The organism is Paenibacillus sp. OAS669 (genome assembly GCF_014873645.1).
Classification (GTDB): Bacteria; Bacillota; Bacilli; order Paenibacillales; family NBRC-103111; genus Paenibacillus_S; species Paenibacillus_S vulneris.
Map to the genome: position 1 here is coordinate 1 of NZ_JADBDR010000013.1, position 57,671 is coordinate 57,671.

Here is a 57,671-nt window from a genome sequence, read left to right on the forward strand (position 1 = left end):
TCGCCATACATAAGAATCCAAGCTACGCGGGGGCTTGGCCCCTCCCGCGACCGGACTTTCACCGGATAGAAGATGCGTGCTTAGCTGGGCACGCCTATGTACAAAAAAACGCAACCCGCGTCAATCGCAGATTGCGTTTGTTTCCCAGGTTTATTTTTTACAGCGTCAAGCCGCCGTCAACCAGCACGATAGAGCCTGTCATGTAGCTCGATTCAGGCGAAGCCAGGAAGGCTACCATGCCCGCGATCTCTTCCGGCTGTGCGAAGCGGCCCATTCTCATATTCGAGACTTCCTCAGGCACATAGCCGGTCTGCTGCATCGTCACAGGAACGCTATCCGTCAAAGCGGTTTTCACTCCTCCCGGACAAATCGCGTTCACACGGATTCCTTTCTTCACATATTCCAAAGCGGCCGATTTCGTCAACCCGATCACCGCATGCTTGCTGGCGGAATAGACGCCCGCGCTGTGCTCACTGCGAATTCCTGCCGTGGAGGCCGTATTGATGATGGTTCCGCTGCCTTGGCTCTCCATCACTTTCAGAACATATTTCAGCCCGAGAAAGACTCCTTTGACGTTGACCGCCAGGATACGGTCGAATTCAGCCTCGTCGGTGTCCGAAAGCATCGAGAATTTTTGAATGATTCCTGCATTATTGAAAAATATATCAATCCGGCCGTAGGTCTTGACGGCTTCATTCACATAATATTGTACGTCCTCACTCTTCGCTACGTTGGCCTGAACGAAGATCCCTTCTCCGCCTTGCTCCTGCACAAGCTTTAACGTCTCTTCTCCGGCTTCCTTGTTGTAATCGACCAATACAACCTTGGCTCCGTTCTGAGCGAGCTTCAAGCTGCTGGCTCTTCCTATACCGCTTCCTGCACCGGTAATTACAGCAATGGGGTTCGTAACTGTAGTTGTCATATTGTTCCATCTCCTTAGCAGTATGGGTATTCTATCCTTAACGGATAGGGAAAATCGAGTGTGATAGTCATACTATCTATATGATAGTATGACTATCACTACAAATCTGATTATATCACTACCCATTTTTCTTTTCAATCCATCCCCCTTCTTTGCAGGCAAGAAAAAGCAGGTGAAGTTGACAACGATTGGTCGTTTTGATAGCATGGCTATCAATTATGACATGGTTGAGGAGTTGAACGTTAATGGACCCCAAGAGCAGATGGGAACAGGAGCGGCTTCAAGGCAAGCAGCAGCGACTCAGCAGCATTATCGCGTCTGCAGAACGTGTATTTCTGAGAAAAGGCTTCGAAAAGGCTACCATGCAGGACGTGGCCAAAGAAGATAATGTGGGCATCGCCACCTTGTTTCGGTACTTTCCCAAGAAAGATAAATTGATCGTCGCCGTGGCCACCCGCCTAATGGAGTCTCAAGCGCCTGTATTTGAGGACATAGCCGCAAGGCAGGAGAGCTGCCTCAGCAAGCTGGAGCGAGTGTTTGATCATTTCGTATCCTTCAGCCGCGAAACTCACGGGGAGCGGACCAGGCTGCTCGAAGCCTTCCAGAGCTATGCCGCCCAATCGCCGGAGCCGCTGGAGGATATCGATAAATTCAACGCTGAGTATCATCAGATCTCGGCGATCTATCACCGCATCATGGAAGAAGGAATGCACGATGGCTCGATTCGTTCGGATATCTCCATTCCAGATACGTTATCGACGATGGCCAATGCGTTCGGTATTTTCGCGCAGAAGCTGTCCCTGCAAAAAAACATCGCAATGCTGGAGTCCGACATGGAGCCGGAAACCCAGCTGCTGGTAATGAAGCAAATCTTTTTGGACTATTTGCGGGGGCCGGCCGGCGCCGCTAATACGCCACAATCTCAAAAATAGACCGTACCTGCTGTAAAAGATAAGCTCCCCTTAAAGTAGACAGGCGAAATAATAAAAGCCTGCTGCTCTAAGGGGAGCTTTTCCCTACGCTGGTACGGTCTATTTGTATCTATTGATAAGTGCTCGACTGAACGCTAACTTGAACTGGCTATAGTTTATCTACCTGCACGCGGCCTGAGAAGAAGGTCGCGCCTCCTCCCATATCCGCTATGCGGTCCGGGGTCAGGGCGTTGACGTTTCTTTTGCCGCCCGGCGCGTCCGCCCAAAGCCCTTGGCTCACCACAACGCCAGGCAGCACGTCTTCCCCTACCGAGGCGGTCAGCTCACATTCTCCGCGGCTGTTCCATACACGTACGAGCTCTCCGTTCTGAATGCCGCGAGCCTCAGCATCCTTCGCATTCATATGCAGCTTCTGCGTCTTTTCCATGCGGACATGCTTCTCGTTATTGGGAAATGTCGAGTTCAGGAAGTTATGATTTGGTCCCGGAATGAACAGGAACGGCAGGTCCTCATCTTCACACAGCGGCGTATAGGTCGGCAATGGAGGGTATCCTTTCTTCTCCATCGTTTGGGAATACAGCTCGATCTTGCCGCTCGGCGTTTGCAGCTTGCCTGGAAACAGCGGCTTCACATCCGCTTTGACATACTGCCGTTCCACAAGGGCCTCGTAGGTGATTCCCGCTATCGCCGGATTCGCGGGGTTATCCAATGCTTGGCGAATCAGCTCCTCGTCCGTATCGCGCAGCGCCTGATCCTCAAAGCCCATAGCCTGCGCCAGCAGGCGGAATACATCGACATTCGACTTGCTCTCGCCGTAAGGCTCGATCACCGGCTTTTGAATTTGAATGTAATGATGCCAATAAGATGCATAGAAATCCGTGTTCTCAAATGCCGATGTCGCCGGCAGCACGATGTCCGCATACTTCGCCGTTTCCGTCAGGAACAGATCATGGACGACGGTGAACAGGTCTTCCCGCTCCAGCCCCTGCCTTACTTTATTCGACTCCGGAGCTACGACGGCCGGGTTCGAATTGTAGACGTACATCGAGCGGATAGGAGGGTCCAGCTCCAGCAGCGCGCTTCCCAGCTGGTTCATATTAACCTGGCGGACCTTGCCCGGCAGCAGGTCTGGTCGCATCAGAGCGAACTCATTATGCACCAATACCGAGCCGTTGCCCTTGATCGCGCCACCGCCCCGCACAAGCCACTGTCCTGTCAGGGCAGGCAGACATGAGATCGTGCGAATACACATGCCCCCGTTATCATGATGCTGAGGGCCGTTGCCGATACGAATGAACGAAGGCGAGGTTTGCCCGTACATCCGGGCCAGCTTATAAATGTCCTCTACAGGCACACCGGTGATGCCCGATACTGTGACAGGATCATACTGCCGCACATGCTGGCGCAGCTCTTCATGGCCTACCGTATATTCCTGCAAAAATGCATCGTCCGTCATCTTCTCGTCGAACAAAATATGCATCAGACCAAGCGCCAACGCTGCATCCGTGCCCGGCTTGATCGGAATGAACCAGTCGGCCCAGCGTCCGGTCTGGTTTTTGTGAACGTCGATCACGACGACCTGCGCTCCGTTCTTTCTCGCCTTTTCGGCCAGGACCACCTGATGCATGTTGGTGCTGACCGTATTGATCCCCCACATGATGAACAGCTTCGTATGAACCGTTTCCTCCGGGTCGGTCCCGACACCGGCGCCCATCGTATAGCTGTAGCCTTCCGAGCCGGCCGCAGAGCAAATCGAGTACTTTAACCGGGTTGCACCGAGACGGTGAAAGAACCGCCGATCCATCCCTTCCGTTCCGATCAATCCCATGTTCCCGTAGAAGCTGTAAGGCATAATCGCTTCCGAGCCGTACTCTGCAATCGTCTTTTTCCAATGAGAGGTGATCGTTTCGATGGCTTCCTCCCACGTGATGCGCTCGAACTGCCCGCTTCCCTTTTTCCCCGTACGTTTCATTGGATATTGAAGACGCTTGGCGTCATAAATCCGCTCGCCCATATTGCGGACCTTGTTGCAGATAGCCCCTTGGGTCACCGGATGCGAAGGGTCTCCTTCGATTTTCACAATTTTTCCGTTTTCCTTATGCACCAATAAACCGCATTGATCAGGGCAATCCAAAGAACATACGGATGGAAACACTCCTGTTTGTTGATGTATCGCAGAACTCATGCTGCAGCTCCTTCCGTCCTGTTTAGATTTGGCCGATAGCCGGTCACACAGACTCTTTACTCTAGTATCAGTTTATGAAAAAGCCCCGGATTAGTAAAGACTTGCCTTCCGGGCTTGCTCTGCTGCTTCGTCCGTTTGGGATTCCGACGCCAGTTTTGTATAATTAGATAAGAAGAAAAACGTCTAGCGGCGTCTTATCATAGTAGCACGGAGGCAAGCATGTCGAATCGAAAATGGTCCATAAGCCTTCTAGTTCTTACCATAGTCTTCATCGGCCTGCTGCTGCAATTTTTGTTCTCGACCTTGCGGATTCGTGAGCTTGTGAAGCCGCCGGCGGCCGTAACGGAAACGGCTCCGCGCCACATTGTGCTCATCTCGCAGGAGCTGGATAACCCATTCTGGAGATCCGTCGAGCAGGGAGCGCGCGACGCTGTGAAGCAGAACGGCTGGGAGCTGGAGTATACCGGCTCCTTCCGCATCAATCCGGCCGAGCAAGCGAAGCTGCTGGAGAAGGCGATTGCGGCCAAGGCCGATGCCATTCTGGTACAGGGCCTTGGCGATCCGCAGTATCGGCAGTGGATCGATAAAGCGATTGCCCAAGGCATCGCCGTCCTTGCCGTGGATACGGACGAGCCGGCCAGCAGCAGGCTGTCCTACGTCGGCACGGACAACGAAGCAGCAGGCAAGCGGATGGGTGAGCTTGTCATTCAAAAGGCCGGTGGCGCAGGCAGCATCGGCGTCCTTGTTGGAAGCTCCGCACAAAGCCAGCAGCTCAGGCTGGAGGGGTTCCGTAAGGCTATCGGCCATAATCCGGCCCTTGCGATTACGGAAGTGCGAACGTCCAATATTTCCCGGCTGCAGGCGGAGCAGCAAGCAGCCGATATGCTGAAGGACCATCCGCAAATGCAGATCATGGTCGGATTCAGCGCCTTGGACGGCATAGGCATTATGAAAGCGGCGGAACGTGCCAAGCGGAGCGATCTGCAAATTTACGCCTTCGACGACCTTCCGGAGACGATAGAAGGCATCCGCCAATGCAAAATCGCTTCCTCCATCGTGCAGCAGCCTTACCGGATGGGCTTCGATGCGGTTAAGCTGCTGGAGCAGTATTGGAGCGGCCAAGCTCCGGAGAAGGAGCATTTCATTGCCGTCACGCTTCTTGACAAGGCTACGTTGGACGGCGCAGCAGGAGGCGCTTGCCGATGACGATCCGCACCAAGCTGCTGCTGTTTATCCCGTTGCTGGTGCTGCTGGCTAATGCCGTGACCTTCTTCGTCTTTCAGAGCGAGAAGATCGTCCAGACCAGCTATGACCGCATGATGCACCGGATGCTGCAGTACAAGCAGTCCGCTCAAACGGCCGAGCAAACGTTAAAGTCACTGTACGGCTATTTGCTGAATCCGGAAGGAACCGATACGACCGAGCTCGAACGGGGACAAGCAGAACTGGCCGCCATTCGCGAGGAGCTCTCGGCACAGCTCCCGTCCTCTCTTCAGCCTTCGGAGCTGACAAGCTACGTTCATATGCTGGATACGCTGAAGGAGCAGGAGCAGGCCTCTCTCTCCTCCTCCCTGGAGCACTCTCCTTCCATGGCGTTAAGCCATTATGAAGAAGCGGAATCCACACTCGGGTTTATCCGGGAGGCAGGACAAGCCCTCGTCGATCTGGAGCTGAGCTCATACCAGCCTGCCTACCAGCAGCTTCAAGTGGAGAACAACCGGTTGAACCGGCTGGGAGCCGCCGTGTTTATCGTCAACACGCTGCTCGGGATCGGGCTCGCCTTATGGATATCCGGCAGCATTACCGGACCGGTTCGCCGCCTTCTCCGGATGGCCCAGCGTGTATCCAAAGGCCAGCTGGAGTCGGCCAGCGAAGCCGCTCCCCCTCGTTCGGAGGATGAGCTGGGGATTTTATCCGATACCTTCCAGCAAATGATGGCGGATTTATCCGTACTCATTGAAAAGGATAAGGAAAGCCTCGAGAAGGACCGTCTCGTGAAGGAATTGGAGCTTAAAGCGCTCCAAAGCCAGATCCAGCCCCATTTTCTGTTCAATACGCTCAACGTGCTTTCCAAGCTGGCGTTGATTGAAGGAGCCGAGAAAACGAGTGACCTTATCGTGTCCATGTCCAATCTGCTGCGCTATAACTTGAGCAAGCTGGACCAGCCGGTGACACTGAAGGACGAGCTCGATCATTTGAAAGAATATATCGCGATTCAGCAGGCACGCTTTCGCGACCGGGTACGTTTCGAAATGGATATCGATGCTTCCGCTCTATCGGCGCCCATTCCCGCCCTTACCATCCAGCCATTGGTGGAGAACGCCTTTTTGCACGGCATTGAGCGTATGGAGCAAGGCGCCATGATCCGCATCGCCGTCCGGTGGGATGCCGAAGGTGTCTGCCTGGCTGTCGAGGATAACGGTGCCGGAATGAGTGAGGACGTCCGGCAAAGGCTCCTCCATCTGGAGGGGAACGTACGCCCCGCTGTCGGAGAAGCATCGGAGCAAGCGAAGAAACCGTCCACGGGACTGGGGACGGCGAATGTATTTAAGCGTCTGCAATTGTTGTACGGACGGAATGATCTGGTCGATATTCAAAGCAAGCCTGGAGAGGGAACCCGCATTCTGATCCGTATCCCTGATAGAAAGGAGAGTGAATCGAACGATGTATCGTCTGTTGATAGCCGATGATGAGGCTTTAGAGCGCGAAGGGCTCGAATGGATCGTTCAGAACATGCTGCCCGGACAGTTCGAAGTCATTCATGCCGAGAACGGCCGTATGGCGATTGAACGTGCGGAAGAGCACCGCCCGCAAATCGTGCTGATGGATGTCAATATGCCCGGCATTCAAGGTCTGGATGCGCTTCGGGAGATTAAAGGACTGCTGCCCGAGACCAAGATGGTGCTCGTCACCGCATACGATTATTTCTCCTATGCCAAAGAAGCGCTGACCCTCGGGGTAAAGGAATATATCGTGAAGCCGGCGCGACGGGAACAAGTCGTTCAGATCCTGCAGCAGCTTGTCGATGAGCTGGAACGGGAGCGCCTGAAACGGGCGGAGGACCTTCAGCTTAGGGACAAGGTCTCTCAGCTGCAGCCGCTCGTAGAGAATGAGCTGGCCCTCATGTTCATGGTAGACCAGGTGACGGGAGCCAGCGCTCCCCTGCTGTCCGAATGGCTGAGCTTCCCGCTGGAGCAAGGCTGCTCGATCGTGATCGCCTTCTCCGATCATGTCTACTCGCAGGATAAGACCAAAATCTACGATACGGTCCGCAGCTTCGCTAAATCTCATTTTGCCGGACCTTCTCTCGTCAGCTCCTTCATCGACCGGCATATGGCGGTCTTTCTAAGCAAAGCTGCCGCCGCGCAGGGCTCGGACTGGCAATCGACCCTGCGGCAGTACGGAGAGAAGATATGCGCTCTGACGGAACGCCAGCTCTCTCTTACAGCCTCTATCGGCATCGGTTCGACTCATTCGAATGTCGAGGGACTGCGCAAATCGTATTTCGAAGCCGTCTTTGCTTCGACATATTTTGAGGAGGGCGGCAGAGTCTGCCTGTTTGAAGAGGTAACCAAGCAAGGCGGCGGCTCTGCCCTTGCCCGTGCAAGCGATCACAGGGAATCCGCCGAGCACCGGTCCTACGTGCTGTCTGCCTTGCAGCGCATTCGCGAGGAGCGCGAGGAACAGACGATCCATGTCCTGGATAAAGCCAAATGCTACATCGAGAGCAAATTCACCGAAGATATTTCGCTTGAGGAGGTCGCTGACGTCGTGCACCTCAATCCCCACTATTTCAGCAAAGTGTTCAAGCAGCATATAGGGGAAACCTTTATCGACTTTCTCACCCGGCTTAGAATCGAGAGAGCCAAAGAGCTGATGGCTTCCAATGAATTAAGTCTCAAAGAGGTTTGCTTCGAGGTAGGCTACAAGGACCCCAACTATTTCAGCCGGGTGTTTAAAAAAGTGACCGGAATGACTCCGACTGATTATCGCGGGCAGGAGAATTAAGCTTTTGGCTATATAAAAGCTAAAAAGGCCTGTATTCCCCCAGCCCAAGCTCAGGTAATTTCTACATGCCCTTAATGGTTTACAAGGTATATAAGTCAGATCGTTAATAAACCGCTAACTTTTATTCCCTTCATTCTTCCGGGTGGTACTGCCAGCGGGTCAAATCCATTTTGCCCTCGTCGTCCACGGCGACCCCTTCATTTTGCAGGTGCATGATTTGCAGGAAACGGGCTTCGTCTCCCTGGAGCCCTATCTCGCCTTTGGCATTGACGACCCGGTACCACGGGAGATTGTATTTTTTACTGGACGAATGAAGAATTCTCACGACCTGTCTCGCCGCTCTCCGGCTTCCGGCTAATTCCGCAATTTGCCCGTAAGTCATGACATGCCCTTCCGGTATGGCTTTAATAATCTCGATCACCTGCCTAGTAAAAGGCGTCATTCCCTTCACCCGCTCCCCTATTCACGCTGCTGCTCTGCGAGCTTCTCGCAAAATTTGCTATACGGCCCCTCAACGACATGACCCTGGTTGATCGCTTCCCATAAATACAAAGAGGCAATCGATCGGTAAGGCTCCCAAGCCAAACTTTGCTGCTCCAACACAGCGGCTCCGTTTCCTTTTTCCCCTTCATAGAGCCACAACGCTGCACGGCGAAGCCCGGCATCCCCCATCGACAGTACATTGTCGCGGCCCATGAAAAAAATCAGAAACATTTCGGCCGTCCACCGGCCAATTCCTTTGATCTTCGTCAATGCCTCGATAGCTTCCTCATCGCTCATCCCGTCCCATGCGGCAAAGTCGATTTCTCCCTGCTTGACCAGCTGGGCCAGCCCTTGGATGTATCCGATCTTGGGCCTGGAAACGCCCGCGGCGCGCAGGATGTCCTCCGATGCAGCGAGCATGGAATCCGGTGTGATCCCGCCGCACTGCTGCTCCACGCGCTGACAGATCGTCGCTGCCGCTTTGACCGAAAGCTGCTGGTTAATGAGCGACTTGGCCAAATATTCAAAACCGTCCGTTCGTTTCGGCACGTTTAACGGACCCACCGCTCTGACCAGCACCGCCAATCTGGCGTCTTGAAGGCATAACTGACGAAGCCTAGGCTCGTCCGCATGTAATTCGAATAAGGATGTCATGGGATTCCTCATTTCCAAGGATCTTTTTAGTATCAAATCACTCATGCATTTTCTAAAATGTCTTCCTAAGAGCCAGGTCCATAATCGAACATACTTTCTATTTATTATAATTGCCGACCTAAACGTACTTCAAGCAATTCCCTTTCGCTTAACACCACATAAGCATATATTTTTTCATTTTATGGAATTACCCTATTGTCAAAACTAATGACATTAGTTATTATAAAACTAACATTATTAGTTTTAGTCGAAAAGGAGCTTACCCATGTCACCACGAATCGGACTTGATTTGTCCACGATTTTGCAAGCGGCAGCAGAAATGGCCGACTCCCAAGGGCTGGATGAGATTACGCTGGCATCTCTGGCTCAAAAGCTGGATATCAAATCCCCCTCCCTATATAACCATGTCAACGGATTGCCCGGTCTTCGCAAAAAGCTCGCCGTTTACGGGCTGGAGCAGCTGCTCGATTGCATGACGCGCGCAGCCGTAGGCCGGTCCGGTGCTGCCGCCGTACACGCGATAAGCGAAGCATATATTACATTTGCCCGCTCCCATCCGGGTTTGTACGATGCAACTCTTCGCGCCCCTGAACCAACGGACAAGGAGATCCAAAAGGTCGGAGGGGACATCGTCGACCTCGCCGTACGCGTGCTGCACGCTTACGACCTGCAGGGTGACGCTGCCATACATGCCGTGCGGGGATTGCGCAGCCTGCTGCATGGCTTTGCTTCACTAGAGCAGCGGGGCGGCTTTGGACTGCCGCTTGATCTCGATGTCAGCTTCAGATTGCTAATCGACACCTTCCTTGCGGGTATTGAAGCTATGAAACAAAACTTGGAAACCATCGCTAAACCAGAAACCTAAAGGAGTGGAAGGCTATGAGTTTTTTGTTGTTCGTTATTCTTTTTAGCGCAGGATGCGGGTGGCTGGACTCCAGAGCCCGCTCCACCCAACGAAAGGAAGGGATGTAAAATGTTCGCAGGACATTTCGGCCTGGCTGCCGCGGTGAAAGCAAAGACTCCGGAAGTACCGTTATGGGCACTCATGCTTAGCACGCAGCTGCTGGACGTTGTGTTTGTTCCGCTTTTCTTGTCGGGCGTAGAAACGATGGAGCCTGTTGATGGAACCTCATCTACCACTCATGCCCCCGTTTCCGTTTGCTGGCATGAAGCTCGCGGATCAGCATGTGATGGCAACGCAGCTCCAGCTTCTGTAGATAAGTTTGTGCCCATACTCTCAGCTTTTCTAGCTCCAGAAGTGATTTGCACATCGGGTTCCCCTTCAAACTCTGAATTCCTTGGTTAAAATTCTAAATAACTAATCGTTTTTTTCTATTATTATTGGACCAAGTAATTAATACTACGATACCAATCAGAAACGTACCTGTGGGGTAGATTAATGGAAAGAGTATCGAAGGAAGGGTGTAAGCGATATCTGATTTATACCCAATCCATGTCGTTGACTCTGAGGAATCAAGCAGCAATTTCACGCCCAGTAAATGCTTTCCCCTATCTATGTACGAGAATGTCTCCTCGGTAACTCGCATATCTTCATCAACATATAGGATTCTCCATTTTTGGTGTTCTACTTCCCGGTTATTCCAGTCGTTTACTAGACGTTGAACAATTGCTAATTTTTCTTTATTGCTTTTTTTATCTTTTATTTCTAATATGTTAAGCCAAGATAAGAAATCGCTATCTTTTGTTATTTTTTGGGGCAGCAAAGCTTCTGTCGGAAGCGATTCTTCCATTCCATTTATTTTAATTATAATTTGTTTAATACGTTTATTTTGATTATTAGATGTTGGAGCATCCCTACCAGTATCTTTTGTTATTACTTCAACAGTATTGTTTCTCCAAATAATGGGGGAGGCAAGGTCATTGGATACTTGAGTAACTACTCGATGTCTCATGTTTCTTATGTCAATGAATTCTTTTATTTCATATCTGGAATTTACATAACTGTCCAAAACATTTTCTTGAACAATTAAAAACAAAGGATACGCTGATATAATCATTAATATCATACCTATTATGAAATTCCTTTGCATAAGTCACATCTCCCAGTATCAATTTGATATATTTAAAACTAAAAACTGGAGATCCAACAATAGTTTCGATTAAAGGTGCCCCTTTTCAATCACAATGAGCTTTTACTTTTTATCGACCAGTTACGCTTCCCACTTCACAATAATTTAAAAATATCCTATTTTACCTTTTCAACTGATATCAGCCGTCCCTGCCAAAAAATATAACTTCCCCCTAAGTAGATCACATCAAAATCGCGTCATCCTTTTTCTCCACCCCCAAGCACTTTTTTGCTACCAAGCAACAAATATGTGCTACCTTTCCCGTTTTGAATCCCTTTAAAAAATCAGGGCAAATTAAATGCAGGAACAACACAAATAAGTGAAGACGATCGGCCGCCATCCCCGTTCTTACGCGTGCTATAATGAACTCGTTCGCAACAGAGGCAAGACAGAAAGGGGAGCATTCCTATGGATATGACCATGACAAAAACGGACGAGCAGGCCGAGCAAGGAAGCATAAAGTTCGTTACGCTCGTTTCCATAGTGGCCGCGTTAGGCGGTTTATTATTTGGATTTGATACAGCCGTCGTTTCGGGAGCCATCGGCTTTATGCAAGCCCGCTTCGACTTGAATGAATTGCAGGTCGGCTGGGCCGTATCCAGCCTTATTATCGGTTGTATTATCGGGGCTGCAAGCTCCGGGGTTTTAAGTGACAGGTTCGGCCGGAAAAAGGTGCTGATCGCTGCCGCCATTCTTTTTGTTATAGGGTCGATCGGTTCGGCCATTCCGGATACATTCACCGGCTATATCATCGCCCGCATGATCGGGGGTCTCGGGATCGGGATTACATCTACCTTGTGCCCGCTGTACAATGCCGAAATCGCGCCCGCGAAATACCGTGGACGTCTTGTTGCTTTGAATCAGCTTGCAACCGTTACCGGGATTTTCCTTGTGTACTTTGTAAACTCCGGCATTGCCGGGGCTGGGGATGAAGCCTGGAACATCTCTACCGCATGGCGTTGGATGTTTGGAGTCGGTGCTATTCCGGGAGTTATTTTCCTGGTGCTGCTCTTCTTTGTACCCGAAAGCCCTAGATGGCTGATCAAGCAAGGCAGACCGGTTGAAGCGCTGCCGATCCTGTTGAAGATTCACGGGGAGGAGCCGGCCCGTCAAGAGGTATTGGATATTAAAGAAAGCTTCAAGCAGGAAAAAGGATCGTCTATTCGTCAATTGTTCCGTCCAGGTCTTAGGATTGCTCTTATCGTCGGCGTAGCGCTAGCGGTTCTTCAGCAAATCACCGGTATTAACGCCATCATGTATTACGCTCCGGAGATCTTTAAGCAAACTGGCGCAGGTACGAACGCATCGCTGGTGCAAACGATATTAGTAGGATTTATTAATTTCTTGTTTACTATTCTGGCACTATGGCTGATTGATAAAGTAGGCCGCAAAGCTTTGCTGCTCGTCGGTTCTTCCGTTATGACGCTTTGTCTGGCCGTCATTGGCATCGCGTTTCATACGGGACATACCTCCGGACCGCTTGTGCTGATCTTCATCCTGCTCTATGTCGCAGCCTTTGCCGTTTCGCTCGGCCCTGTCGTTTGGGTCCTGTTAGCCGAAATTTTCCCTAACCGGATTCGCGGCAGAGCTACAGCCATAGCTTCTATGGCGCTTTGGGCAGCCGATTACGTCGTTTCGCAGTCGTTCCCGCCCATGCTTAATTCGGCTGGACCTGCAATGACCTTCTGGATCTTCGGGATCATGTCCTTGATCACGGTTCTGTTCACCTGGCGTGTTGTTCCTGAGACCAAAGGCAAGTCACTGGAGGAAATTGAATCTCTATGGTCGGCTGAAAAAGCATAAGCTGCATTGAAAAAAGATCGCCTCGATATCGAAAGAGGCGGTCTTTTTGTTGAAGAAACCAAAGCATGAAATGTTGCCATATAATACAGTGGGATATGCCCCTCCAGCCGCTGTTGAAGCCCGTGAAACTGTGATCGGATTTATTGGTAATTTCACGGGTTTCAAAGGCGGACGTAAACTCCTCCGAGGCATACCCCACTTCCTAAATAGCAACTTTCTCGAAAATAGGTCCCTCTAACAAAACAAGACCACCCAAATTGGCGGTCTGTGTTTCTTTATGCAGCGTGCAGGTGGAAAGCCTATTCAGCTTCAATTTTAATGAGGCAAGGTACGAAGCTTCACTTCCGTCACCGGATCAGGATCCTTGTTCATATTGGAATGGATGAAGAACATGACCAAAGCCGCCAGAGACGAGAGCGTGCCCAAGAAGAACACGGCGCCGATTCCCCATAAATCGAACGCATGCCCGAACATGAGCGGTCCGATCATTCTTCCGACATTAGCGAAGCCTCCTGCCAACCCCATATAGAACGGGGCATGGATTCCGGAGCGTTCCGAGAAGAAGGTCGGTATGGCCGGCAGCAGCATCATTTCGCCCAGCGTAGCCAGTATCATTCCGATGATCAAGTACAGGTACAGCTCATGGAAGAATAGGATGAAGGAGAACGCCGACACGGAGAATAGCGCGCTGATCAGCATTTGCCGAACGATATTTTGCGCGAACCTTCTTTTAATCCAGCTCGTAAAGGGCTGCCCTACAAGAATAACGATTCCGTTAACCGTCCATAGTAAGCTGTAGAACTTCAAGTCCATTCCCTGCTCTTCAATATAGGGTGCCACTCCTGTGGACCATTGGGTAAAAGACAGCCAGAAGAACATGGAGCCGATCGAAAGAAACAAATACAGCTTCACGTTTCGCAGCAGCTGGCCGCGGTTTAGCTGAACGATTTCTTTTCTTACGGAGGAAGCACCCTTCCCTTCCTCTTGTCCCTGCACCGATGCATCTTCAGCCGTCTGGACAGAGCTTTCCTTCATAAAGAAATACAAGAACACGGCGAACAGCAGGGTTGTGCTTCCCGTCAGCACATAAGTTAACTTAAACGAAATAGATGCAATAAGTCCTCCTACCATCGCCCCAATTGACAAGCCGAAGTTGTTGCATACATACATCACGTTGTACAGCTTGCGCCGATGCTCCTTCCAGCGGAAGCCGACATACGCATTCATCGACGGCATGGAGATGCCGTTCGTAAACCCGAGCAGACAGACCAGCATAATGTAGATCGGCCAGCTATCCGTAAAAGCAATGGAGAATAACGCCAAGGAGGAAAGAGTAAAAGAGCCGGAGATCATCGCCTTGGGGCCGATCCGGTAGTACAGATTACCTCCTGCGAATTCTCCCAGCACGCTGAACAATGCCTGATACAGAACGATCAGCCCGGCTTCCCCGTACGATTTTCCCATCACATTGTGAACATATAGGGTGGTCAAAGGCCACATGACCGCTTTGCCCGTCGAATTCACGAAGCTGGCCGTTAAGAAGAACAGAGCATCTCTTGGAAAAGATTGCAGAACGGACCCGACTGCAGACGAAGCTTGTTTTACGTTCATTTTTTTCTCACCACTATCATTGTAAAGTCGCCGCCAGCCCGGAATCTTCCCCATTAAGCGTTAATTTTCTTAGGGTCCATAGCATCCCTCACACCGTCTCCAATAAAATTAATCGATAATACGGAGACAATGATAATGAGCCCCGGGGGAATCCACAGCCATGGCTGACTCGTCAGCGCCGTAATCGATTGCGCCGCGTTCAGCATGTTACCCCAGCTTGCCGTCGGAGGCTGAACCCCCATCCCGAGAAAGCTTAGCGAGGATTCGGATAAAATGGCCGCCGCTGCACCGAAGGTTGCATTCACAAGAATCGGTCCCAGGGCATTGGGGAGAATATGGCCGAACAGCAGTCTGGGTGTACTCAACCCAAGGGCTATGCCTGCTTTGACAAACTCCGTTTGCCGCAAGGACATCACACTCCCTCGGACGAGCCTGGCCACAGAAGGCCAGCCGAGCAAAGCCAATACGATTATAATATTCGATAACCCGGTGCCAAGTACAGTGACAAGCACCAATATGACCATCAGGCTGGGGAAGGACATGACCACATCAATCACCCGATTGATCACCATATCGACCCAGCCGCCCATATAGCCGGCAATGGCTCCGATGACCGTACCTATCATAACATAAAGAGCTACGGTAACTACACCTACCGCCAAGGAAACGCGGGTCGCATAGATAAGACGGCTCAGCACATCGCGCCCCACCTGGTCCGTTCCGAGCCAGTGCTCGGCAGAAGGAGCGGCAGAGAAGGCCTTTCCTATCGCGTTCGGGTCATAGGGTGCGAGCATCGGAGCAAAGATGCCGATGAGGATCAAAAGCGCAAGCGCGACCAAGCCGGCTACCGCCATTTTATGCTTCATAAACCGCCTGAGGATGATCTTGGCATAGCTGTCGGACACAAACTCGGGGGATCGGCTTTGAAGAATTGAAGGCAGCGCTTCTGCTGCGGTCAGTTCTTTTTGCATATCCATCGAAGACATAAGGTTCTCCCTCCATCCTAATTGTACTTAATCCGGGGATCAACAACGGCATACATCAAATCGGACCATAAGTTAGCGCACAGCACCGTGAGAGCGGCCAGCATGTTAATTCCCATCAACAGAGGAAAATCCCGGGAAAGAATCGCTTGAATGGTGAGCTGGCCCATACCGTTCCATTGAAAAATACTTTCCGTAATAACCGCTCCCCCGATCAGGATCGGGATGTCGAGCCCTGCGATCGTTATGACGGGAATGAGCGCGTTTTTAAGCGCGTGCTTGTTGACAACAAAAAACTCCTTAACCCCCTTGGCTCTGGCCGTTCGCAGATAGTCCTGGCCCAATACCTCCATCACACTGGAGCGTACATACCGTACCATCCCTCCCGCTATCGAGGTCCCGAGAGTTATTGTAGGCAAAATCAGATGCAGTACGGTGTCCCACATGCCCCCGCTTCCGCCCATCGTGCTCATGCCTCCCGTCGGAAGGACGCCGAGCAGTACGCCGAACACATAGATCAAGCCGAGACCTAGGAAAAAGCTGGGGATCGATACCCATAGAAAGGAATTCGCCGACATGAAATAGTCGAACTTGGAATTGGCTTTGACGGCGCAGTAGACGCCGATAGGAATGGAGATCAAATAACCGAACAGGATGGAGGTTCCCATCAGGAGCAATGTAGGACCGATACGCTCGGAGATGAGGTTAACGACCGGCTGAAAGGAGCTGAACGAATGCCCCAAATCTCCATGGGCCAGATTCAGCAGCCACTTCAGGTAACGAAGCAGGAACGGGTCGTTCAAACCTAACGCCTCGCGGCGAATGGCTTTATCCGCTTCAGAGACGTCGGGATTGACATACATATCCACGGGATCGCCGGGAGCCAGATTAATGATGATAAAATTCAGAAAGGTGACACCGAGCAGTACGGGAATGGCGATCAATAGCCGGCGGATGACATAGTTAAGCATAGGCACGCTCCTCCGCTCCGGACGCTTCCGCCCCTTCGAGAGGAAAATGGCAGGCGACTCTATGCTCTCCTGCGGATAAGCCCGGCTCCCTCTCTCGGCAAACCGGCTGCGCTATCGGGCAGCGGGTGTGGAAGCGGCACCCTGAAGGAGGCGAAGCCGGACTCGGCACATCGCCCTCCAGCACGATCCGCTGCGCGCTTCTCATACTCGGGTTGGGCGCCGGATAAGCATCCAGCAGCGCTTTCGTATAAGGATGCCTCGGGGCAGAGAAGATTCGTTTCTTGGGGGCTATTTCTACGATTTTGCCCAAATACATGACGGCGATCCGGTCGCTCACATATTTGACCGCCCCGAGCCCATGACCGATGAACAGATAGGTTAATCGGAATTGCTGCTGAAGCCCCTTCAGCAGGTTCAAGACTTGAGCCTGAATCGATACGTCCAGCGCCGATACCGGCTCGTCGCAGACGATCAGCCTGGGACGAAGCCCTACCGCACGGGCAATGCCGATGCGCTGGCGCTGCCCTCCGGAAAATTCATGCGGATATTTGCCCAAGCTTTGCGGGGATAAGCCTACAAGCTCCATCAGCTCTGCCGCCTGCCGGAGCGCCTCCGCCTCGCTCACACCGGTTAATGTCCTTAGCGGCTCTGTCATAAGTTCAACAATTCGCTTGCGCGGGTTGAGCGAGGAATAAGGATCTTGGAAAATCATCTGCAAATCCGAACGGAGAGATCTCATCCTGGATAAGCCCATCGGAGCAAGATCCTGGCCCTGGAACAGAATACTTCCCTCCGTTATCTCCTCCAGCTTGATAATGCTGCGGCCGAGCGTCGATTTGCCGCAGCCGGATTCCCCTACCAGTCCTACTGTTTCGCCGGGGTAGACGTCCAAGTCGATCACGTCCACCGCTTTTATATGGCCGATCGTGCGGGAGAACACCCCGCGTTTGATCGGATAATATTTCTTAACCCCCTTCAGCTGCAATAGAGGCTCCTGAGGCACTGTTGCGCTTCTTCCGGTTGTCAGCATCGTCGTTCCCCTCCATCATTGGGATTTGATATCATTCATGGTGTTACTGCACGGCCTCGCTGCCGGACAACCAGCACCTTACCTTATGGCCCTCGGCCGCCTCGACCAGCGGCGGGACCTTCTTGCATATCTCCGCAGCCATCGTACATCGGGCCTGGTAACGGCAGCCCTCCGGCATATCGAGCAGAGAGGGGACTGCCCCCGGGATGGACTGCAGCTCTTCGTCCTCTAGCTCCAAATGAGGAATGGACCTCATCAATCCGATGGTATAAGGATGCATAGGGCGCTCGAACAGCTCGAATACTTCCGCTTCCTCGACCACCTGCCCTGCGTACATGACGATAATGCGGTCCGCCATTTCGGCTACGACGCCCAGATCATGAGAGATAAGTATGATCGAGGTGTTCGATTCGGAGCGGATTCGCTTCATCAGCTCCAGAATTTGCGCCTGAATCGTGACGTCGAGCGCCGTCGTCGGCTCATCGGCTATGAGCAGCTTCGGCTTACAGGCCAGCGCCATGGCGATCATGACACGCTGCTTCATACCTCCCGAGATGGTATGAGGATACTGGTGCATCACTTCCTCGGCCCTCGGGAATCCGACCGCCTTCAGCAACCCGACGGCATACTGCCAAGCCTCCCTGCTTCGGAGCTTCAGATGAATCCGGATCGATTCGGTCAGCTGGCTGCCGATCGTGAATACCGGATTGAGCGAGGACATCGGATCCTGAAAGATCATGGCGATCTCTTTGCCCCGAAGAGAACCGAGCTCATTATCCGGCATAGTGACGAGATCTTGGCCCCGGAACAAAATCGAGCCGCTCTTGATGCTGCCGTTTCGTCCGAGCAGCTTCAAGATAGACAGGGAGGTCACGCTTTTCCCGCAGCCGGATTCCCCTACAATGCCTAATGTCTCTCCCTGCATCAGCGTAAAGCTGACATCATCAACCGAGGTCACCTCTCCCGCTTCGGTTCGAAACGCTGTACGAAGCTGGCGTACTTCCAAAAGCTCCTCCATGTGCTCACCCCATTGTTTTTTATTTGCGGTACCATTCGTTCACACTGTAATGCATACCATCCGTTACGCCGCCCTTGCCTTCAACCGATTTGGACAGGGCGATCAGGTTGTATTCGGAATAAACCGTAATGAGAGGAACATCCTCCTGAATCGTATTCTGCAGCTCTTTATAAATCTGGAATCGTTTGTCCTTATCCGTCTCGTTCATTCCCCGGTTGAACAGGTCATCAACGGCTTTGCTCTTGTACCTCATATCGTTCAATGCCGCTGTGGAACGGTATACTGTAGCCGGACCGTCAGGGTCCATCAAGCTGCCGAAGCTGCTGAGCGCCAGGTCGAAATCTCCTTTGACAAGCCGTGACACCGTCGTAGGGAAATCAAAGTTCACCTGCTTAACCTTAAGTCCGATCGACTGGAAGTTTTGCTGAATAATATTGCCTGCCATTTCCCTCGTCTTATCTCCCGTCGGAACGATCAATTCGATGGTCTTGTTCATATCGAAGCCCGCTTCCTTCAGCAGCTGCTTCGCTTTCTCGGGATCGAAGCCGTAGGATTTCACATTTTTATCGTGATACGGATGCGAGTTCGAATACGGGCCGTCCTGAAGCTCTCCCGCTCCCGGCATCAACTGGTCGACAATCATCTGGCGGTCAATCGCATAAGCCAGAGCTTGCCGCACCTTCTTATCCGGGAAGCGCTCCATGTTAATTTCAACGGAGTTGTAGCGTCGTGTCTGCTGCTCCTCGGTTCGCAGATTCGCGAAGGTCTTCACGGTCTTCCACTCGGAGGCCGGGATATTGCCGGAGCCTTGGGCGGCATTCATGTCGAGCTCGCCGGATTGCAGCTGGGCGACCATGTTGGAGGCCGGCATAATTTTAACGAAGACCTTGGCAATTTTGGGGGCTCCGCGATAATAATTCTCGTTAGCCTCCAGCTCGACATAGGCTTTATTCTCGTATTTCACGAACTTGTATGGACCTGACGTCACGTTAGGATTTCTCCAGAACGGATTCTGGTTCAACGCCGCCGGATCGGCCCCCTCCAGCACATGCTTGGGGACTATGAGCAGATCGCTAAACCGTTCGTACAGCAGGTTAGGGTCTACCGGCTTGGAGGTCTTAAGCTCCAGATGCTTGTCGTCAATAACTTTGACCGATGACAGCTTATCCTGTCCGGCCGGAAGCATGCCCTTCTCGTTCAAGCCGTCCAAAGCGAAGATCGCAGAGCGCTGCGTGGTAATAGTCTTCGGATTGACGATCAGATTGATCGTAAATTCCACATCCTGCGCAGTGACCGGCTTGCCATCCGTCCAATTCGCATTATTGCGGATCGCTATCTTATAGGTTTGGTTATCCTCGGTAGTGAAGGATTCCGCCAACGCCATTTTAAAATCCAACGGGCCTACCGTCTTCACCAAGGAGTCGAAAAAGTACCGGTAGATGAATACGGCCCCGCTCGACCCGCTTCCGTCGGAATCAATCGGATTAAACATTAAAGGCGGATTCGTAATGCCGACGGTTAATTGATTTCCTGCGGCGCCGGACGTGCTTCCGGCCGCAGCCGCCGGGCCCTTATCCGTTGCGGCAGGCTTGCTGCAGCCGGCCAGCATCAGCAAAGCGAGAGATATAAGGCCCCATGTCTTGTATGTCTTCTTCATCGACTCATCCCCCTTATTTGTCTCTTCTAGCCTACAGTGAGTGTATCTTCGGCAGTCACGCTATCCATTCGACGTTTGACGGCCAACAGGCAGACAAACTCGAAGGCAATATTCGCTGCGTTCAGTGCCGTAATCTGATTGTTATCCCGATCCGGCAGCACCTCCACGAGATCAAAGCCGATGAAGTTGAGTCCGGCCAGTCCGCGAAGCATTTTTTGCGCCTCGTACGTTGTAAAGCCCCCCACCTCCGGGGTACCTGTTCCCGGTGCATAGACCGGATCAAGGAAGTCGATATCGAAGGTCAGGAATACCGGCCGGTCTCCAACCCTCGCTTTAATTTTGGCGCACAGCTCCGGAATGGTCAGCTCCCGGACGTCATCCGTGGTAAGAACCTCGAAGCCCATTTCCCTGGCGTCTGCCAGGTTGTTCGGCTTAAAAGCACTCCCTCTCATCCCCATCTGGATGGAATGCTCCGCATCGATGAGCCCTTCATCGACAGCATAGCTGAACACCGCTCCATGAGACCACATCCGCTCCGGATGCTTGGAACGCCCGGTATCGGAATGGGAGTCAAAATGGACGAGGCATACCGGACCATGCTTCTTCGCTGCTGCCCTAAGGTGGGGAAGAGAGATCGAATGGTCGCCGCCCAGCATAATCGGCACAATCCCCGCTTCGAAGACCGGTGTCAGCTGCTCTTCAATCGCCCGGTACGACTGCTCGATATAACCCGGATGCACGGTAAGGTCGCCATAATCGATGCCGGACAAATACTCCGAAATATCGATGTCGTGCACCGGGGATATCGGTCGAATGCGCTGTGACATCGTGCGAATGGCCGAAGGGCCGAATCTGGCCCCGACTGCATAGCTCACCCCGGTATCAAACGGAACTCCGATAACGGCGAAATCAACCTGATCCAGTGTTTGGACATGCGGCAGATGCATAAACGTGTGAATTCCTGAAAATAAAGGCTTACCCATTTCAATTTGCGGACGGTACATCATAGCTCCACTCTCCCTTTTTTTCCTTTTGGTTTGAAAACAGCACAAAGAGGCCGGTTGATAGAACTCAACGGCCTCTTTGCCTATACAAATCATCGCCTGGATGATTGTGTACTATGCAGTTGTTATGGCTTTATTATAGATGAGCACCACATATATGTCAACTATATTAACACAAAATCACCAAAACTTCGTTTTCTCATATTAATTGTTATATTATATAACATTAATATAACATTATTATTGACATTTTAAATTGTTTTCTTTGATAATTAACCTATACCTCACTTCCAACCCCATGTCTTTTTCAACTCCATACTCTTATATCGAGGTGATTATGCATGAAGACCCGGATTTTGCATGTTCATGATATCCCAACAACCAAGTGCCGAGTGGATGCAAGATTGAAGGAGCTAGACTACTGGGTCACTTCGATCGAAGCCGGCAATCTCGACTCTGTTCAGCGCAAAGTGGACATCATCGTTCTGGACGTCCCTGCCTGCAGGCTCAAGCATTGGCTTCATGAGGCGAATGCCCGCTTCACCCTCCCATTGTTCTGGTGGTGCGAAGAGCGCAAGCCTGCTACCGCGGCTCCCCACGACAAGGTAGATGGCATTCTCTGCTGCGGAATGAACGACAACGAGCTGCAGTGGTCCCTCCTGCTCGGCATCAAAGGCTTTCAGCGGAGATTGCATCTGGAGAGAGAGTACAGCTTTCTCGCCACCAAATTCGAAGAAAAAAAGCTGGTGGACGATGCCAAGATTATGCTCAGCAAGCTCAAGGACGTCAGCGAAACCAAAGCTTACGAAATGATGCGCACCCAAGCCATGAATGAAAGAAAGAAATTAGTCGAAGTCGCTCAAGCCGTACTGAGAACGAACAGTCTCATCACCAAAAACAAATCCGCACCCAAGCACAAACAATACGATATCACTCCATAAAAGTAGCCTCACAAAGATGAGACTTTGCCTTCGAAGCCACATTTTGCGTGAAGCCCGAAATTCATACATTGTATAACGTTAAAAAAATCGCGCTTACCCAAACAGGATAAGCGCGAATGTTTTGTTCATGATCAGCAAAAGCAAAGAATTACGAGCCCGCCACTGCCTCCGGCACCTTCTCTCCCATTGCATCCCGTTTATTCAAGGCCAGCAGCGTAATGACCTCATATACGATATGAGCGGCATTCAGCGCCGTCACTCTGGCCGGATCGCGGTCCGGCAGCACTTCAACAAGGTCGAAGCCAATGATATTCAGCCCCTTCAGCCCGCGGAGCATCTGCATGGCCTCGTAGGTGCTAAAGCCTCCGACCTCGGGAGTCCCCGTCCCCGGAGCAAATACCGGATCCAGGAAGTCGATATCGAACGTCAGGAAAACCGGCCTTTGACCCACCCTCTGCTTAATTCGGCTGCATAAAGCTTCAGGGCCGAGCTGTTTCACCTGATCCGTCGTCAGCAAATCATAGCCAAGCTCTCTGGTTTCCTCGTAATGCGTAAGGCTCGAGCACCCCCTCATTCCCATTTGGATAGAGCTCGACGTATCGATCCAGCCTTCCTGAGCCCCATGCCAGAACATGCTGCCGTGAGAAAACGGGCGATTGTCATCCACAGGCTTCCAAGCATCCGAATGGGAGTCAAAATGGACCAGACTGATCGGACCGTATGTCTTGGCGGCAGCCTGAACATGCGGGTAGGAGATCGAATGGTCGCCGCCCAAAATAACCGGTATGATTCCCTTGTCAAAAATAGGCTGCAGCTGTTCCTTGATCGCCTCGTAGCTCTGCTCGATATAACCGGGGTACACCGTCAAGTCCCCATAATCAATCCCCGATAAATACTCGCTGGAATCGATCCCCTGTGCAGGATTCGTCGGCCGAATCCGTTGAGACATTTCCCGAATGGCCGAGGGGCCGAACCGAGTCCCTACAGCAAAGCCGGCACCGGTATCGAACGTATTCCCTATGACCGCATAATCCACATGGTCCAGCGTCCGCACATGCGGCAAATGCATAAACGTGCGAATTCCCGCAAATCCCGGCTTCCCTTTTTCAAATAATGGACGATACATCCAACAGCACCTCCGCATCAAAATAGTTTCCTTCCTAACACCTTACTGCGCCACCACACGCAAAAAGCCGCCCTCTTTATCGAAAAGAAAGCGGCTCTGTTGCCGAATCAAGCCTGACGATGCCGTTAAGCTTGAACTATGTAATTGTGCGGTTTATGTTATTTAAGTTAACATTCATATCCCATGTAGTCAACTTGTTTTTTTAAAAATTTATTTTTTCCTCAAAGCCATTGACAAAATCCCGATCAAAACCCATAGTGTTTTATACTAAGTAACACATAGATGACATTGAATTGAGTACAAAACCAATCAGGAGGCGTTGCAGCTCTATGAATCTTGTATGCGAATCTGATCACTTAACAGATTATTTATCTGAATCGGAAGTCGTCAATTTCAACCACCCGGCTATACAGGCCGCCGCTCAGCGGATCCGCAAGGACGCGGCCGACGAGCAGGCATGGGTCAAAGCCGCATTCGAGTTTGTGCGGGATGAGATCGATCATTCCTGGGATATTCAAGGCTCCATCGTCACCAGAAGGGCCTCGGAAGTGCTCGAGCATCGCCAGGGCATCTGCTATGCCAAGTCCAATCTGCTGGCCGCGATCCTCCGCAGCCAAGGCATCCCGACAGGGTTCTGCTACCAGAAGCTGACGCTAGGCGATACCCCGGACACCGGCTATTGCATTCACGCCCTGAACGCAGTCTACCTCGATTCGCTGCAGCGTTGGATACGCCTTGACGCCCGCGGTAACAAGGAAGGCGTACAGGCGGAGTTCTCTACAACCGAGGAAAAGCTCGCTTTCCCAATCCGCACGCATTATGAGGAAATCGACTATCCTGTCATTTACGCTCAACCCAATGCCAAAACGATGGAGACCCTCGCCAGCCATACCGACGTATTGACGATGTATCTTCACCGTCTCCCCACTGACCTGTGATAGAGCAGAGCGAGGCATTCTGCGGACGGGTAGTTCCCTGGTAGCTTTCTTTTTACCTCGTTAATCTTTAGTAAGGTTAAGCTTCCTTGCTGGCGAGTACACGGCCAAGAGCCCCCTCGGTACCATTCCGCCTTGGGGGCCCTCCTTGCAGCTGTTAAGGAATGAGCTTCGTCTGTCTCGCTTTCTCCGCAACCCGTTTGGTGTAGCCGCTTAAGGGCTTTTTCAACGCCAAGGCGACCACGTAGCACAAGATAATGAACACGATCAGGAAGAAGATGTCCTTAAGCGCAACCTCCCAGAGAATGCCTCCGACCGCCTCCCGCATAAGCCCGACCGCATAAGTAAACGGCATGAACGGATTCAAGCTTTGGAAAAACGGCGCCGCCGTGCTCACAGGGAACGTCCCTCCCGAGCTTGAAAATTGCAGAACAAGGAAGATGATCGCCAGCCCTTTGCCGATATTGCCGAATACGGACACCAGCGTATAGGTAATGGTGATAAAGACATTGCTGATCAGGAAGGCAAACAGGACGAACCATAGCTTATGCACTACGTAAGTCCCAAGCAGGAAGAAATCGCCGAGCGATACGATCAAGGCTTGAGCCAGACCAATCGTAAGGAATATGCACAAGCGGCCGAAATAAACCTCATAGCTCTTGTACACCCCTTCGGATCCTTCCACATCCACTCTCATTAACGAGACTAACAGCATAGCGCCTACCCAGAGGGAAAGCGTCGTGTAAAAAGGAGACATCGCCGAGCCGTAATTCGGAATCGGATATTTCTTGTCTTCCTTAATCAGAATCGGATTGGCAAGGAAATCACTTTCCTTCTGAATATCGTTCTGCAAAAACCGGAGCAGCTCGCTGATGCTGCTGCCGCTCTCCAGCCTTCGAATTTGATCCGCCGTTTTGCGGACGGCGTCTTCGAATTCCGGAAGATTGTTTCTGACGAGCCCTGCGACTTGATGAACTGCGCTCTCCAGCTCGGAGAACCTCGTCTGGTATAAATTCGAGAGCTTGCGCAGCTCATCCTCCAGGGCAGGCAGGTCATTTCTCACAAAATCAGCCGCTTGATGAACCTTTTGCTCAATCTTCGGCAAATCGTTATGGATGAACGGCACCGCTTCATTAAGCGCGGCTGTAAAATCATTCATTTTACTCTGAATCGTGCCCGCGGCTTCATGGATTCGTGCGCGAATCTGCGGCAGATCCTTTTGCAGTGCATCCAGCTCGGTCTGGGCGAAGCGGATTCCCGCTTGGGCATCCTGCAAAATCGCCTGAATATCCGGCAGCTTAGACTTCAATGTCTGCAGCACATCCGATGCATTGACGGCAAGAGATTGGAGCTGCTTCAACGCTTTCGTTATATTCGGCACAATCTCCGAATCGTACCGGGATAGAATGTCTCCCAGCGCGGCGCTCGCATCCTTGGATAGCTTGTTCAAATTATCGACGATTTCTTTAGCCGGCCGCTCGCCTTTTTGAATCGAAGTAACGATAGCATTAATCAGCTCTACCTGCTGGCTGAAATTCGTCCTTACGGTCGTAAGCTTAGCGATGACATTGTTGAGAGGGCCTCCCGGCAAGTAGCTGTTCAGCCTTGTGAACAGATCTATTTGATGATCCAGTACCTTGACCGCCGTACTCAGCCGATCGGCCAGGAAGTTCAATACGCCGAGCAGCGGTTTAGGGTCGATATTGGCATCCTGCAGCTGGCCGGTAATTTGCGTCACAGCATCCGCCGTTTGCTGGAGCAGGATCAAGTCCTGCTTAATAACAGGTACAAGCGCTTGAAAAGCGGCGTCATTTTTTTGCAGGAAATCATTCACCAGATCGGCAAAGGCTCCGCCATTCGTCGCTATAGCTTCCAGCTTAGGCAGCGATTCGAGTGCCGCGCCGACAATCTCATCCGCCTTGCGGGCGTCATTAATAGCCGTATTCATCGCATCCTCGACCTTGTAAAAGTTCTGGTCCAGCTCGACGAGTCGGTCGGCCGCCCTCTGGATCTCCGGCAGCTTCTCTTGAATGAGCAGCACATCATTGGCCACCTCATTGACCTTGGGCCATTGCTCCTCGACCCTAAGCAGCGCAGCTCCGGCTTTATCGATCTCCGGAATTTTCTGCTCCAGCTCGACGATCTTGTCCCCCTTCTCACGAAAATCGGGCAGCTTCTGTTCAATATCCAGCACCCTGTTGCCCATATCCTCAATCTCAGGAAGACGCGTCTCCAGCTCGAAGATGCGCTCCTCAATCTTACGGATGGTCGGCAGCTGCTGCTCGAATCGAAGGCCAAGCTCCTGCATTCTTGTCAGAACGGTCTCGCTGACCGTTTTAATGAAATTTTCGCTGATTTGCGAGGTGACACTGGTCGCTCCTTTTTCCGTAATTTTCGGGGCGACCGCATTAATCTTTTCGTTAACCGTATATTGGATCTCGGGCTTCTGCACTTGTCCTTCCAGCACCTTCGCAATTTTCCTGGAGAAGTCGGCCGGAATAAGCAGACTGGCGTAGTACGTCCCCCTCTCCACGCCGCGGATCGCCTCCTCCTCATCCACGAAGATCCATCCCAGCTTATGATTGTCCTTCAAGCTTTCGATGACCTCGTTGCCGATATTGAACTGCTTATCCTGCACGGTCGCCCCCTCGTCCTTGCTGGTAACCGCAATTTTGATGCCGGATGTGTTCGCGTAAGGGTCCCACATCGCTTTCAGGTTAACCCAGGCATAGACGGAGGGCAAAATCGCAAGAGCTATCATCAGCAGCAGACCCGTAGGTACTTTGGCAACATTCCATAAATCCGTCTTGTATATTTGAAATATTCGTTTCATTCGCCATCCACCTAAAAGAGCGTCATTTGTTGTTTAATTTCTCCTTACCTGCCATATTCCATACTCCGTTCTAAGGGCAGCGAAGCTTATCGAAGGCAAGGCTTTTATCAAATCTGTTTACAGAGCCCACGGCTGACGTTCGGCCACTACGCTCTGCCCTGTTGCTATCGCTTGCTCGATCATTAAGCCCAAATAGTGATCCTGGGACGCATCCCTTAAGCTGTAGAAATCCGGCCCGCCCGCCGCGTAATCGGCCATATGCATCAAGCACGTGGCAATAGCAATTTCGTCATCGTACAGCCTTGCGGGTGCAACCGGATTGTCATAAACCCACTGCTCTCCCGCCATAATCCCTTTCATGAAATAGCCTTCCAGATTCTCTTCTTCTCCCCGGTTAATCCGTTTGAAATCCATATACAGAGGCGTCTCATAGTCGGCCAGCACGCGAATCCGGTGATCGAAGATCTCCCCGCGCTGCCCCCTTACGGACAGATGATTCGAGCGGGTCCAGGAGCGATGCTGATCCTTCGTAAAATCATAGATCCCGAGCTTCCCGCCGAAATCAAGCCAAGCAAGGTCGCGCTGCAGCGGAATCAATCGCTCCTCCGTCGGAGGGCCGCTGCGGGTCGGTCCCGCCACCCAATCGGATTCGAACCTTTTGGCCTGAATCGTTACATCATCAAAGCCCGCGCCCAGCATTTTCCTGATCAGGCTGACCCCATGATACAAATGCGAGATGGATACGGTCGCTTCCGTTACCCGCCCTAGCCTCCCCGAGCGAATAAAAGCCAATCGCGCCGCATGCGCCGGCTGGTAATGATACTGCTCCGCCACCTGAACCCGAGCTCCCTTTAAGGTGAGCTTGTCATGAAGCTCGCGCAAGCCTTCGAGATCCGGAGCCGGCGGCGTCTCTGACAGCGCAGGAATGCCAAGCTCCGCCAATTGAAGCAAATACTCCTTGCATGCAGACCGGCTGACGGATACCACGACAAAATCCGGCTTTTCCTTATTGAGCAGCTGCTCCAGCGTCGGATAAGCAGGAACGTTCCATTCTTGCTCAAGCCTGCGTCCCTTGTCCGGGTCCCTGACGACCAGACCGCTAACGCGGAACCGCTCCGGAAGCGCTTGGGCGATTCGAAGATAAAACTGCGCTCGGAAGCCTCCGCCGCCTATAATACTGAACGACACCGGTTTCTCCATGATCAATCCCTCCTGTTATGCCAATCATCTCCATCTAAAATAACTCATATTTCCATTTAATGAAACTGATTTTCGTAAATTCAGCAGAACGAGCCTCCCATTACAACATTCTATCGTTCAAAAAAAAGATTTTATCGGGAACCGCCGTTTATTAATGGTATGATGAACAAAAAAAGATGAAGAGGGAGTGCTTCTTAGTGAATTTTTCCTGGAAACGCAATCTTTTCGTATTGTGGATCGGCACCTTTCTGGTGAGTATGGCTTACTCGGTATCCATCCCCTTCATGTCGATTTTTTTGCAAGAGGACCTGGGAGTCCAAAACCATCTCGAAGCATGGACCGGCGTCATTTTTGCCTCCACCTTTTTAGCCAGCTCACTGATTGCGCCCTTCTGGGGGTCGCTCGCTGACAAGTACGGCCGAAAGCCAATGATGCTGAGAGCGGGCATCTGCCTGGCTATCGCTTATTTCTTGTATTTTATCGTGCAAAATCCTTATGAATTGATCCTTGTCCGGATTATGGAAGGCCTGCTTGCCGGCTACATTCCTTCCGCCATCGCTTTGGTGGCGACCAATACGCCGGAAAAACATATCGGTTACGCGCTCGGCATCATTTCCACCTCAAGCGCGACGGCTTCCATACTGGGGCCTCTGCTCGGAGGCGTCGTCAGTCATCTGATCGGACCGCGCGATACGTTCTTCGTCGCAGGCGTGATGGTGCTTATCGCGTTCGTCATCGCCATCCTGTGGGTGAAGGAGCCTTCCTTTAACAAGACCGATGCCAAGCGTTCCTCCATTGCAAACGATCTGAAAGTGGCCGCTTCGAACAAACCGTTAATGTCGGCCCTGCTCATAGTGTTCATTACGTCTACATCCATCATGATTCTTGAGCCGTTATTAACGATCTATGTATTGAAGCTCGGTTCCAGCCAATCCTCTGCATCGCTGAATGCAGGCATTATTTTCTCCGCCGTCGGCATCGCGACATTGATCGCCGCACCGCGTTGGGGGAAGCTCGGAACCAAGCTCGGGTATGAGAAGGTGCTGTTCATCGGCCTGCTCGGCGGCGGCATAGGCAACCTGCTGCAAATTGCCTTCCACAATCTGATCGGCTTCGGATCGCTGCGCTTTGTGTACGGTCTGTTCTTCGCAGCCGTCTATCCTGCATTGAACGCCTTCATCGCACAGATGACAGACCCGGGCTTCCGCAGCCGCGCGTTCAGCTTGAACCAGTCGGCGAACCAGATGGGACTGCTGCTCGGCCCTTTGATCGGCGGCTTCCTGGCATCTCAAACCTCGATCCCTATCGTGTTCGCTATCAACGGATGTATGCTTCTTCTGATTGCGGTCTTATTGAAAATCCCGAGATTTTCGTTCCATACCAGCCCTGCCTCTTTGAAGGAAACTTCCAAGTAGCTTTGAGAGCAGCCATGTCCTTGGATGCCGTTTCCGGCTAATGCTTCGCCGGATAGGCTATCCTCCTATCCTGTAAAACATAAAAAGCCGACCTTCTTTTGAGGTCGGCGAATGAGAAGCCTTTAGCTTCGTGAAATTTGCTATATAAGGAAGTGGGGTATGCCTCGGAGGAGTTTACGTCCGCCTTTGAAACCCGTGAACATACCATTAATTTTAATCAAAGATTCACGGGTTTCAACAGCGGCTGGAGGGGCATATCCCACTGGAATATAGTAGCAACATTTCAAGTGAACCAGGCTTCTCATTAATAAAGTCGGCCTCAACAAGGCCGGCTTTTTATGTTAGTGTGACGATTCTGCCCGATCAATATGCAACAAATGCTTCCGGCTGCTCAAAACGAGCAGAACAGAGATAAGCACGAAGCAGCCGCCTACGATGAACGGCACATGAGGGTTATACCACTCGGCCAGCTTGCCTGCAAACCACGGAGCGATCGCTCCTCCAAGGAAACGCAGGAAGCTGTATGCCGCCGAAGCGGTCGGACGCTCGACCGGAGCGGCCTGCATCACCGCCGTTGTGATCAGCGTATTGTTGTTCCCCAAGAAGGCGCCCGCGATGATAACCGCGATAATGACAACCGCTTTGCTCGACGTCCAAATCCCCATCGCAAACAAGGTTAAAGCGAACAAGGTCAGCATCATGCACATGGACGAGATGGTGCCGTATCGTCTTTCAAGCTTAGGCGCCATGAATACGGATGTGGCGGCAAGGAGAAGTCCCCAGCCGAGGAAGACGTACCCCAGGCCGCGTTCTTTCAGATGCATAACAAAAGGCGAATAAGCCAGCAAGGTGAAAAATCCGAAGTTATACAAAAATGCAGTCAGTCCGAGCGTCAGCAGCGCACGGTATTTCAATGCCCGGAACGGGTCCATCAAGGAGCTTTTAGCCTTCGTTAGCTTCTTCGTTTTTGGCATCATGATGAGAAGGAAAACAAAAGCGACCACCATCAGCACGCTAACGCCGAAGAACGGGCCGCGCCAGGAGATGGAGCCAAGCTCCCCGCCCAGCAAGGGACCAACGGAAATCCCTAGACCAATGGCCGCTTCATAAAGAATGATGGCTTGGGCCGTTCCTGCAGTGGATAAGGAGACGATGGCGGATAATGCCGTAGCGACAAAAAGCGCATTCCCGAGTCCCCAGCCGCCGCGAAGCCCGACCAGAGTCCAAATGCCGTTAGAAGCGCCGCCCAATGCGGCGAATATAGCGATGATGATAATCCCCAGCAGCAAAGTCCATTTGGTACCCAATCTGGACGACACGACGCCTGTAATCAGCATGGCAATGGCCATGACCATGTTATAGCTTGTGAAAAGCAATGTAACCTGACTTGGGGTTGCATTCATTTTTTCAGCGATGGCGGGCAAAATAGGATCGACAAGGCCGATCCCCATAAATGCGATGATACAGGCAAAGCCTACGGCCCATACTGCTTTGGGTTGACTCAATAACCCTGTTTTCTCTGTTGATGCAGGTTCCATAGTAACGACCAACTCCTATTTATTATTTTTGCTCATTTTCTCCGCTCATTCTGGCTATGGCAGCCTGAACTCGTTGTAGAAAATGCTGAATGTCATCGCGCATTTCCGTCATTTTCTTCAGCTTCTCTTCGAGAATGTCCAGCTGATGATTCACTACGGGCTCAAGCTCTATTAACTTGGGCAGCTTCTCCTTGTCATCGGAAATTTGCCTGTATCCTTGTCTGTGGGATTCCAGCTCTTCTGTTAAGGCTACATAACGCTGCAGCTCCTGCAAGGAAAACCCCAGGACGTCACGGGCATTAATCAGCCTTTTCAACCGGTCAATATGCTCCTGCGTGTACAAACGAATTCCGCCTTCACTTCGTTCAGGGGGAGGAAGTAATCCGATCTCCTCATAATACCTGAGCGTCCGTTTGGTCAAGCCGCATTCCTTCGCTACGTCATCGATCTTGAATTTTGCCGTCATCCGAATCATCCTTCTCTTTTGGTCGTATTCTATTATGCTCCAAAGTTAACGTTAACGTCAACTGTAACTTTTAACAAAACATCGATTGTAATATGCTTCGAACCTGAACCACCTATACAAATATCCCTGTAATGCGGGGGCCACAAAGCATCGTTTAGTACTTTGCGTGGGGGTGCCCCGATGCTTTTTTTCAATGCTTCAATATAAAAAAGACCGCTAATGAATCGGCCGGAGCTCCAGCCTGTTCACTAACAGTCTCTTATTATAGCCAAGCTTATTTCCAAGGCAGCAGCTTGTTTTCAAGCCATTGCAAGCCGCGGTTAAACAGTAAGCCTAACAGCGACAGGACGACAACGCCGACCATAAGCTTCGTCGTAATCATCAGGTTCCCGTAATGGAGAATCATCGATCCTACGCCTTGCTGGGCCGCGATCATTTCCGCCGAAACGAGCAGCAGGAGCGAGGTCCCTGCAGCCAGCTTGAGCCCTGCGAAAATCATTGGCAAAGCTCCCGGAAGAATGACCTTCCGGATCACGTTAAAATGGCTGGAGCCAAAGGTAACAGCCGCTTTGATCCAGATCGGATCGACGTTCTTAACTCCGGAAAACGTATTGATAACGACAGGAAAAAATACGCCGAGCGCAATCATCGTAAATTTAGGCGTTTCCCCGATCCCAAGCCACAAAATGATCAGCGGCAGCAAAGCGATCTTAGGAATCGGATAAATCGAATAAACGATCGGGCTGACAATAGCATCGGCCCATTTGGAGAATCCTAATAACAGGCCGACCACAATCCCGCATACGGCGCCAATGGCGTAACCGACAAGGATACGGTACAAGCTGGCCCACAGGTTCTCATGCAGCTCTCCGCTCGTCAGCATGTCCCAGCCTGCCGAAAGAATGGCCGTTGGGGCCGGCAAAAACAACGGAGGCATAATGCCCATCCGGCAGACCAGCTCCCAGAGCAGCAGAATGACCAGAATCCCGAGTACAGAGGCATACGCCGGTACCTTCAGCTCGAGGAAGGATACCCGGTTGCGGATGACATGGCGCTGCCCGGTTGATTTTTCATTTGATGATGCACTCATGCTATCCCTCCTTCAAAGCTTCTTGGGCGTCATGCCGAATCAGCTCCCAGATTTCATTCGAATAGTTCTCAAAGGCCGCGCGGTGCTCCTCCTTGTCACGGCCCATTTTGGGCAGATCAATGCGGATTTGCGCTTTAATTTGCCCTGGATGGCGGGACAATACGATCACCCGGTCCGCCAAATAGACAGCCTCTTGAATGTTATGCGTCACATAAAGCGTGCTCAATCGGGTACGGTCCCAGATCGAGAGCAGCTCTTCCTGCATCAGTGTCCGGGTTTGGGCGTCCAGCGCAGAGAACGGCTCGTCCATCAACAGCAGATCCGGCTCTACTGCCAGTGCTCTCGCGATCCCTGCCCGCTGACGCATACCGCCGGACAGCTGCTTAGGGAACGCCGATTCAAAGCCGGTCAGCCCTACCATATCGATGTAATGCTGCCCTTTTTCCTTCTGCTCCTGCTTGCTTACCCCTTGCTCTTCCAGCCCGAAGATCACATTCTCATAAACGGTACGCCATGGAAACAGAGCAATCTCCTGGAAGACAATGCCGAGACGCGGCGGCTTCGCCGCATCGAAGCCCTCGAAATAAACCTCACCTGAGGAAGGGGACAGGAGTCCCCCGACAATGTTAAGCAGCGTCGATTTTCCGCAGCCGCTCGGTCCCACAAGGACGACAAATTCCTGCTCCTCGATAGCGAAGTTAATGCTTTTGAGAGCCGTTACTTCCCGCTTCTTGGAATCGATAAACTTCTTCTCAACGTTATCTACTACGATCCTCATTGCCTTATTTCCCCAGCTGCTTCAAGGCTTCATCCAGCAAGCTCGTATTGACGATACCCGCAGGATCAATCGCTTTATCGATCAGCTTTTCTTTGGCATACCAGTCCACTTGGGTCTTGATGTCGGTAGCGAGAAGTTTTCCGTCACGATCCATGTAAGGCAAGCCCTGTTTCACATTTTCTTCCGGCTGATCCGTGTATTTAGCAATGATTTTAACAACCTCATCATAGTTGGCTCCAGGAACCACTTTGCCGTCCTTCTGGGTCAATACCGCGTCATAATAGTAACGAGTCGCTTTGGCATATGCCTTCAAGAAGTGAACGGACAAGTCCTTGTTATCCGCAAGCTTAGGAGAGAAGAATACGCCGGAGGTTTGATATTCAATTTCATCCCCGACTTGTGCCAGGACGCGGCCGTAGCCTTCTTTGGCGACAGTAGTCAAGTTAGGCTCATTCAGCATAACGGAATCCACTTGCTTGCTCTTTAGCGATTCCATCAAGCCTTTAATGCTGTTCAGAGGAACGAGTTCGACGTCCTTCAGCGTCAAGCCATGCTTTTCAAGCAAACGTCCTACCATGTAATGATAGGTGGAGCCTGTTTGGGTAATCCCGATTTTTTTGCCCTTCAGCTGTTCAATGGATTTCACGTCGGAATCCGTAGGAACCATGAACGCCGTCGAAGAGTACCCTTTTTGCTCTCTGCCTTTATCGGCAACGATCACAAGCTTCTGTCCGCCTGCAACCATGTTGTACAAGCTTGCGGAGATTCCGGTCGCTCCAACCTGCACGCTTCCGCCCGCTGTTGCTACAGCAATCGGCTGTGCCGCGTCAAACCATTTGGGCTTCGCATCGATGCCCTCTTCCTTGAAGTATCCCTTCTCCATAGCAATAAAAATAGGTGCCGAGCTGGTCAGCTTGAGCATGCCGATATCCATTGAAACCGTCTCTGTCTTAGCCGGTGCAGCGGAGCCTCCGGGAGTTGTTGGGGCGGCTTCTTTTTTTCCACAGCCAGCTAGTGCGGCGCCGATACCCATTACTAACGTTAGTGCCAAAAGTGATGCCTTTCTCATGCTGTTTACCCTCCATTTTTTTATGCGCAATTGCCAAACCTTATATCTGTTCGACGCGTTAAAGCAATTATCCTGCCTAAACCACATTTTTTATTGAACATTGTTTAAAAATATACCTTCAATACAGATTAATGCTTCCATTTCAAAATATTGTTATCTTGTTCTTGAAGCAGCCGTGCCATATAAACGATTTGCCCCGTATGATACCCGTAATGCACGGTAAGATGGTACAGCAGCCTTCCTAGGGGGCGGTTATAGGTAGCGATTCCCGCGTCTTCCGGGTAATGAACCGTCACTTCCCGTTCAAGATCCTGCTCGGATATAGCCGAGAGCACGCTTCGCGACTGCTCCCTCACTTCCTTCAATCGGCCGTACAGCTCCTTGCAGGAGAAGCCTCCTTCAGCTCTGAATTCCGCGGAGCGCTCCCGGGTGTAAGGCAACCCTCCAATACTGCTTGCAATATTATGGAATTCATTTCCTGCTAGATGAAGACACAGATTGCCAATACTATTAGTCCCCTCTTTCCGCTTCTCCCAAACCTGAGCATCCGAAATCCGATGCAGCGCCTTCTCGATCTTCTCCAGCTCCTGGTCAAGCAAACTTAAAGTCATTGCAATGAACATGCGGCACCTTCCTTGTATAAAATACATAATTTTACATTTTTGTCGTTGTTCGAACGTAAAAAGAGCCGGCGTAACCGGCCCTCGTTGCGAGAATTAATCGAAATCGTAGCGCTGTTCCTTCCATGGATTTCCATACATATGATACCCGTTCCGCTCCCAAAAGCCAGGCTTATCGCTCGCCATAAATTCGATGCCGCGCAGCCATTTGGCGCTTTTCCAGAAATACAGATGCGGTACGACCATTCGTACCGGATACCCGTGATCCGGGGTTAAGAGCTCTCCGTTATGCTTCAGGGCAAACAACGAGGTCTCCTTGAGAAAGTCCTCCAGCGGCAGGTTCGTCGTCCAGCCATGCTCGGCATGCAGCATGACATACTTCGCCTCCGGCTTCAGCTTCACACGCTTCATTACCTCGGCGACCGCTACCCCCTCCCATACGTTGCCCAGCTTGGACCAGGTGGTCACGCAATGGATGTCGTTACGGAATTCCTGCCGCGGCAATGCAATGAACTCCTGGTAGCTGAGCGTCACTTCCTCCTCCACCAGGCCAAACAAGCGAAAATTCCAAAGGCTCATATCATTGTAATAAGGCACGCTGCCGTAATGCAGCACCGGAAATCCTTGCGTCAACGTCTGTCCCGGCGGCACCCGGGTGGCCGTCTCTTGATTTGCGCTCATCTTCCCTTCCTCCTTCTGGGTTTATAAGGCCGGCAAGCCTTCTGCTTCCTCCCTTTATTATAGCCGCAATGAAGCCAGTTCTTCCAAAGGAATGTCGCACAAGGGCAAACTCATCTCTACCGTCGTGCCTTGGTTGACCCGGCTCGTAATGGACATTTTCCCGCCATGATGCTCTATAATTTTCTGGCTTATCATCAATCCCAGCCCGGTTCCGCCCTCCTTGGTCGTATAGAAGGGCTCGCCCAGTCGGGGCAGCTTGTCCTCCGGTATGCCGCAGCCCTGATCGATAATCCGCAGCATGGCGAGACCGGTATCTTCCGCAATGGTAAGAACAATATGAATGATTCCGTCGCGGGTCATCGCTTCGATCGCATTTTTCAGGAAGTTAATGATAACCTGCTTGATTTGATTCGGATCGCAATGCACGGCATAGGGACCTTGTCCGGCCGCCAGCTGGATTTCAATGTTTTTCATAATGGCCTGTGTACCGATTAGCGTCTGGACCTCTTCTACCAAATCCTTCAGATCGGTCCTCCGCAGCTGAAGCGATTGCGGCTTCGACAGCATCAACAGCTCGCTTACGATCAGTTCAATGCGGTCCAGCTCCTCCTTCATAATGGACAAATATCTGGGGAACTGCGCATCGGAATGCATCATCAGCTTCACAAAGCCCTTCAGCGCGGTAAGCGGATTGCGAATCTCGTGGGCGACCCCCGCAGCCAATTGACCGACAACGGACAGCTTCTCGGATTTGCGCAGAAGCTCATCCTTTCTCTTCTGCTCCGTTATGTCTTTGACCATAACATAGCAGCCAACCATAGCCTGGCGAATAATAATCGGGGCCGGTGTAATCAACAGATAGACTAGGGAGCCGTCCTTGCTGACAAGCCGCATCTCCCCGCAATCGAACGATTCTCCTATCATAAAGTGTTGGAACCACTGCTGGGCCCGGCCGGCATCTTCATAATGGAATAGGTCCGTAAAATGAAAATCATTCAATTCTTGCGCGGAATAACCCGTGATTTGCTCTGTGGCCGGATTGACCGAGACGATATAGCCCGTTTTGTCCAAGGCAATAATGGCCTCGGGATTGTATTTCTTCAGCGAAGTATAGCGGTCGATCGTTTCCTCCAGCAGCTGCTGCATTTTCTTATGCTCCGTTATATCCTGAACGGTGCCCTGGATTTTCATTAAACGACCCTGCTCGTCCTTCAATGCGACTCCTTGGAGATGAACATGCTTTTCATCCTCATCCGGCAATAGAATCCGGCATTCCAGGCTGAAGCTATGACCCTCCAGGGCATTCCTTATTTTCGACACCACCATGGGCTGATCGTCCGGATGGACATACGTCAGGAAGCGCTCATACGTTCCGACGCTGCCGCCATCCTTAATGCCATGAATGCGGAGCAGCTCCTCCGAGCATATGATCTCTTTGCTGTCCACATCCCATTCCCAACTGCCGATAGACGCAATTCGCTGCGCTTCCTTGAGGCTTCTTTGGCTATGGATGAGAGCCTGCTCCGTCTCTATTCGTTCCGTCACATCCCTTCCGATGGATAGAATTTTATCTATTTCGCCATCCTCATTCAGGATCAATTTAACAGCTGTTTCAATCCAGACATAATGCCCGTCCGCATGACGAAAACGCGCACATACTTTGTCATGCTCGCCGTACTGCCGGTTCATTATAGGGGCCACGTCGTCCGGATGGAAATATTCCACTAGTTGCCTGCCTATTAAGCGGCCCGGTTCGTATCCGAGCAAGCTGTGGACAGCCGGAGACACGCTCAGGCATAGCCCGTCCGCCGTACTGCATACGATAATATCCTGCGAGTGCTCGAACAGGATGGAGGAGATGTTGTCCTCGAGCTTTCTATCCGAGATAGCCGTCAAATAAACAAGAAGGCTCTCCGGCGTCCCGTCGTGATCTCGAAGAACAATTACCTGTTCAGCCGCCCATATGACCTGCCCCGTCTTATGGATATAACGAATATCCAGGTGAGCGGAGCCGGTATGTCCGTTTAGCAATTCCTTCAGCTCTCGTTCTTCCTTAGCGCAGTCATCGGGATGAATGAAGCTTCGATGATCCCTCTCTATCAATTCCTGTTCTTCATAGCCGAGCATGCAGCAGAGGGCCGGGTTGACACGATTCCAAACACCATCCATGGATAGAACGGCGATACCTAATGGAGCAAGCAAAAATGCATGTTCATAAAAAGAAGGGTGTTCCAGATGCATTGAACTCAATAGTGACGCCTCCTTTGCATTTCATTCGTAACTGCTCAGGTCTTTGACAAATCGAATCCACGAATCCATATCCAGCTTGCACGTGTTATAAGCGCGACGTCATCCTCTCAATCAGCTGATGAACCGGGAGGACACGATCGGCGCGAATCGCGCAAGCTTCCTTATCATCCAGGAGCTGAAGAAAATGGTCTACTGCCCCGGCGAAGCCGCGGCGGGCCGCGATCGTCTCCCAGCTGCCAAAGCCACCCGAACGGGGGAGAGCATGCTGCTCATAAAAAACAGCCGATTCCATATTCTTCACTTCGACGGAACGGCCGCTTCCATGCAGTTCAAGCTTCTCCAAGTCTGCCCCGGCCTGCCGTACCATGCTGAATTGACCCGCTCGTTTCATGGCTCGATCCGCTTCCGGTCCGGGGAACACAAGACTGCCCGCTCCGAACAGCAGCCTCCCGGCAGCATCCTGCTGTTCTATGTACTGCAAATCCTCATACCGTTCTCCACCGATCCACAGCAGCAAATCAAGCATATGGATCAGATCGTCGTAAAGCGTATATTTGGCGCCGTGCTTCTGAAGCTTCGTCCTGTGCTTGGCAACAGAGCAAAGCTCGAAGCCTCCCGTCTCCTCCATCCATTGCTTCGCCTGGACATATAAAGGAGCGTAGCGGCGGTTAAAGCCAACGCCCAGCAATACACCTTGATCTAATGCGTACTTCGCCATGGCTTCCGCTTCCCGGTAATCGTACGAAAGCGGCTTGTCCACATACACGGCCGTTCGCCGCTTCAGACAAGCCATAACCGCATCATAATGAGTTTCCGTCGGGCTGTGGACGAATACGGCCTCTGGTTCTGCTTCAAGCAGGGCCTCCACCGTATCATAGCGTCCTTCTATGCGATATTGACGCGCTACCTTCTCCACAGTGGCCGGCGTCCGGCTGGCTACGCCGACAATGTGAACGTTCTCATTCGAACCAAGGAGCGGCAGGTATACTTTCTGCGCAATATCTCCTAGACCAATAATACCTATCCTTTTCATTAAGGAGCCTCCTAACGAAACTTACGGTCTTCTGCTGCGTATGTCATGTTGAAGCGGCTATGATTCCTATTCTCGTTCCTCATCATCCGGCTGACTCCTTCTTTTGGCACATGACAAAATAGCAAATCCCTTTAACTTGCTATAGACAATATGGTAGAATAGGAATATTGCGAATATATCGGCTTCAACATTTTGCTTTCCATCTGGGGGATGGCTTACTTGTCGAAAAAAAACATAAAATGGTTTTGGACTTTTCTCATTCTTTTTGCCGCTTTATTAGGTCTGGCCGCGCTATTTCAATCCGATATGCTTATTTATGCCGCAAGTGCAATACCTATATTTATCGTCTTATTCTTGCCTGATATTAAGAAGCATCAATATATTCGCAGCGGGAAACATTCCAAGAACTTCGCGATCTACAAGCAGGACAGCGGAGAAGAAACTCTGGTTGTCATCGCATTTCAACCTGGCTTCGTACGCTGGAAAGCCGGAAGACTGTACTTCCATCTGAACGATATCAGCGAAGACTCCAGCAAAGCCGCTTCGGTACTCCAAGGAAGTGAAGGAACGGTTGCCTCTCTGCCTGTGCTGTCATTCGATTTGTCCGCACACAAACGCAAGACCGGATGGATTAGCATCGATCTTGCACAGCTGGAGCAGCGAACGACGAATCTGTCCTACACCACCGACGAGATCAATCGTCTCGTGATTCGATTGAAGGATTTAGAGGAAGCGGCATTGACGATCATGTCGGCCTCCGCATCTTCCTCCAAAAACAAAAGTAAAAGCATCTCCGCTTAAACGCCGCGTATGTGCCGCCTCTACAGGCGGCATTTTTGTTTGTATAAGGATATGTATGTATCAGATATGCTCTGAAGGATAAAGAAGGGACGTTACCACAGCAGGTAACGTCTTATGAAATCCGATGTTAACGGTAGTAAGAAGCCGCTTCCTGGACCACCTTTTGCATCGGCAGATGGTACGGACACTTTTCCTCACAGAGCGGCTTCTCCCTACAGGGCTCATAATCGGCACAGGAGAGAATCTTGTCCTTCTGCCTCTCATAAAAACCGTTGCCCTTAGGCAGCAAGCCCAAGGTTTGCCGTACCTGGCTTGAGATCATAATATCCGGAATCGTAACACCGATCGGGCAAGAGCAGTAGTTGCAGCGGCGGCAATTATGGCTTCCAAGCTCAAGCGCCAGTGCCTCCAGCTCCTTGCGCTCCTCCTCTTCCACCTCTTGCTCCATCGCAGCCAAATTTTGCTTGACTTCATCCACGCTAACCATGCCTGAAATGATGACATCGACATTCTGGCTGTAAGGATAACGGATCGCTTTCTCCACTGGCTGTATGAAGCCGCCGGATAGCGGTTTCATCGCCACCTTGCCCATTCCCATCTGCGTAGCCATAGGAATCAGCTCATTCAGGGCAAACGGCTGAGCCAGGTTCAAATGGAACAAGACTTGATCGAAATCTCCCTTGCTGATCCACTTGGCCAGAAGTTCCGGCCGATGCCCCGTAATGCCGATAAAGCGGACCTTGCCCGCTTCCTTCATCTCCAAAGCTGCTTTGTAGGCTCCGTTCTCTTCCATGGCCTGCTTATATTCGCTTACATAATTGACATAGTGAATTTGCAGCAAGTCTATTACATCGGTCTTCATTCTGACCAGGCTCCGCTCAATCTCTTCCTTGGCGGCGGCATAATCCCGCTTATTCGTCTTGGTCGCCAGAAAATACTCCGAACGGCGATGGGAGATCGTTTCCCCAATAATCTCTTCGCTGTTCCGGTACCCTGCAGCCGTATCGATGTAGTTGATGCCGTGATCCAGCGCGTAATTTAGCGTATCTCCGGCCTGCTGCAAGGAAACTCCAGGCAAATTCATAGCTCCGAAGCCTAATGCCGATACCTGAAAACCGGTTTTTCCAAATGGACTGTATCTCAACTGCTTTCTCCCCTTTATCCCGAAAAAATAAGAAGTATAGACAAAGCTTCCCGTAAGAAGCTGGTAGATCATATTCAAGTTACTATTTTATCATAACCCCGGTCGTTCCGGCATAAGAGCCAACAAAATTCACGCAAAAAACACAGCGGCCAACATTGGCGGCTGTGCTTTTGCTTGGCGCAGTTAACGCCACTTTTCTTTGCCATGTTATCTTCTTTGATTCTTACCCTCATCGTTCTTCGTTGAATCATCTTTTTTTGAATCGTCAGATTTCTTATCATCCGTCTTTTTGTTGTCCTGTTCCTTCTTGCGATCGTCATCTGATTTCTTGTCGCTCTGCTTGTCATTAGGCTTCTTGGCATCGTCTTGACGTTTTGTATCCTCCCGCTTGCTATTATCGTCATCCTTGCCGGAATCATCCTTTTTCGGATCGACGGCCTTCTTCGGGTCATCGTCCTTCTTCTTAGGATCATCCTTCTTGGAATCCGAATCTTTGGAGGAATTGTCGCTCTTTTTCGGGTCGTTCTTGTTGTCGTTCCCCGAACCGGAAGTACCGGGAATCCGCGTTCCCGGTTTTATACTAGGTATTGGTGGGGTAGGCGTCGGCTTGAACGAAGGCTTTGGCGTAGCCGTCGATCCCGGCCGCTTATCGTCGTCTTTCCGGTCATCGTTTTTATTGTTATTCGTGTTGGTCACGCCGGAGCCGTTCTTTTTCGGATCATTTTTGTCGTTCTTGTTGTCGTTCTTGTTGTCGTTCTTGTCGTTTTTGTCATTCTTATCGTTCTTATCATTCTTGTCGTTCTTATCGTTCTTGTTATCATTTTTGCTGTTCTTGTCGTTCTTGTTGTCGTTTTTGTCATTTTTACTGTTTTTATCGTTCTTGTCGTTCTTATCGTTCTTATTGCTGCTATTGTTATTACCGGTAGTGCCTTTTCCGTTGTTATCCTTCGAGGATTGTTCTTTTTTCTTCTCTTGCAGCTTCTTATCCAGCTCTCCGGACTTTTCCTCTTCCACCAGCTTCTTGATATCGGCCTTAGTCGGCATTTTATCAGGCTGAACAATCGCCGATCTATTATCCGGGTTATTCTTCACGATCTGATGAATCGACTCCTTCTTCAGATCATCGAGCGTCACATCGACACCATTGTTTTTGGCGTTCAAATAAACCGAATATTTCCCCATCGAGACGTTGTTCTTCTTCGCTTCCTCCCTAACCTCCTGCGGAGCCGCAAAAGCCTCCACCTGATAGGAGCTTACTTGCTCGGGATGGGTTTGCTTAATATGCTCGGAAACCTGCTGACGGAGCTTCTCGGCAATCTTCGTATCGTCTACCGCACTTTTCTCCTGAACGACGGAGCTGGCAATAACAATGTCCGCCTCGCCTTTGGCAAGCGCCTTCTGCTCCGCCTTGTCCAGCAGGGTAGCTGTTACATTCTCAAGCGTTTTCCCCTTATAACTAACCTCTTGAATCAATTCGGTGCCGTCATCATTCAGCCCTCTAAGCTCAAGCACTTGTTCCTTTTCATCGATTCCCATCTCTACGGACGGGTTGATGTCCAGCGATACATAGGCAACGACCTCGGAGCTGCCCATTCTGCCGGCAAAGCTGGCGAATACGACCAGGCAGAACACGACCGCCGCAACGAGAGCGGACCGGCCGGCTACGGACGGGCTGCGCCAGTTCAAGCCGGGTTCAGCATAGATAATTTCCTCGCCAATCTCGCAGCTGCGGTTTTTGCGGGGAATCTTATCAAATTTGCCGTCCTGGCGCATAACGATAATGTTGGATCCCGTCATCTCCATGACGATGCCTTTATTCATTTGCTACCCCCCCTTCTTGTTCATCCTCTTTAATATGTAGATAGTCTCGAAGATATGGATAAGGCCCGTTATAAATTAAAGCGACAGCAATGATAAATTTACGGTTGCGTTCCAATGTTTTTCGGGACACCTTGACCATGTCCAGCAATTCCTTAATCGGCAGCATGCGCTTTGAGAGCATGGTTCTCATCAACTCGGAATCCTCGGAGAGCTGTCTGCCAATGGCAAACAGAGCCTGCCTGGAATCGTCATGCTTCGGAGACGCGTCCACCAAATCCGAAAATTGAATACCAAAATCAGCCAAACAACGATTCAAATCCAATATTTCGCTGCGCCGCTCCTCCATTCCTTTTTGCTTCTCATACTGCTCGATCGCCTGATGGATTTCCACCGGGTTCACGACGTTATCCTCTTCGTCCTCCACTTCGAACATGCTGTAAGGGATCTGCTGCGTGAAGCGCTGCTCCTTACGGACATAGTCAATTAAGCGGCGTCGAATGACCTGCTCGGCAAACCCGAGGAAAGACCGACCCGCCTGCGGGGAGAATTGGTTAACGGCTTCATTAAAAGCGCCCAAAGCAATACTAAATTCATCATCTCTTGCCGGATCTACATACCTTTTGCAAAAACGGCTCGTTACCTTCGCAACATACGGCTGGTAATCCGTAATAAATTGATTGCGCAGGCGTAAATCACCCTCTTGAATCCGAATCACAAGTTGCTCAGGTGTTTGCGAATCCGATGTATCAGGGTGGTGAGACTGGCGTTTTCCGAGAAATCTCTTAAATAAAACGAGCAGCAATCGTTCCACCTCACACTATATTTTTTCGCTATCGTCATGGTTGTTTACGGGGGTCGTTTTGGGTCTCAGCATTTATTATATCACAGGTAATATGAACCAAGCTTTCTTTGTCGAATAACGCTGTCGCAATCGCCGGCTTACTACCGGTGAAAACGGTTGAACAATAACCGTGCATGGGTTAAAAGACAACAAAAAAACGTCCCTAATAAAAGAGACGTTGTCGGGTCCAATTATGTTAAGCCGCGCATCGATTTTTTGTTATTTAATCTGCTCTTGCGCTGACTGAGGACATTCAGCCTGTGCTTAAGCTGCTCCTCCCATTCGACATCGCCCCATGCTTTGGCCACCATTAACAGATCCAAAGACATATCGATTTGACTGCGCACGACCTCGAAGGGATCTTCATTCTCATGATTGACGCAGTTTTCAACTAATTCCGCCTGGCTCCGATGGTCGACATACTCTTGAAAATCTACTTCCGGAGCTCCGTCGCCATGCGCATATTCGGCTAATATATCATACTCGCTTTCTACCAAATAATGAACCTCGACCCGGTGACATACCGGACAAAATAACAGGGGTACATTATGAATCTGTGTTCGTATATGTTTTAAGGTTCCTTTCGTTCCGATCATACTGGCGCCACAACAAAAGCTCATCTCTACGCCTCCTAATAGATTCCCTTTCCATCCATAATAGTGAACAGGGTGTAGTCAATAATACCGAGCATATCCCGTCTTATACAGGTTACTCGCTTAGGGGATCATGATAAACAGAAACGACTTATCGTCTATTATAACAGCAGGCGGGTTCCATGAACAAGGCAGTTGAGGATATTACCAATTTTGCGCAGGACCTGGCTGCGAATGGATGATCCTCCTTTTGCACATGCTGTAATGGCGTGAAATTGTGTTTCATCTTCCATAGATTAGGGTAAATAATCCATACACCCCTTTTTCGGGCCGAGTCATGGTAAAAGCATGGTTCAGCACATTCTAATCTGCTGTCCAAAGGCATATAGTAAGAATATGTCGACGTAATCTGTTACGGCTCCGTGTTGCTATGCCAACGGTATTTTCATTCTCATTTCCGAAGGGAGAGAGCCTCATGAAGTATATTCCGATCGGATCCAAACAAATCGCCTTCGTGCAGTACGACGGTCAATCCTCGCAAATGCACATCCAATACCATACGGGACAAACGCGGGTTTGCTCTGGTGTCAATGAGGAGCAGGTACAGCAGCTGCTGCAGTCCGACAACCCTTATGACCTCATGGTTCGGTTAACCCGGGTGCCGCATACGGCGCAGCAAGCCTGATCCCGCATACCGATCTCATGCATGGGAGCTAAAGCCCGCATACGTGATGATGACCCGAAGGCTTTATTTATCCGGCATGGGGATACATACCCTTGGTTTCACTCGGGGTTTTCCGGTCTCCGCTTTAGGGTGGAGATTTTATTTTTGCCCGTTAAGCCCCTTATATAAGTATAGTTCCCGCATTATAGGAAATAGTAGAGTAATAGAGAAGCCGTCATGGAGAGAAAAAAGATGGATGTACGGATCTATTCAAAAGGAACCGGCGAGGATTGACCGCGCTGGAAGAAAAAGGTACGCTAATGAATGAAAGTACACTCCAGATAAATAAAAGGATGTGGGTGGATTGCCAAGACATTTAGTCATCGGAAACGGCAAGTTTTTGATCAACTTAGACCGTCAAACGTACATGAGAGATTTATATTATCCCTATGTAGGGCAATTAAACCACGTCGGAGGGTACCAATGCAGAATCGGTCTATGGGTCGACGGGGCCTTCACCTGGTTGAATGATCCGGATTGGTCATTCCGGTTAGCCTATGCCGAGGACTCCCTGATCACCGAAGTCACTGCCGAGAATGCCCGGTTAGGCATTACTTTGCTGATTAACGACGGGGTGCATCAGAGGGAGGACATTTATTTAAAACGGGTACAAATTCACAACCAATGGGATAAAGTGCGCGAGGTACGTATATTTTTCAACCAGGACCTCGTTATTAACGAAACCGAAGTCGGCGATACAGCCGCTTATTATCCGATCAATAATACGGTATTTCACTATAAAAAAGATAAATATTTCATGTTCAGCGGCAGTACGGGTCCGGAAGGCATCTATCAGTACACTACCGGGGTCAAACGGTTTTACAATGCCGAGGGCACTTGGCGGGATGCGGAGGACGGACACTTGATGGGCAACGCTATTGCGCAAGGCTCCGTCGACAGTACCATCAGCTTCCGGCTCCATGTGCCCCCTCATGCCGATGAAATTATGTATTACTGGATGACGGCGGGCAAAAATCTGGAAGAGGTCAAAAAGCTCGACGCCTATGTGAAGGAAAGCCATCCAGGCAAGCTGCTCGACCGCATCAAGGTGTATTGGCAGCGCTGGGTTAACAAATCCGAGCGCGATTACGGTGATCTCAGTCCGGAAGTCGTGCGCCTCTATAAGCAAAGCCTGCTGATCGTAAGAACGCAGACGGACGTCAACGGAGCGATCATCGCCGCCAATGACTCGGACATTATGCAGAGTAACAGAGACCACTACAGCTACATGTGGCCGCGTGACGGCGCTTTAATCGCCTATGCCATGTCCATGGCCGGCTATCAAGGCATGGTAACGCCCTTCTTCCACTTCTGTGCCAACGTGCTGTCGCCGGAGGGATATTTGCAGCACAAATACAACCCGGACGGAACGGTCGGCTCCAGCTGGCATCCTTACATTCATGGAGGCAAGACACAGCTTCCGATCCAGGAAGACGAAACCGCGCTGGTCTTGTTCGCGTTATGGCAGGACTTTCTGAAGCACGGCGTCATCGAGCTTCCCCAGTCTTTGTACCGTACCCTGATCCGCCGGGCGGCCCGCTTCATGTCGACTTACATCGATCAGGATTTGAACCTGCCGAAGCCGAGCTACGACCTGTGGGAGGAACGGTACGGGATCTATACGTTTACGGCCTCCGCCGTATACGGAGGGCTCATCGCTGCCGCAAACTTCTGCAGCCTGTTCGGCGACGAGGAACGCAGCAGCAGGTACAAGCACACCGCAGAGAGGATCAAAGCGGGCATCCTGAAGCATCTGTGGGACGAGGAAGAGCAGCGCTTTGTCCGCGGCCTTTATCTCGAGAACGGAGAATGGGTTAAGGATAGAACCTTCGAGAGCAGCGTATTCGGCATCTTCGAATTCGGCGTCCTGCCTGCCGACGATCATCGAGTCGTCCGTACGATGCAAACGAACCGGGACCGCCTGACGATTAAAACCGATATCGGCGGCGTAGCGCGATATTACCACGACTATTACTTCCAGCGTTCTTCCGACATCGAGAACATCCCAGGGAATCCATGGATCATCTGTACGCTCTGGATTGCCGAATGGGAGATCGAGTATGCCAAGACGCTGGCCGAGCTCGAAGGACCGCGCCGTACGCTGGAATGGGTCGTGAAGCACGCTATGGAAAGCGGCATCCTGTCGGAGCAGCTCGATCCGTTCGACGGAAGCCCCGTATCTGTAGCTCCTCTCACCTGGTCACATGCGACCTATGTGCTTACAGTCGTCAAATATATGGAGAAGTACCAGAAGCTTACTAAAGCTTAAAGCAACAAAATCGCCATCAATAAATAAAAGCCTGGACTCACCCGCTACTTTTGCGGGGAAGTCCAGGCTTTTATTGTGTAATGGGCCAGCCGTGAGGACGATGGCGGAAGCTTACACTTGCTTCGCTTCCTGAATCTGCGCCTGAGGATCGGAAACCAAAGCTTCCTTATACTCCACTCTTTCGATTACACAGCCCGGACCTGCCTTGATCCGGTTGCCCCTCACGATTTTGGCTGTCGTGTACTCCAATTCAATATCGTCGCCCTCTATGATGTCGACGGTCAACTGTTTGGCGGCGAATTTGGGCAGAAAAGGGTTCAACAGCGACTTCAGCCCGCTCCGGCGCACGGTTATCTTCTCTCCGCCGATTTCCTGTGCCCGGCAAGGGCCGTACATGGTAATATCGATGCGTCCAGCATTCAACAGCCCGCCGACTTGAACGGTCCCCTTCACCTCGAAGGTTTCCGCCTCACTGTCGCCATCGATTTGAAGTCCGCCCTCAACGCGAACATGGTCGCCGGCCGCGCTGCCCTTGATATGGGCGGAACCGCTGCAGTCCAGCTCGCGGTAAGCGAGATTGCCGTCAATCTTGGCCTCCCCGCTGACCTTCCATCGGGATGCTTCGGCATTACCTTCTATGCGGCAGGTTCCGCTGATAATGGCGTCCTCCGCGTGCAATTGACCTTTGACTCCCCCTTTGCCATTGACTTGAAACTCCATGCATTTGGTGTCGCTCAGCAAGGTTCCGAATCCGTCAATCTTGACGTTTCGAAAGCTGCCTCCGCCCGATGATCCGCTGCCTGCAATGACGATATCCTGATCGTTATAATGTTCCATTCCGTTCCCTCCATCTTCATGGTATGCCCCATTCTGCATATCCTCAAATTTACAATCTCTAGTAAGCTGAACTAACGAAACAATGTTTCAAATCACAATCGGCTTTCACAAGTAAGGAGTAGGTGAAATGGATAGAAGTAAGCTGTGAATGCTATAATGAAGCATGAAAGTCATGACCTCACAAACACAGTGTAACATAACACTGTTACGTTGTAAATACAGAGAAGCCTGGTCTACATGGAGTGAATGCCATATTTTTTGCTCCGAGCCTTTGTCTAGCGTCAGGAATATCCTTTATATGCCATACCTAACCACATCGTTTGGTTAACAACCGCTTTTACTTTGAAAAAACTCCTCACCTTATGCTTTATGCATTAGTTGAGGAGCCGCTTTCTTCTTATTCATGCCCGTAGGTTGCTTCATACTTCGCTGCATCCCACAGCTTGTCCAGCTCAGCAGGATCCGCGATCTCCACCACGATCATCCAGCCGTTGTCGTACGGGGACAAATTGATCACGCCCGGGTTATCCTGCAGCTTGCGGTTAATGTCGATAACCTTGCCGGAAATCGGCGCGTACATCTCGGACACGGTTTTGACCGACTCCATGCTTCCGAACGGCTCTCCAGCTTTGAGCGTATCCCCCACCTCGGGAAGCTCTGCGAACACAATCATGCCAAGCTCTTCCTGCGCAAAATCGGTCATGCCGATAACCGCCCGATTGCCTTCCACACGAACCCACTCGTGATTTTCGCTGTATTTCAAGTTATGTAATACTTCCACTTGCCGTTTCCTCCTGTCTGACAATTAAAAAAACCTCTAGCTGCAGTATAGCAGACCAGAGGGAGATTTTGAAATACAAGTATTCAAAACCGAACTACCGGAGCTTATTTCGCAACCAGGTGCTTGTCGCCCTTTTTCCAGTTCATTGGGCACAGACCGCCGGATTGCAAAGCCTCCAGCACGCGGAATGTTTCTTCTACGCTGCGGCCGACATCGTTGTGGTTAACTACCTGATATTTTAATTCGCCTTCCGGGCTGATGATGAACAGGCCGCGAAGCGCGATACCTTCTTCTTCGATCAACACGCCATAATCGCGAGCAACCTTTTTAGTCAGGTCAGATGCCAATGGGAAGTTCAGCTTGCCCAAGCCGTTCGAATCCACTGGCGTGTTGATCCATGCACGGTGGGAATGAATGCTGTCGGTAGATACGCCTAGAACTTCTGTGTTCAGCTTCTGGAAATCAGCATAAGCTTCGCTCAGAGCCGTAATTTCGGTTGGGCATACGAAAGTGAAGTCTAACGGATAGAAGAACAATACCAGCCATTTGCCTTTGTAATCGGACAAGGATACTTTGCCGAAATCCTGGCCGTTGCCTGCTGCAGTTTCCATTGTGAAATCCGGCGCTTGTTTACCTACCAAACGTTCTGCCATTGGATCATGTCCTCCCCTAACGCTTGTTTTTCATGTAAAATCGTACCAAATGGCCCAGGGAAAGTCAATATTATAACAATTACTTATTAATAATGATTATAATTTATTGCATTGGTTATTCACACTACTTTTTCATGCTATAAACAATGAAGACCCTTAACCATCCCCTGCAGATGGAAGAGTCTTCACTATGATGAATCTATTTATAAATGCAATACAGAGGACGCTGGAGTCCGGTTTGATGATGCTTCAGCTCCAGACCTGCCCTTGGGTGCCTTTATAACTTATTATTTACGGATCGCATTCACGATCAGATCGCCCATAGCGGTCGTACCGATCGCTTTGCTCTTGTCTACAGCGATGTCGCCTGTGCGATGTCCTGCATCAAGTACTTCTTTTACCGCACGCTCGATAGCTTCAGCAGCATCATGATAGCCGAAAGTCAGACGGAACATCAAGGCTACGGAAAGAATCGTTGCGATCGGATTCGCTACGCCTTGACCCGCGATATCCGGAGCGGAACCGTGTACCGGTTCGTACAAGCCGAATGCGCCTTCGCCAAGAGATGCGGAGGACAGCATGCCGATAGAGCCTGTCAGCATCGCTGCTTCGTCACTCAAGATATCTCCGAACATATTCTCGGTTACGATAACGTCAAAGCTCGAAGGACGACGAAGCAATTGCATAGCACAGTTGTCAACCAATACATGCTCGAGCTCTACATCCGGATAGTCAGGAGCGATACGGTTTACGGTTTCTCTCCACAGACGGGATGTTTCAAGCACGTTCGCTTTATCTACGGAAGCCAGCTTTTTGCGGCGGGTTCTTGCAATTTCAAAAGCTTGACGCACGATGCGCTCAACCTCTTGAACGTTGTATACGCAAGTATCAACCGCTTCTTGTCCGTTAGCGCCTTCGCGACGGAACTTCTCGCCGAAGTAAATACCGCCTGTCAGTTCACGCACAACGATCAGGTCGGTGCCTTCCAATACTTCCGGCTTCAAAGTGGAAGCATCCTTCAAGCAATCGAAAATTACGGCCGGACGAATGTTGGAGAAAAGCCCCAACGCTTTGCGAATGCCGAGAAGACCTGTTTCCGGACGAAGCTCTTTAGAGTTGTTATCCCATTTAGGACCGCCAACTGCACCCAGCAGCACAGCGTCAGCTTTTTTACATAGATCCAATGTTTCTTGAGGAAGCGGAGTCCCCTTCTCATCGATAGCGATCCCGCCGAACAAACCGTGCTCGGTTTCAAAACGGTAGCCGAACACCTCTTCCGTCTTCTTCAAAACTTTCTCAGCTTCAGCTACAACCTCAGGTCCGATGCCGTCCCCGGCGATTACAGCGATTTTTTTAACGTCTGCCATTAGGTTCACTCCTACACTTTAAGTATTATATTCTTTGTACCATATTTAGCCCCCTGTGACAAAGATATAAAAGCTATGATCGTCATAGGAATTGCCTATAATAACAAAGAGAGACCCTCTGACAGCCGTTTCTATGGAATGCCGCTTATGGAGTTCATTGCCCTTGCAAAAAGAAGCTTGTCATCCCGGTTCCAAAGGTTTACAATACTTTGAAAAATACATGTCATATGATAAAGGAGCCTGTGTATGGATTACCGATTCTCCGATACGACGGAAAGCTTCAAATCTTCGGCAGTAAGGGAAATTTTGAAGCTGACCCAGGGCAAGTCCATCATATCCCTCGCAGGGGGATTGCCGAACGAGCAGTATTTCCCTATTGATGCTGTAAGGGATGCCTTCTCGCGGGTGTTCGACGAAGGCAAGCAGGTGCTGCAGTACGGCCTGACCGAAGGGTTCACCCCGCTTCGCGAAAGCATCAGCCGCCACTTACAGCGCAAGCAAATCCATGTCGGCATCGATGATATGCTTCTTACGACAGGCTCTCAGCAAGCTATTGACTTGTTGACGCGGGTGTATGTAGATCCCGGCGACGTGATCCTGGTAGAGCGTCCCACCTACCTGGCGGCTCTTCAAATTTTTCAATCCCGCCAGGCGCGCATCGTCTCTGTCGATTGTGACGACGACGGCATGAATCTAACCGATTTGGAAAATAAGATTCGGCAGTATAATCCTAAGCTGATCTATGTGATCCCTACCTTCTCCAACCCTTCCGGAAAAGCATGGAGCCTGGAACGCCGCAAGGGCGCTCTGGATATCTGCAAGCGCAGTAACGTGCTCATTCTGGAAGATGATCCTTACGGCGAACTGCGGTTTGGAGGTGAAGAGGCTCTGCCATCGCTCTTCGCGCTGGACGAGCATCCGAACGGCTGCGTCATCTATACGAGCACCTTCTCCAAGATCGTAGCCCCTGCTCTACGCACCGGCTGGGCTATCGGGGACCCTCGGGTTATCCGCCATATGACGCGCGCGAAGCAGGCCGCTGATTTGCATTCCAGCTCGATGGACCAGCAAGCTCTGCACCAATTGTTCCTGCATTTCGATCTTTATGGACATATCGACCTGGTACGTACGGAATATGAGAAGCGCATGCGTCAAATGGTCGAGCTGCTGAAGCAGCAGGATTGGAACGGCACCCGCTGGATCGAGCCCAAAGGCGGCATGTTCATCTGGGTGGAGCTCCCGGAGCACATAAACACAGAAGAGCTTCTTAAGCTCGCCGTAGAAGAAGGGGTAGCTTTTGTTCCCGGTGTCAGCTTCTACGCGGATGAGCCTAAGCATAATACGATGCGTTTGAACTTTACGCATACCGATACAAAGCAGATGATGGAAGGTATCGAACGGTTGAACCGAGCTATTCATAAAGTGCTGTGATTGCTGTGTTCGGCGTACAAAGAAACAGCAGCCCTCGATTGTATTCGAAGGCTGCTGTTGTTTTATTCTATGCGCTGCAGCTCAAAGGCATGTTCTCGTGCGAGTCAATTCTCTTTCTATTAATAGAAGCACGCTCTCGTCACGATAACCAGCAAAATGAACAGTACCAGGATAGTGCCAGTGCTAGTAAAGACGCCGCCTACTCCTGTTCCACAGCCGCAGCCAACTCCTCCTAATCCGAATCCTCCCATAGCTCCCATCCTCCCTTCTTAAGGAACTGATGTATTTTATGATAGACGCTTGCAGAGGGATTGGGCTTTTAGAGGAATAGGGCATATCCCCAGGAGGGATAACCGTCAGACATCATAAAACACCCCTATCAATGTACAGGACCATGCGTAGAGGTACGATAGTGATAGTGCCATTAATGGCCGGATTAGAAGCACAATACCCCCACGAGCGGTGCCTTGGCATCGAAACTGATTCAAGTACTTTGCATTAAGTCCCGAAATGTATAAGTTGCATAGTATCAAAAAAAGACGGCTTGAAGATGGGAAAGCCGGAGGATATTCCCCCTGCATTCCCGTGTCTTCAAGCCGACTTGATTCATACTCTATATTATGCGGAATGAATTATTACTTCTTGATCCAGTGCATCATTTCACGCAGCTGGGAACCTACTTGCTCCAACGGATGCTCGGATTCCAGACGGCGGGTAGCTGTCAAGAAAGCACGGCCGGATTGGTTCTCCAAGATAAAGTCGCGAGCGAATTTACCTTGTTGGATATCGGAAAGCACTTCTTTCATTGCTTTCTTAGTTTCTTCCGTAATGATGCGAGGACCTGTCACATAGTCGCCGTATTCAGCAGTGTTGGAGATGGAATGTCTCATTGTAGCCAATCCGCCTTCATACATCAGGTCAACGATCAATTTAAGCTCGTGCAAGCACTCGAAGTAAGCCATTTCTGGAGCATAGCCAGCTTCAACCAAAGTTTCGAAGCCTGCTTTAACCAATGCGGATGCGCCGCCGCACAGAACTGCTTGCTCACCGAACAAGTCAGTTTCGGTTTCTTCACGGAAGGAAGTTTCGATAACTCCTGCACGTGTGCAGCCGATACCTTTAGCATAAGCCAAGCCGATTTCTTTAGCTTTGCCTGTTGCGTCTTGGTGGATAGCGATCAAGCCAGGTACGCCGAAGCCTTCAACGTATACACGGCGAACCATGTGACCTGGGGATTTTGGCGCTACCAGCAATACGTCTTTATCAGCGGACGGATTGATTTGGCCGAAGTGAACGTTGAAACCGTGGGAGAACATGATCGTTGCGCCTTGTTTCAGGTTCGGCTCAATTTCGTTATGGTATACGCTTGCTTGAGTTTCATCCGGCATAAGGATTTGAACTACATCAGCCAATTTGGTTGCTTCCGCAACGGAGAATACTTCGAAGCCGTCATTTTTCGCTTGCTCGAAGGATTTACCTTGGCGAAGACCGACGATAACTTTCAGACCGCTGTCGCGCAGGTTTTGCGCTTGGGCATGTCCTTGGCTACCGTAACCGATAATTGCGATTGTTTTCCCTTTTAGTGCGTTCAGATCAGCGTCTTTTTCATAATAAGTTGTAACTGCCATGGATAATAGCTCCTCCTTTTGTTTAAAAACCCTGTGAGTGGGCGATACAACGGACGACCTATCGGCCAAGGACCGCTGCAATGATTTCAAGCCCTAAAGTGATCCGCTCTAGCCCCCACTCACAAGGGTCATTGTACCGTTAGTAATGGTTCCCTACAACAGAAAAATAATGACTATTTCACCGACCCGCGAATCATGGCGGTAACACCGGTTCTGGACAGCTCGCGAATGCCGTAAGGCTTCAGAAGCTCGACCATAGCGTCGATTTTCTCGGAATCCCCGACCACCTGAACGATCAGCGAGGACGGGCCGATATCGACAACCGCGGCACGGAAGGTTTCGACTACGCCCAGAATTTCAGGGCGAGCGCCAGGCTCCGCACTCACCTTGATCAAAGCGAGCTCACGTGCAACCATAGGGTTAGAGCTCAAGTCAACGACTTTAATGACGTCGATCAGCTTATACAGCTGCTTGGAGACTTGCTCAAGCGTCTTCTCGTCGCCGGTCGTGACGATAACCATACGGGAGAGACCCGCTTCTTCGGATTCTCCCACCGTAATGCTCTCGATGTTAAAGCCTCTGCGTCCGAACAAGCCGGATACGCGCTGCAGGACGCCGGGTTGATTGTTCACTAGTACGGAAATGGTATGTCTGTAATTCATTCCGAATCCCCCATTATCATTTCATCTATCGTCGAGCCCTGTGTAACCATCGGATACACGTTCTCACCTTTACGGACTACGAATTCGACGAGTACCGGACCCGGGGTGTCCAGAGCTTCCTGCCAAGCACGGCGCGCTTCCTCTTTGTTCGTTGCTCTCAAGCCTTTGACGCCGTAGGCTTCTGCCAGCTTGACGAAGTCAGGGCTTCCTGCCAGGTCGATATGGCTGTAACGGTTGTCGTAGATAATTTCCTGCCATTGACGCACCATACCCAGCACTTGGTTATTGATAACGGCAATTTTGACAGGGATGTTATTGATGGCGCAGATCGCCAGCTCTTGCGAGCACATTTGCATACCGCCGTCGCCGTTGATCGATACGACCAAACGGTCGGGGTGAGCTACCTGCGCACCGATAGCAGACGGGAATCCGAAGCCCATCGTGCCCAATCCGCCGGAAGTGATCCAGGAGCGCGGATGATTGAATTTATAGTATTGGGCGGCCCACATTTGATGCTGGCCTACGTCGGTCGATACGATCGCTTCGCCCTTTGTCGTTTCGTGAATCATCTCGATGACATATTGCGGCTTCAGCTCCGTATCGGAGTCCTTGTAGCGCAGCGGACGATTTTTCACGTTCTCCTGAACTTCCTTGATCCACGCTTCCGAGCTGGCAGGCTTCGCTTTTTGCAGCGCAAGCTGCAGAACGGCTTTTACGTCGCCGACGCAAGGGATCGTGGCTTCGATGATTTTGCCGATTTCCGCCGGATCTACGTCGATGTGGACGATTTTCTTCGCTTTCGGAGCGAAGCCGTTTACCTTCATCGTGACCCGGTCGTCAAAACGTGCGCCGATGCTGATCAGCAGATCGCAGTTCTGCAGAGCATTGTTGGCCGCGTAAGCCCCGTGCATCCCCGGCATGCCGATCCACAGCTCATGAGCACTTGGGAAGCCGCCCAGGCCGAGCAGCGTCGTCGTTACCGGAATGCGTGTCTTCTCAGCGAAGGCCAGCAGCTCTTCTGACGCGTTGGAGTATACAACCCCGCCGCCTGCCAGAATAACCGGACGTTCAGATTCGGCGATAGCCTCCAGCATACGGTCAACCTGCAGCTTGTTAGGCTGAACGGTCGGGTTGTAGCCGCGAATGTCCACTTTGTCGGGATAATAGAAAGGCGCTTTGTCGTTCGACACGTCCTTCGGAATATCAATCAATACCGGACCCTTACGTCCTGTAGAAGCGATATGGAAAGCTTCCTTGATGATCCGAGGCAAATCATTAACGTCGCGAACCAAATAGCTGTGCTTCGTAATCGGCATCGTAATACCGGTAATGTCAGCCTCTTGGAAAGCGTCCGTTCCGATCACCGAGGTCGCTACGTTCCCCGTGATAACAACCAAAGGCACCGAGTCCATGTAAGCTGTCGCAATCCCCGTCACGAGGTTGGTAGCCCCCGGACCGGAAGTGGCGATACAGACGCCGACTTTACCTGTAGAACGGGCGTAGCCGTCAGCCGCGTGAATAGCTCCTTGCTCATGGCGTGTCAGAAGGTGCTTAAAATCCTTATTTCCGTGCATCGCATCGTAAATATATAAAACCGCCCCGCCCGGGTAACCAAAGACGCAATCTACGTCCTCCAGCAGCAAACTACGCAGTAACATTTCCGACCCTGTGATGACATCCGGCTGCAGCAGCTCTTTACGCAATTGTTCTTTTGACTTTTGAGTGGTTTGAACGATCATGATTTTTTCCTCCTCTCGAAAAATGAGAAAACGTCTGTGACGTATTCGAAGTACGGCTGTATGGACAGCATCGTACAAAAGCAAAAAACCCCTCTCATCCCAAACGCCGACAAAGAGCGTCTGAAGGGACGAAAGGGGTTCTAATCTTCCGTGGTACCACCCAGAGTTTGTTATCTGCCTCACAGCAAACAACCTTAGCAGGTATGAAGCCATCCTTCGGCAAGCATACCTTCAGCACGGTAACGTGTGCTATTCCGATTCCCCCTACTAGCTAAGCCATTACAGCCGGCATACTTTTCAGGGAAACAGCTCCGAGGTGAGCTCGTACATAAGGGATTAAGGCATCGGTTGCAGCTTATCCTCTGCTCTCTGAACATAAGAGCCCTTATAACTTCGTCCTCATCATTGCCGTTATCATCAAGTTGTACTTTTCAATCATTATATGCCGAAACATCCGAAGAGTCAAGTGCCATTCCCACGATGATCGTTCGCATTTTTTGGGATAGCCCCACAAAGCCATCGATGCCGCTGACGCGGTGCCACAGGGAATGGAAATGGGGTGCACGAATAATTCCTACGATAGCTGGGAATGGCATCGAAGCTGTTCAGGTGCTCTGCGGGGAGCTACGAAATGGTTAGGGTCTATGCAGCAAAAAAAATCGCTTGCCCATTGAACCAAGTCAAGGGAAGCGATTTTGAACTATTACGCTTAGGCGTTAACTTTTTGCTTAGCTGCTGTAGCCAGATCGTTAAACGCAGTGATGTCGTTTACGGCAAGCTCAGCCAACATTTTGCGGTTAACTTCGATGCCGGACAGCTTCAAGCCGTGCATGAATTTGCTGTAGGACAAGCCGTTCATGCGAGCTGCTGCGTTGATACGAGTGATCCACAATTTGCGGAAGTCGCGTTTTTTCTGGCGACGGTCACGGTATGCATACAGCAAGGATTTCATAACTTGCGCGTTAGCTGTTTTAAATAAACGGTGTTTGGAACCGAAATAACCTTTAGCCAATTTCAAAATCTTTTTATGACGACGACGAGTTACGAACCCGCC

General features: G+C 50.9%; 51 protein-coding genes and 1 pseudogene (1 of these 52 running past the window's edge). 14 read left to right on the plus strand and 38 right to left on the minus strand.

What is annotated here, in order from left to right; all coding sequences use genetic code 11:
* Positions 1–157 precede the first annotated feature (157 nt).
* Positions 158–922 carry an SDR family NAD(P)-dependent oxidoreductase gene (locus tag GGC63_RS24215; protein WP_192704526.1) on the minus strand — a complete coding sequence of 255 codons (765 nt, stop codon included), beginning with the start codon at positions 920–922 and terminating at the stop codon, positions 158–160.
* Positions 923–1,167: 245 nt separating this feature from the next.
* On the opposite strand from GGC63_RS24215, the gene GGC63_RS24220 reads away from it, so the two are divergent.
* A complete protein-coding gene (locus tag GGC63_RS24220; protein ID WP_192704527.1) occupies positions 1,168–1,854 on the plus strand; it encodes a TetR/AcrR family transcriptional regulator in 687 nt (228 codons plus the stop codon).
* 148 nt (positions 1,855–2,002) lie between these two features.
* Here GGC63_RS24220 and GGC63_RS24225 read toward each other — a convergent pair whose 3' ends face one another.
* The gene (locus GGC63_RS24225) at positions 2,003–4,039 is read right to left on the minus strand and encodes a molybdopterin oxidoreductase family protein (RefSeq protein WP_192704528.1); all 2,037 of its coding nucleotides are present in this window, start codon (positions 4,037–4,039) and stop codon (positions 2,003–2,005) included.
* A 219-nt stretch (positions 4,040–4,258) separates the two neighbouring features.
* Between GGC63_RS24225 and GGC63_RS24230 the strand changes: the two genes are divergently transcribed.
* From GGC63_RS24230 to GGC63_RS24240, 3 genes are read left to right on the plus strand one after another with little or no spacing between them, the layout of a single operon-like run.
* Complete coding sequence (locus GGC63_RS24230) at positions 4,259–5,245, plus strand: substrate-binding domain-containing protein (protein WP_192704529.1); 987 nt, start codon at positions 4,259–4,261, stop codon at positions 5,243–5,245.
* Positions 5,242–6,729 carry a sensor histidine kinase gene (locus tag GGC63_RS24235; RefSeq protein ID WP_192704530.1) on the plus strand — a complete coding sequence of 496 codons (1,488 nt, stop codon included), beginning with the start codon at positions 5,242–5,244 and terminating at the stop codon, positions 6,727–6,729. Before GGC63_RS24230 ends, GGC63_RS24235 begins: the two co-directional genes overlap by 4 nt.
* Entirely contained in the window at positions 6,704–8,047 is a 1,344-nt protein-coding gene (locus GGC63_RS24240; protein ID WP_192704531.1) for an AraC family transcriptional regulator, read from the plus strand. Before GGC63_RS24235 ends, GGC63_RS24240 begins: the two co-directional genes overlap by 26 nt.
* 130 nt (positions 8,048–8,177) lie before the next feature.
* Here the strand turns inward: GGC63_RS24240 and GGC63_RS24245 are convergent, their stop codons facing one another.
* Entirely contained in the window at positions 8,178–8,489 is a 312-nt protein-coding gene (locus GGC63_RS24245; RefSeq protein WP_079913516.1) for an MGMT family protein, read from the minus strand.
* A 17-nt stretch (positions 8,490–8,506) separates the two neighbouring features.
* Positions 8,507–9,184: a DNA-3-methyladenine glycosylase family protein gene (locus tag GGC63_RS24250; RefSeq protein ID WP_192704532.1), complete on the minus strand. Its 678-nt coding sequence runs from the start codon at positions 9,182–9,184 to the stop codon at positions 8,507–8,509.
* A gap of 265 nt (positions 9,185–9,449) precedes the next feature.
* On the opposite strand from GGC63_RS24250, the gene GGC63_RS24255 reads away from it, so the two are divergent.
* Complete coding sequence (locus GGC63_RS24255) at positions 9,450–10,049, plus strand: TetR/AcrR family transcriptional regulator (protein WP_192704533.1); 600 nt, start codon at positions 9,450–9,452, stop codon at positions 10,047–10,049.
* Positions 10,050–10,157: 108 nt separating this feature from the next.
* A pseudogene (locus tag GGC63_RS34655) lies at positions 10,158–10,307 on the plus strand (permease); the annotation flags it as partial.
* A gap of 10 nt (positions 10,308–10,317) precedes the next feature.
* On the opposite strand, the gene GGC63_RS24260 reads toward GGC63_RS34655, so the two are convergent.
* Both GGC63_RS24260 and GGC63_RS24265 read right to left on the minus strand, forming a co-directional pair.
* The gene (locus GGC63_RS24260) at positions 10,318–10,455 is read right to left on the minus strand and encodes a hypothetical protein (protein WP_192704534.1); all 138 of its coding nucleotides are present in this window, start codon (positions 10,453–10,455) and stop codon (positions 10,318–10,320) included.
* A gap of 39 nt (positions 10,456–10,494) precedes the next feature.
* Entirely contained in the window at positions 10,495–11,235 is a 741-nt protein-coding gene (locus GGC63_RS24265; RefSeq protein ID WP_192704535.1) for a hypothetical protein, read from the minus strand.
* 447 nt (positions 11,236–11,682) lie between these two features.
* Between GGC63_RS24265 and GGC63_RS24270 the strand changes: the two genes are divergently transcribed.
* Complete coding sequence (locus GGC63_RS24270; protein WP_412973893.1) at positions 11,683–13,077, plus strand: sugar porter family MFS transporter; 1,395 nt, start codon at positions 11,683–11,685, stop codon at positions 13,075–13,077.
* Between the two features lie 315 nt (positions 13,078–13,392).
* Here GGC63_RS24270 and GGC63_RS24275 read toward each other — a convergent pair whose 3' ends face one another.
* Genes GGC63_RS24275 through speB (GGC63_RS24305) form a run of 7 tightly spaced genes read right to left on the minus strand, consistent with a single transcriptional unit; the run spans position 13,393 to position 21,354 of the window.
* Positions 13,393–14,688, minus strand: coding sequence for an MFS transporter (locus tag GGC63_RS24275; protein ID WP_079913521.1), 1,296 nt, complete (start codon positions 14,686–14,688; stop codon positions 13,393–13,395).
* Positions 14,689–14,741: 53 nt separating this feature from the next.
* Positions 14,742–15,674 carry an oligopeptide ABC transporter permease gene (gene opp4C, locus GGC63_RS24280; protein ID WP_192704536.1) on the minus strand — a complete coding sequence of 311 codons (933 nt, stop codon included), beginning with the start codon at positions 15,672–15,674 and terminating at the stop codon, positions 14,742–14,744.
* A 17-nt stretch (positions 15,675–15,691) separates the two neighbouring features.
* Positions 15,692–16,642, minus strand: coding sequence for an ABC transporter permease (locus GGC63_RS24285; protein WP_192704537.1), 951 nt, complete (start codon positions 16,640–16,642; stop codon positions 15,692–15,694).
* Complete coding sequence (locus GGC63_RS24290) at positions 16,635–17,672, minus strand: ABC transporter ATP-binding protein (protein WP_192704538.1); 1,038 nt, start codon at positions 17,670–17,672, stop codon at positions 16,635–16,637. The genes GGC63_RS24285 and GGC63_RS24290 overlap by 8 nt, the downstream gene beginning before the upstream one ends.
* Positions 17,673–17,715: 43 nt before the next feature.
* Positions 17,716–18,690, minus strand: coding sequence for an ABC transporter ATP-binding protein (locus tag GGC63_RS24295; protein WP_192704539.1), 975 nt, complete (start codon positions 18,688–18,690; stop codon positions 17,716–17,718).
* 19 nt (positions 18,691–18,709) lie between these two features.
* Complete coding sequence (locus GGC63_RS24300) at positions 18,710–20,347, minus strand: ABC transporter substrate-binding protein (RefSeq protein ID WP_192704540.1); 1,638 nt, start codon at positions 20,345–20,347, stop codon at positions 18,710–18,712.
* A gap of 26 nt (positions 20,348–20,373) precedes the next feature.
* Positions 20,374–21,354 carry an agmatinase gene (gene speB, locus GGC63_RS24305; protein WP_318781121.1) on the minus strand — a complete coding sequence of 327 codons (981 nt, stop codon included), beginning with the start codon at positions 21,352–21,354 and terminating at the stop codon, positions 20,374–20,376.
* 338 nt (positions 21,355–21,692) lie between these two features.
* Between speB (GGC63_RS24305) and GGC63_RS24310 the strand changes: the two genes are divergently transcribed.
* A complete protein-coding gene (locus tag GGC63_RS24310; protein WP_192704541.1) occupies positions 21,693–22,292 on the plus strand; it encodes an ANTAR domain-containing response regulator in 600 nt (199 codons plus the stop codon).
* Between the two features lie 148 nt (positions 22,293–22,440).
* On the opposite strand, the gene speB (GGC63_RS24315) is transcribed toward GGC63_RS24310, so the two are convergent.
* On the minus strand, positions 22,441–23,418 hold the full coding sequence (gene speB / locus GGC63_RS24315) for an agmatinase (RefSeq protein ID WP_192704542.1): 978 nt from the start codon (positions 23,416–23,418) through the stop codon (positions 22,441–22,443).
* A 329-nt stretch (positions 23,419–23,747) separates the two neighbouring features.
* Between speB (GGC63_RS24315) and GGC63_RS24320 the strand changes: the two genes are divergently transcribed.
* Positions 23,748–24,356 (plus strand): transglutaminase-like domain-containing protein, encoded by a 609-nt coding sequence (locus tag GGC63_RS24320; protein WP_192704543.1) that lies wholly within the window; start codon positions 23,748–23,750, stop codon positions 24,354–24,356.
* Positions 24,357–24,510: 154 nt separating this feature from the next.
* Here GGC63_RS24320 and GGC63_RS24325 read toward each other — a convergent pair whose 3' ends face one another.
* Positions 24,511–27,186 carry a YhgE/Pip domain-containing protein gene (locus tag GGC63_RS24325; protein ID WP_192704544.1) on the minus strand — a complete coding sequence of 892 codons (2,676 nt, stop codon included), beginning with the start codon at positions 27,184–27,186 and terminating at the stop codon, positions 24,511–24,513.
* Positions 27,187–27,303: 117 nt separating this feature from the next.
* Positions 27,304–28,386: a Gfo/Idh/MocA family protein gene (locus GGC63_RS24330; RefSeq protein WP_192704545.1), complete on the minus strand. Its 1,083-nt coding sequence runs from the start codon at positions 28,384–28,386 to the stop codon at positions 27,304–27,306.
* A 176-nt stretch (positions 28,387–28,562) separates the two neighbouring features.
* On the opposite strand from GGC63_RS24330, the gene GGC63_RS24335 reads away from it, so the two are divergent.
* Complete coding sequence (locus tag GGC63_RS24335) at positions 28,563–29,801, plus strand: MFS transporter (protein ID WP_412973894.1); 1,239 nt, start codon at positions 28,563–28,565, stop codon at positions 29,799–29,801.
* A 341-nt stretch (positions 29,802–30,142) separates the two neighbouring features.
* Here GGC63_RS24335 and GGC63_RS24340 read toward each other — a convergent pair whose 3' ends face one another.
* The 9 genes from GGC63_RS24340 to GGC63_RS24380 form a co-directional block, all read right to left on the minus strand.
* Positions 30,143–31,339, minus strand: coding sequence for an MFS transporter (locus GGC63_RS24340; protein WP_192704547.1), 1,197 nt, complete (start codon positions 31,337–31,339; stop codon positions 30,143–30,145).
* Positions 31,340–31,361: 22 nt separating this feature from the next.
* Positions 31,362–31,805, minus strand: coding sequence for a MerR family transcriptional regulator (locus GGC63_RS24345; protein ID WP_192704548.1), 444 nt, complete (start codon positions 31,803–31,805; stop codon positions 31,362–31,364).
* Positions 31,806–32,079: 274 nt separating this feature from the next.
* A complete protein-coding gene (locus tag GGC63_RS24350; protein ID WP_079913535.1) occupies positions 32,080–32,895 on the minus strand; it encodes an ABC transporter permease in 816 nt (271 codons plus the stop codon).
* 1 nt (position 32,896) lies between these two features.
* Entirely contained in the window at positions 32,897–33,673 is a 777-nt protein-coding gene (locus tag GGC63_RS24355; protein ID WP_079913536.1) for an ABC transporter ATP-binding protein, read from the minus strand.
* Between the two features lie 4 nt (positions 33,674–33,677).
* Positions 33,678–34,742 carry an ABC transporter substrate-binding protein gene (locus GGC63_RS24360; protein WP_192704549.1) on the minus strand — a complete coding sequence of 355 codons (1,065 nt, stop codon included), beginning with the start codon at positions 34,740–34,742 and terminating at the stop codon, positions 33,678–33,680.
* Positions 34,743–34,870: 128 nt separating this feature from the next.
* The gene (locus tag GGC63_RS24365) at positions 34,871–35,365 is read right to left on the minus strand and encodes a DinB family protein (protein WP_192704550.1); all 495 of its coding nucleotides are present in this window, start codon (positions 35,363–35,365) and stop codon (positions 34,871–34,873) included.
* Between the two features lie 93 nt (positions 35,366–35,458).
* A complete protein-coding gene (locus GGC63_RS24370; protein ID WP_192704551.1) occupies positions 35,459–36,043 on the minus strand; it encodes a sulfite oxidase-like oxidoreductase in 585 nt (194 codons plus the stop codon).
* 57 nt (positions 36,044–36,100) lie between these two features.
* A complete protein-coding gene (locus GGC63_RS24375) occupies positions 36,101–38,284 on the minus strand; it encodes a PAS domain S-box protein (protein ID WP_225948479.1) in 2,184 nt (727 codons plus the stop codon).
* Positions 38,285–38,378: 94 nt separating this feature from the next.
* The gene (locus tag GGC63_RS24380) at positions 38,379–39,326 is read right to left on the minus strand and encodes a Gfo/Idh/MocA family protein (protein WP_192704553.1); all 948 of its coding nucleotides are present in this window, start codon (positions 39,324–39,326) and stop codon (positions 38,379–38,381) included.
* Between the two features lie 219 nt (positions 39,327–39,545).
* On the opposite strand from GGC63_RS24380, the gene GGC63_RS24385 reads away from it, so the two are divergent.
* Positions 39,546–40,127, plus strand: a complete 582-nt coding sequence (locus GGC63_RS24385; protein WP_192704554.1) for a hypothetical protein — start codon at positions 39,546–39,548, stop codon at positions 40,125–40,127.
* 127 nt (positions 40,128–40,254) lie between these two features.
* Here GGC63_RS24385 and GGC63_RS24390 read toward each other — a convergent pair whose 3' ends face one another.
* From GGC63_RS24390 to GGC63_RS24405, 4 genes are all read right to left on the minus strand, one after another.
* Positions 40,255–41,271 (minus strand): aldo/keto reductase, encoded by a 1,017-nt coding sequence (locus tag GGC63_RS24390; RefSeq protein WP_079913543.1) that lies wholly within the window; start codon positions 41,269–41,271, stop codon positions 40,255–40,257.
* A 207-nt stretch (positions 41,272–41,478) separates the two neighbouring features.
* A complete protein-coding gene (locus GGC63_RS24395) occupies positions 41,479–43,092 on the minus strand; it encodes an anti-sigma factor domain-containing protein (RefSeq protein ID WP_192704555.1) in 1,614 nt (537 codons plus the stop codon).
* Entirely contained in the window at positions 43,085–43,894 is an 810-nt protein-coding gene (sigI, locus tag GGC63_RS24400) for an RNA polymerase sigma factor SigI (RefSeq protein WP_192704556.1), read from the minus strand. The genes GGC63_RS24395 and sigI overlap by 8 nt, the downstream gene beginning before the upstream one ends.
* Positions 43,895–44,124: 230 nt before the next feature.
* Positions 44,125–44,553 (minus strand): hypothetical protein, encoded by a 429-nt coding sequence (locus GGC63_RS24405; RefSeq protein ID WP_192704557.1) that lies wholly within the window; start codon positions 44,551–44,553, stop codon positions 44,125–44,127.
* Between the two features lie 448 nt (positions 44,554–45,001).
* Here GGC63_RS24405 and GGC63_RS24410 point away from each other — a divergent pair, with 448 nt between their 5' ends.
* The gene (locus tag GGC63_RS24410; protein WP_192704558.1) at positions 45,002–45,211 is read left to right on the plus strand and encodes a KTSC domain-containing protein; all 210 of its coding nucleotides are present in this window, start codon (positions 45,002–45,004) and stop codon (positions 45,209–45,211) included.
* 343 nt (positions 45,212–45,554) lie between these two features.
* Entirely contained in the window at positions 45,555–47,519 is a 1,965-nt protein-coding gene (locus GGC63_RS24415) for a glycoside hydrolase family 15 protein (protein ID WP_192704559.1), read from the plus strand.
* Positions 47,520–47,630: 111 nt separating this feature from the next.
* On the opposite strand, the gene GGC63_RS24420 is transcribed toward GGC63_RS24415, so the two are convergent.
* From GGC63_RS24420 to leuB, 4 genes are all read right to left on the minus strand, one after another.
* Positions 47,631–48,356 (minus strand): polymer-forming cytoskeletal protein, encoded by a 726-nt coding sequence (locus tag GGC63_RS24420; RefSeq protein WP_192704560.1) that lies wholly within the window; start codon positions 48,354–48,356, stop codon positions 47,631–47,633.
* Positions 48,357–48,753: 397 nt separating this feature from the next.
* A complete protein-coding gene (gene gcvH / locus GGC63_RS24425) occupies positions 48,754–49,137 on the minus strand; it encodes a glycine cleavage system protein GcvH (protein ID WP_079913549.1) in 384 nt (127 codons plus the stop codon).
* A gap of 104 nt (positions 49,138–49,241) precedes the next feature.
* Complete coding sequence (locus tag GGC63_RS24430; RefSeq protein WP_192704561.1) at positions 49,242–49,790, minus strand: peroxiredoxin; 549 nt, start codon at positions 49,788–49,790, stop codon at positions 49,242–49,244.
* Between the two features lie 287 nt (positions 49,791–50,077).
* Complete coding sequence (gene leuB / locus GGC63_RS24435) at positions 50,078–51,157, minus strand: 3-isopropylmalate dehydrogenase (protein WP_079913551.1); 1,080 nt, start codon at positions 51,155–51,157, stop codon at positions 50,078–50,080.
* 246 nt (positions 51,158–51,403) lie between these two features.
* Here leuB and GGC63_RS24440 point away from each other — a divergent pair, with 246 nt between their 5' ends.
* Positions 51,404–52,588: a PLP-dependent aminotransferase family protein gene (locus GGC63_RS24440; protein ID WP_192704562.1), complete on the plus strand. Its 1,185-nt coding sequence runs from the start codon at positions 51,404–51,406 to the stop codon at positions 52,586–52,588.
* Between the two features lie 119 nt (positions 52,589–52,707).
* Here GGC63_RS24440 and GGC63_RS34975 read toward each other — a convergent pair whose 3' ends face one another.
* The 5 genes from GGC63_RS34975 to rplT all read right to left on the minus strand — a co-directional run.
* Positions 52,708–52,839 carry a hypothetical protein gene (locus GGC63_RS34975; protein ID WP_256865525.1) on the minus strand — a complete coding sequence of 44 codons (132 nt, stop codon included), beginning with the start codon at positions 52,837–52,839 and terminating at the stop codon, positions 52,708–52,710.
* Positions 52,840–53,223: 384 nt separating this feature from the next.
* Entirely contained in the window at positions 53,224–54,216 is a 993-nt protein-coding gene (gene ilvC, locus GGC63_RS24445) for a ketol-acid reductoisomerase (protein WP_079913553.1), read from the minus strand.
* A gap of 173 nt (positions 54,217–54,389) precedes the next feature.
* On the minus strand, positions 54,390–54,878 hold the full coding sequence (gene ilvN, locus GGC63_RS24450; protein ID WP_079913554.1) for an acetolactate synthase small subunit: 489 nt from the start codon (positions 54,876–54,878) through the stop codon (positions 54,390–54,392).
* Positions 54,875–56,617, minus strand: coding sequence for a biosynthetic-type acetolactate synthase large subunit (ilvB, locus tag GGC63_RS24455; protein ID WP_079913555.1), 1,743 nt, complete (start codon positions 56,615–56,617; stop codon positions 54,875–54,877). Before ilvB ends, ilvN begins: the two co-directional genes overlap by 4 nt.
* 709 nt (positions 56,618–57,326) lie before the next feature.
* On the minus strand, positions 57,327–57,671 hold the 3' portion of the coding sequence (gene rplT, locus GGC63_RS24460; protein ID WP_079913556.1) for a 50S ribosomal protein L20. The gene runs 15 nt beyond the window's last position; 345 of the gene's 360 nt are visible here — the last part of the coding sequence; the start codon falls outside the window, past its right edge — the gene reads right to left on this strand; its stop codon occupies positions 57,327–57,329.

Coding starts and splice junctions, on each gene's coding strand:
- GGC63_RS24215 (WP_192704526.1), bottom strand. CDS start 922: ATGACAACTACAGTTACGAACCCCATTGCTGTAATTACCGGTGCAGGA.
- GGC63_RS24220 (WP_192704527.1), top strand. CDS start 1,168: ATGGACCCCAAGAGCAGATGGGAACAGGAGCGGCTTCAAGGCAAGCAG.
- GGC63_RS24225 (WP_192704528.1), bottom strand. CDS start 4,039: ATGAGTTCTGCGATACATCAACAAACAGGAGTGTTTCCATCCGTATGT.
- GGC63_RS24230 (WP_192704529.1), top strand. CDS start 4,259: ATGTCGAATCGAAAATGGTCCATAAGCCTTCTAGTTCTTACCATAGTC.
- GGC63_RS24235 (WP_192704530.1), top strand. CDS start 5,242: ATGACGATCCGCACCAAGCTGCTGCTGTTTATCCCGTTGCTGGTGCTG.
- GGC63_RS24240 (WP_192704531.1), top strand. CDS start 6,704: ATGTATCGTCTGTTGATAGCCGATGATGAGGCTTTAGAGCGCGAAGGG.
- GGC63_RS24245 (WP_079913516.1), bottom strand. CDS start 8,489: ATGACGCCTTTTACTAGGCAGGTGATCGAGATTATTAAAGCCATACCG.
- GGC63_RS24250 (WP_192704532.1), bottom strand. CDS start 9,184: ATGACATCCTTATTCGAATTACATGCGGACGAGCCTAGGCTTCGTCAG.
- GGC63_RS24255 (WP_192704533.1), top strand. CDS start 9,450: ATGTCACCACGAATCGGACTTGATTTGTCCACGATTTTGCAAGCGGCA.
- GGC63_RS24260 (WP_192704534.1), bottom strand. CDS start 10,455: ATGTGCAAATCACTTCTGGAGCTAGAAAAGCTGAGAGTATGGGCACAA.
- GGC63_RS24265 (WP_192704535.1), bottom strand. CDS start 11,235: ATGCAAAGGAATTTCATAATAGGTATGATATTAATGATTATATCAGCG.
- GGC63_RS24270 (WP_412973893.1), top strand. CDS start 11,683: ATGGATATGACCATGACAAAAACGGACGAGCAGGCCGAGCAAGGAAGC.
- GGC63_RS24275 (WP_079913521.1), bottom strand. CDS start 14,688: ATGAACGTAAAACAAGCTTCGTCTGCAGTCGGGTCCGTTCTGCAATCT.
- opp4C (WP_192704536.1), bottom strand. CDS start 15,674: ATGTCTTCGATGGATATGCAAAAAGAACTGACCGCAGCAGAAGCGCTG.
- GGC63_RS24285 (WP_192704537.1), bottom strand. CDS start 16,642: ATGCTTAACTATGTCATCCGCCGGCTATTGATCGCCATTCCCGTACTG.
- GGC63_RS24290 (WP_192704538.1), bottom strand. CDS start 17,672: ATGCTGACAACCGGAAGAAGCGCAACAGTGCCTCAGGAGCCTCTATTG.
- GGC63_RS24295 (WP_192704539.1), bottom strand. CDS start 18,690: ATGGAGGAGCTTTTGGAAGTACGCCAGCTTCGTACAGCGTTTCGAACC.
- GGC63_RS24300 (WP_192704540.1), bottom strand. CDS start 20,347: ATGAAGAAGACATACAAGACATGGGGCCTTATATCTCTCGCTTTGCTG.
- speB (WP_318781121.1), bottom strand. CDS start 21,354: ATGATGTACCGTCCGCAAATTGAAATGGGTAAGCCTTTATTTTCAGGA.
- GGC63_RS24310 (WP_192704541.1), top strand. CDS start 21,693: ATGAAGACCCGGATTTTGCATGTTCATGATATCCCAACAACCAAGTGC.
- speB (WP_192704542.1), bottom strand. CDS start 23,418: ATGTATCGTCCATTATTTGAAAAAGGGAAGCCGGGATTTGCGGGAATT.
- GGC63_RS24320 (WP_192704543.1), top strand. CDS start 23,748: ATGAATCTTGTATGCGAATCTGATCACTTAACAGATTATTTATCTGAA.
- GGC63_RS24325 (WP_192704544.1), bottom strand. CDS start 27,186: ATGAAACGAATATTTCAAATATACAAGACGGATTTATGGAATGTTGCC.
- GGC63_RS24330 (WP_192704545.1), bottom strand. CDS start 28,386: ATGGAGAAACCGGTGTCGTTCAGTATTATAGGCGGCGGAGGCTTCCGA.
- GGC63_RS24335 (WP_412973894.1), top strand. CDS start 28,563: ATGAAGAGGGAGTGCTTCTTAGTGAATTTTTCCTGGAAACGCAATCTT.
- GGC63_RS24340 (WP_192704547.1), bottom strand. CDS start 31,339: ATGGAACCTGCATCAACAGAGAAAACAGGGTTATTGAGTCAACCCAAA.
- GGC63_RS24345 (WP_192704548.1), bottom strand. CDS start 31,805: ATGACGGCAAAATTCAAGATCGATGACGTAGCGAAGGAATGCGGCTTG.
- GGC63_RS24350 (WP_079913535.1), bottom strand. CDS start 32,895: ATGAGTGCATCATCAAATGAAAAATCAACCGGGCAGCGCCATGTCATC.
- GGC63_RS24355 (WP_079913536.1), bottom strand. CDS start 33,673: ATGAGGATCGTAGTAGATAACGTTGAGAAGAAGTTTATCGATTCCAAG.
- GGC63_RS24360 (WP_192704549.1), bottom strand. CDS start 34,742: ATGAGAAAGGCATCACTTTTGGCACTAACGTTAGTAATGGGTATCGGC.
- GGC63_RS24365 (WP_192704550.1), bottom strand. CDS start 35,365: ATGTTCATTGCAATGACTTTAAGTTTGCTTGACCAGGAGCTGGAGAAG.
- GGC63_RS24370 (WP_192704551.1), bottom strand. CDS start 36,043: ATGAGCGCAAATCAAGAGACGGCCACCCGGGTGCCGCCGGGACAGACG.
- GGC63_RS24375 (WP_225948479.1), bottom strand. CDS start 38,284: ATGCATCTGGAACACCCTTCTTTTTATGAACATGCATTTTTGCTTGCT.
- GGC63_RS24380 (WP_192704553.1), bottom strand. CDS start 39,326: ATGAAAAGGATAGGTATTATTGGTCTAGGAGATATTGCGCAGAAAGTA.
- GGC63_RS24395 (WP_192704555.1), bottom strand. CDS start 43,092: ATGAATAAAGGCATCGTCATGGAGATGACGGGATCCAACATTATCGTT.
- GGC63_RS24405 (WP_192704557.1), bottom strand. CDS start 44,553: ATGAGCTTTTGTTGTGGCGCCAGTATGATCGGAACGAAAGGAACCTTA.
- GGC63_RS24410 (WP_192704558.1), top strand. CDS start 45,002: ATGAAGTATATTCCGATCGGATCCAAACAAATCGCCTTCGTGCAGTAC.
- GGC63_RS24420 (WP_192704560.1), bottom strand. CDS start 48,356: ATGGAACATTATAACGATCAGGATATCGTCATTGCAGGCAGCGGATCA.
- GGC63_RS24430 (WP_192704561.1), bottom strand. CDS start 49,790: ATGGCAGAACGTTTGGTAGGTAAACAAGCGCCGGATTTCACAATGGAA.
- leuB (WP_079913551.1), bottom strand. CDS start 51,157: ATGGCAGACGTTAAAAAAATCGCTGTAATCGCCGGGGACGGCATCGGA.
- GGC63_RS24440 (WP_192704562.1), top strand. CDS start 51,404: ATGGATTACCGATTCTCCGATACGACGGAAAGCTTCAAATCTTCGGCA.
- GGC63_RS34975 (WP_256865525.1), bottom strand. CDS start 52,839: ATGGGAGGATTCGGATTAGGAGGAGTTGGCTGCGGCTGTGGAACAGGA.
- ilvC (WP_079913553.1), bottom strand. CDS start 54,216: ATGGCAGTTACAACTTATTATGAAAAAGACGCTGATCTGAACGCACTA.
- ilvN (WP_079913554.1), bottom strand. CDS start 54,878: ATGAATTACAGACATACCATTTCCGTACTAGTGAACAATCAACCCGGC.
- ilvB (WP_079913555.1), bottom strand. CDS start 56,617: ATGATCGTTCAAACCACTCAAAAGTCAAAAGAACAATTGCGTAAAGAG.